This window comes from Vannielia sp. (assembly GCF_029212645.1).
GTDB lineage: Bacteria > Pseudomonadota > Alphaproteobacteria > Rhodobacterales > Rhodobacteraceae > Vannielia.
In genome coordinates this window covers 1-42,029 of sequence record NZ_JARGND010000022.1, presented here as the reverse complement: position 1 = coordinate 42,029, position 42,029 = coordinate 1, and the positions used below count along the sequence as shown (strand labels likewise).

At 60.0% G+C, this 42,029-nt stretch carries 35 protein-coding genes, 1 tRNA gene and 1 pseudogene; 23 read left to right on the top strand and 14 right to left on the bottom strand.

Annotated features, from left to right (window positions below; all coding sequences use genetic code 11):
• Positions 1-485, bottom strand: a pseudogene (locus tag P1U55_RS09045) (SAM-dependent methyltransferase); the annotation flags it as partial.
• A 30-nt stretch (positions 486-515) separates the two neighbouring features.
• Here P1U55_RS09045 and P1U55_RS09040 point away from each other — a divergent pair.
• Genes P1U55_RS09040 through P1U55_RS09025 form a run of 4 tightly spaced genes read left to right on the top strand, consistent with a single transcriptional unit; the run spans position 516 to position 2,822 of the window.
• The gene (locus P1U55_RS09040) at positions 516-1,241 is read left to right on the top strand and encodes a ComF family protein (RefSeq protein WP_301047248.1); all 726 of its coding nucleotides are present in this window, start codon (positions 516-518) and stop codon (positions 1,239-1,241) included.
• Positions 1,242-1,271: 30 nt separating this feature from the next.
• The gene (grxC, locus tag P1U55_RS09035; RefSeq protein WP_301047247.1) at positions 1,272-1,532 is read left to right on the top strand and encodes a glutaredoxin 3; all 261 of its coding nucleotides are present in this window, start codon (positions 1,272-1,274) and stop codon (positions 1,530-1,532) included.
• 3 nt (positions 1,533-1,535) lie between these two features.
• Positions 1,536-2,366 carry a carbon-nitrogen hydrolase family protein gene (locus tag P1U55_RS09030; RefSeq protein WP_301047245.1) on the top strand — a complete coding sequence of 277 codons (831 nt, stop codon included), beginning with the start codon at positions 1,536-1,538 and terminating at the stop codon, positions 2,364-2,366.
• On the top strand, positions 2,367-2,822 hold the full coding sequence (locus P1U55_RS09025; RefSeq protein ID WP_301047244.1) for a MarR family winged helix-turn-helix transcriptional regulator: 456 nt from the start codon (positions 2,367-2,369) through the stop codon (positions 2,820-2,822). It begins immediately after the preceding gene.
• 6 nt (positions 2,823-2,828) lie between these two features.
• Here the strand turns inward: P1U55_RS09025 and ubiG are convergent, their stop codons facing one another.
• A complete protein-coding gene (gene ubiG, locus P1U55_RS09020; protein WP_301047243.1) occupies positions 2,829-3,569 on the bottom strand; it encodes a bifunctional 2-polyprenyl-6-hydroxyphenol methylase/3-demethylubiquinol 3-O-methyltransferase UbiG in 741 nt (246 codons plus the stop codon).
• 58 nt (positions 3,570-3,627) lie between these two features.
• Here ubiG and pip point away from each other — a divergent pair, with 58 nt between their 5' ends.
• The 6 genes from pip to P1U55_RS08990 all read left to right on the top strand — a co-directional run bounded on the left by pip (position 3,628) and on the right by P1U55_RS08990 (position 10,977).
• Entirely contained in the window at positions 3,628-4,617 is a 990-nt protein-coding gene (pip, locus tag P1U55_RS09015) for a prolyl aminopeptidase (protein ID WP_301047242.1), read from the top strand.
• 132 nt (positions 4,618-4,749) lie between these two features.
• Entirely contained in the window at positions 4,750-5,337 is a 588-nt protein-coding gene (gene rimP, locus P1U55_RS09010) for a ribosome maturation factor RimP (protein ID WP_301047241.1), read from the top strand.
• Positions 5,337-7,109 carry a transcription termination factor NusA gene (gene nusA / locus P1U55_RS09005; protein WP_301047240.1) on the top strand — a complete coding sequence of 591 codons (1,773 nt, stop codon included), beginning with the start codon at positions 5,337-5,339 and terminating at the stop codon, positions 7,107-7,109. The genes rimP and nusA overlap by 1 nt, the downstream gene beginning before the upstream one ends.
• A gap of 22 nt (positions 7,110-7,131) precedes the next feature.
• Positions 7,132-7,785: an RNA-binding protein gene (locus P1U55_RS09000; protein WP_301047259.1), complete on the top strand. Its 654-nt coding sequence runs from the start codon at positions 7,132-7,134 to the stop codon at positions 7,783-7,785.
• A complete protein-coding gene (infB, locus tag P1U55_RS08995) occupies positions 7,775-10,309 on the top strand; it encodes a translation initiation factor IF-2 (RefSeq protein ID WP_301047239.1) in 2,535 nt (844 codons plus the stop codon). The genes P1U55_RS09000 and infB overlap by 11 nt, the downstream gene beginning before the upstream one ends.
• A 143-nt stretch (positions 10,310-10,452) precedes the next feature.
• Positions 10,453-10,977, top strand: a complete 525-nt coding sequence (locus P1U55_RS08990) for a hypothetical protein (protein WP_301047238.1) — start codon at positions 10,453-10,455, stop codon at positions 10,975-10,977.
• A 396-nt stretch (positions 10,978-11,373) separates the two neighbouring features.
• Here the strand turns inward: P1U55_RS08990 and mutT are convergent, their stop codons facing one another.
• Genes mutT through P1U55_RS08975 form a run of 3 tightly spaced genes read right to left on the bottom strand, consistent with a single transcriptional unit; the run spans position 11,374 to position 13,869 of the window.
• On the bottom strand, positions 11,374-11,772 hold the full coding sequence (gene mutT / locus P1U55_RS08985; protein ID WP_301047237.1) for an 8-oxo-dGTP diphosphatase MutT: 399 nt from the start codon (positions 11,770-11,772) through the stop codon (positions 11,374-11,376).
• On the bottom strand, positions 11,769-12,995 hold the full coding sequence (argJ, locus tag P1U55_RS08980; protein ID WP_301047236.1) for a bifunctional glutamate N-acetyltransferase/amino-acid acetyltransferase ArgJ: 1,227 nt from the start codon (positions 12,993-12,995) through the stop codon (positions 11,769-11,771). Before argJ ends, mutT begins: the two co-directional genes overlap by 4 nt.
• 10 nt (positions 12,996-13,005) lie before the next feature.
• Entirely contained in the window at positions 13,006-13,869 is an 864-nt protein-coding gene (locus P1U55_RS08975; protein WP_301047235.1) for a peptidylprolyl isomerase, read from the bottom strand.
• Positions 13,870-14,048: 179 nt separating this feature from the next.
• Between P1U55_RS08975 and secA the strand changes: the two genes are divergently transcribed.
• Positions 14,049-16,754, top strand: a complete 2,706-nt coding sequence (secA, locus tag P1U55_RS08970) for a preprotein translocase subunit SecA (protein ID WP_301047234.1) — start codon at positions 14,049-14,051, stop codon at positions 16,752-16,754.
• A gap of 216 nt (positions 16,755-16,970) precedes the next feature.
• Positions 16,971-18,077, top strand: coding sequence for a hypothetical protein (locus P1U55_RS08965; protein ID WP_301047232.1), 1,107 nt, complete (start codon positions 16,971-16,973; stop codon positions 18,075-18,077).
• 69 nt (positions 18,078-18,146) lie between these two features.
• On the opposite strand, the gene radC is transcribed toward P1U55_RS08965, so the two are convergent.
• Positions 18,147-18,911, bottom strand: coding sequence for a DNA repair protein RadC (gene radC, locus P1U55_RS08960; RefSeq protein ID WP_301047230.1), 765 nt, complete (start codon positions 18,909-18,911; stop codon positions 18,147-18,149).
• A 77-nt stretch (positions 18,912-18,988) separates the two neighbouring features.
• Here radC and P1U55_RS08955 point away from each other — a divergent pair, with 77 nt between their 5' ends.
• A complete protein-coding gene (locus P1U55_RS08955; protein ID WP_301047229.1) occupies positions 18,989-19,444 on the top strand; it encodes a hypothetical protein in 456 nt (151 codons plus the stop codon).
• Positions 19,445-19,518: 74 nt separating this feature from the next.
• Here the strand turns inward: P1U55_RS08955 and dnaJ are convergent, their stop codons facing one another.
• The 4 genes from dnaJ to regB all read right to left on the bottom strand — a co-directional run bounded on the left by dnaJ (position 19,519) and on the right by regB (position 26,300).
• On the bottom strand, positions 19,519-20,673 hold the full coding sequence (gene dnaJ, locus P1U55_RS08950) for a molecular chaperone DnaJ (protein WP_301047227.1): 1,155 nt from the start codon (positions 20,671-20,673) through the stop codon (positions 19,519-19,521).
• 78 nt (positions 20,674-20,751) lie between these two features.
• The gene (gene dnaK, locus P1U55_RS08945; protein ID WP_301047225.1) at positions 20,752-22,671 is read right to left on the bottom strand and encodes a molecular chaperone DnaK; all 1,920 of its coding nucleotides are present in this window, start codon (positions 22,669-22,671) and stop codon (positions 20,752-20,754) included.
• Between the two features lie 480 nt (positions 22,672-23,151).
• Positions 23,152-24,699: a PAS-domain containing protein gene (locus tag P1U55_RS08940; protein ID WP_301047222.1), complete on the bottom strand. Its 1,548-nt coding sequence runs from the start codon at positions 24,697-24,699 to the stop codon at positions 23,152-23,154.
• 185 nt (positions 24,700-24,884) lie between these two features.
• Positions 24,885-26,300 carry a sensor histidine kinase RegB gene (gene regB / locus P1U55_RS08935; RefSeq protein WP_301047219.1) on the bottom strand — a complete coding sequence of 472 codons (1,416 nt, stop codon included), beginning with the start codon at positions 26,298-26,300 and terminating at the stop codon, positions 24,885-24,887.
• A gap of 101 nt (positions 26,301-26,401) precedes the next feature.
• Between regB and P1U55_RS08930 the strand changes: the two genes are divergently transcribed.
• Both P1U55_RS08930 and P1U55_RS08925 read left to right on the top strand, forming a co-directional pair.
• Positions 26,402-27,016, top strand: a complete 615-nt coding sequence (locus tag P1U55_RS08930) for an SCO family protein (protein WP_301047217.1) — start codon at positions 26,402-26,404, stop codon at positions 27,014-27,016.
• Between the two features lie 84 nt (positions 27,017-27,100).
• Positions 27,101-27,655, top strand: a complete 555-nt coding sequence (locus tag P1U55_RS08925) for an ActR/PrrA/RegA family redox response regulator transcription factor (RefSeq protein WP_301047215.1) — start codon at positions 27,101-27,103, stop codon at positions 27,653-27,655.
• Positions 27,656-28,013: 358 nt separating this feature from the next.
• On the opposite strand, the gene P1U55_RS08920 is transcribed toward P1U55_RS08925, so the two are convergent.
• A tRNA-Leu gene (locus tag P1U55_RS08920) sits at positions 28,014-28,100 on the bottom strand.
• Positions 28,101-28,242: 142 nt separating this feature from the next.
• On the opposite strand from P1U55_RS08920, the gene P1U55_RS08915 reads away from it, so the two are divergent.
• Positions 28,243-29,232, top strand: coding sequence for a complex I NDUFA9 subunit family protein (locus tag P1U55_RS08915; RefSeq protein ID WP_301047213.1), 990 nt, complete (start codon positions 28,243-28,245; stop codon positions 29,230-29,232).
• Here P1U55_RS08915 and P1U55_RS08910 read toward each other — a convergent pair.
• The gene (locus P1U55_RS08910; RefSeq protein ID WP_301047258.1) at positions 29,223-30,026 is read right to left on the bottom strand and encodes an undecaprenyl-diphosphate phosphatase; all 804 of its coding nucleotides are present in this window, start codon (positions 30,024-30,026) and stop codon (positions 29,223-29,225) included. The genes P1U55_RS08915 and P1U55_RS08910 overlap by 10 nt on opposite strands.
• 213 nt (positions 30,027-30,239) lie before the next feature.
• On the opposite strand from P1U55_RS08910, the gene P1U55_RS08905 reads away from it, so the two are divergent.
• The 6 genes from P1U55_RS08905 (at position 30,240) to queG (ending at position 39,891) form a co-directional block, all read left to right on the top strand.
• Positions 30,240-31,676, top strand: a complete 1,437-nt coding sequence (locus P1U55_RS08905) for an NAD(P)-dependent oxidoreductase (RefSeq protein ID WP_301047212.1) — start codon at positions 30,240-30,242, stop codon at positions 31,674-31,676.
• 180 nt (positions 31,677-31,856) lie between these two features.
• Positions 31,857-32,576: a hypothetical protein gene (locus P1U55_RS08900; RefSeq protein WP_301047210.1), complete on the top strand. Its 720-nt coding sequence runs from the start codon at positions 31,857-31,859 to the stop codon at positions 32,574-32,576.
• Positions 32,577-32,587: 11 nt separating this feature from the next.
• Complete coding sequence (gltB, locus tag P1U55_RS08895; RefSeq protein ID WP_301047209.1) at positions 32,588-37,129, top strand: glutamate synthase large subunit; 4,542 nt, start codon at positions 32,588-32,590, stop codon at positions 37,127-37,129.
• A 202-nt stretch (positions 37,130-37,331) separates the two neighbouring features.
• Entirely contained in the window at positions 37,332-38,075 is a 744-nt protein-coding gene (gene mtgA / locus P1U55_RS08890) for a monofunctional biosynthetic peptidoglycan transglycosylase (RefSeq protein ID WP_301047208.1), read from the top strand.
• Between the two features lie 58 nt (positions 38,076-38,133).
• Positions 38,134-38,802: a glutathione S-transferase family protein gene (locus P1U55_RS08885; RefSeq protein WP_301047207.1), complete on the top strand. Its 669-nt coding sequence runs from the start codon at positions 38,134-38,136 to the stop codon at positions 38,800-38,802.
• A gap of 69 nt (positions 38,803-38,871) precedes the next feature.
• On the top strand, positions 38,872-39,891 hold the full coding sequence (queG, locus tag P1U55_RS08880) for a tRNA epoxyqueuosine(34) reductase QueG (RefSeq protein ID WP_301047205.1): 1,020 nt from the start codon (positions 38,872-38,874) through the stop codon (positions 39,889-39,891).
• Here the strand turns inward: queG and P1U55_RS08875 are convergent.
• Both P1U55_RS08875 and P1U55_RS08870 read right to left on the bottom strand, forming a co-directional pair.
• On the bottom strand, positions 39,888-40,592 hold the full coding sequence (locus P1U55_RS08875; RefSeq protein ID WP_301047203.1) for a response regulator: 705 nt from the start codon (positions 40,590-40,592) through the stop codon (positions 39,888-39,890). The two genes, queG and P1U55_RS08875, sit on opposite strands and share 4 nt — an antisense overlap.
• Positions 40,592-41,089: a MarR family transcriptional regulator gene (locus P1U55_RS08870; RefSeq protein ID WP_301047202.1), complete on the bottom strand. Its 498-nt coding sequence runs from the start codon at positions 41,087-41,089 to the stop codon at positions 40,592-40,594. Before P1U55_RS08870 ends, P1U55_RS08875 begins: the two co-directional genes overlap by 1 nt.
• A gap of 155 nt (positions 41,090-41,244) precedes the next feature.
• Between P1U55_RS08870 and P1U55_RS08865 the strand changes: the two genes are divergently transcribed.
• The coding region (locus P1U55_RS08865; protein ID WP_301047200.1) for a branched-chain amino acid aminotransferase at positions 41,245-42,029 on the top strand (785 nt) is incomplete at its 3' end.

Here is a 42,029-nt window from a genome sequence, read left to right as displayed (position 1 = left end):
CCAAGGTCACGGATTTCCCCCATCGGAAGAACGCGGGGCGAGAGCCCACCTGCCTCGGCAGCTTCAGCTTCGGCCATCGCTGCGCGCAGCGGCGCAAGGGTCTGTCCCGCCAGAAAAGCGGCGATAAAAAGCCCATCAGGTTGCATGCCGCGCCGCGCTTGAATGATCTGCCCCACCGGGTCACCGGCCCAGTGGAGGGCCATTGCGTGGATCACCAGATCATGCGCCCCGTCCTCAATATCAAGCACCTCGGAATCTGTGATCACACGCGCCTCGGGGAAGGCAGCAGCCCAGAATTCGGGGAAGCCGGTGATAATTAGCGGCGATTTAAAGGATCTGTTAACTTCGATGAGTCTTTCATGGATCTCGTCAGCCGCCTGCGCATGCAGAAAAAAGGCCTCATTCGTCGCGTGTCCCGGTTTCGCGCGGGCGCGGTTGCGGGCAAGAGCATTGCGGTCGGTCAAGTCTGGTGGCGTATGGCTCATACGTCCCGAAGTATGAGGGAGACGAGGCCGATGCAATGGCTTCTACAAGCGATCTATCCCGATACCTGCCTCTCCTGTGGCGAGTTATCGGGCAGCTACGGCGGCCTTTGTGCCGCTTGTTGGCGTGACACTCGCTTTATCACCGGCCTGATCTGCGACAGGTGCGGCACGCCCTTGCCGGGTGACGAAGATGCGAATGAGGGCAATCCGCTCACCTGTGATGACTGCCTGCGCATCGCCCGCCCCTGGGCACGTGGTCGCTCGGCCATGGTCTACAAGGGCAATGGGCGGCGCATCGTGCTGGCGCTGAAGGGTGCGGACCGTGGTGAGCTGGCCCATGGTGCGGCCCATTGGCTCGCCCGCGCCGCTGTGCCAATCTGGGAGGAGCGGATGCTGATCGCCCCCGTGCCTCTTCACTGGATTCGGCTCTTTCAACGCCGGTACAACCAATCCGGCCTGCTGGCTTCCGCGCTGGCAAAGGAGTTCGGCGCACCTTATTGCCCTGATCTATTGACCCGCCCGCGCCGCACCCCTCGACTCGAAGGTATGAGCGCCGAATCGCGGTTCTCTACCCTTCAGGATGCCATCGTTGCGCATCCCAAGCGGCGGCATCGCATGGCGGGGCGCAAGGTTTTGCTGGTTGATGACGTGATGACCAGCGGTGCCACTCTCGCCGCCTGCGCCGATACCTGCCTCGCTCATGGCGCAACTGAGGTAAATGTCGCTACACTGGCGCGCACCGTGAAGGATGACTAGATATACGGGCGACACGTTCAAGGAGGCCCCATGTCTGCGCCCATCGAAATTTACACCACCCCGTTCTGCGGCTTTTGCGTCGCCGCCAAACGTTTGCTTACCGAGAAGGGGGCCGACTTTAATGAGATCGACCTTTCGCAAGATCCGAGCCGCCGCGCCGAAATGATGGATCGTGCGGCCGGCGGCCGCACGGTTCCGCAGATTTTCATCGGTGATACCCATGTCGGAGGCTGCGATGAGCTCTATGCGCTGGAGCGGTCTGGAAAGCTTGAGCCGCTCTTGGCCAGTTAAGCCATGCGCACCTCCCTCCTCCAACTCACTAGCAGCGATGACCCGGTAGCCAATCTCCCGGTAACACTCCAAATGGTCGCCGAGGCTGCCAATGATGGCGCGCGGCTTATCTGTACGCCAGAGGTGACGAATTGTATCAGCCAGAGCCGGACCCATCAGCAAGAGGTGCTGCGCCACGAGACGGATGATCCTACTTTGGAGGGCCTACGCGATGCGGCCGCCAAACACGGCTGCTGGGTGCTGATCGGTTCTCTCGCGCTCAAAACCGATGATCCCGATGGCCGCTTCGCCAATCGCTCTTTCCTGATTTCACCACGCGGCGAAATCACCGCCAGGTATGACAAGATCCACATGTTCGACGTGCAGGTCTCAGAGACCGAGACCTTCCGCGAAAGCGCCGGATATCGCCCCGGAAATGTCTCTGTTTTGGCTAAAACCGATGATTTCGCGCTCGGAATGACCATCTGTTACGATGTGCGCTTTCCGCACCTCTTTCGCGGTTTAGCCAAGGCAGGCGCAAATGTGATCACAGTTCCCGCCGCCTTCTCCCCCGGCACCGGCCCGGCCCATTGGAAACCCCTGTTGCAGGCTCGCGCCATTGAGACCGGGGCATTCATCCTTGCCCCTGCGCAATGTGGATCGCATGCAGTGTCACGCGGCAAGCCCCGCAAAACCTGGGGCCACTCGCTTGCGGTGTCGCCATGGGGTGAGGTGCTGGCAGATGGTGGCGACGCTCCGGGTGTGATCACGCTTGATCTTGACCTTACACACGTGAAAGAATGCCGCCGGAAAGTTCCGTCCCTCACCCATGATCGCCCTTTTGAAGGTCCGTGAATGTCAGTTGAGACCGCCGATACCCTTGCTGTTGCCCTGTTTTCAGAGCTGCTGACGGCCGAGCAACTGGCACGCAACCGCATGTCAAAGGCGCTGCCTAAAGGGATGGAGATCAGCCACTTTTCGGTGCTCAACCACCTGGCGCACATCAATGAAGAGCGCAGCCCGGCACAGCTGGCCCAAGCCTTTCACCTGACGCGCGGCGCGATGACCAACACATTGGCCAAGCTCGAATGGGCCGGTTACGTCCACATCCGCCCCGATTGGGATGATGCGCGGCGCAAGATGGTTTCGATCAGCCCTGCCGGACGGCGCGCGCGTGATGCCGCAATTGCCGCCGTTTCCCCGGTTATTGCCAATATCGTTGATGAAATCGGCGAGAATAAGGTGCGCGCCGCACTGCCGGTCTTGCGCGATTTGCGGCAAAAGCTTGGGGCTCTGGGTGACCTAGAGTAACGCTTCCTAACGCGGTTTTACACTCGCCGTTACGTAATTCACGCTCAGATCCCGGTCACTCAGGCTCCAACCCCATGTCACCGGGTTAAACACAAATCCCTTCCGGTCCACCGGCCCCATTCCGGCCCCGCGCAGCAGATCATAAAGTTCGTCGGGGGTAATGAACTTATTCCAATCATGGGTGCCCTTGGGCAACCAGCGCATCACCCACTCAGCGCCAAGGATCGCCATGGCAAAACTTTTCGGGTTGCGATTGATCGTTGAGCAAATCATCAATCCGCCGGGTTTGAGCAGGGTTTGGCAGGCCCACAAATAGTCTGGCGGTGTGGCAACGTGTTCGACCACTTCCATGTTGAGCACCACGTCAAACCGCTCGCCCGCCTCCGCCAACGCCTCGGCGGTGGTGTGGCGGTAGTCAATCTCCAGCCCCGATTGCTCGGCATGAACCTGCGCCACGGGGATATTTCCCGCCGCCGCATCGGCCCCAACCACTGTGGCGCCCATCCGGGCCATTGGCTCAGAGAGCAGCCCGCCGCCGCAGCCAATATCCAGCAGCCTCAGCCCCGAAAAAGGCTCTGATTCATTACGATCACGATCAAACTCGGCGGAAATCTGGTCGCAGATATATTCAAGCCGCGTCGGATTGAGCATGTGGAGCGGTTTGAACTTGCCCTCCGGATCCCACCATTCCGCCGCCATCGCTTCAAATTTTGCCAGCTCCGCCGGATCGGTCGTGTCTACCGTCATCACAATTCTCCTCGCATTCCCCGTGGCCCCGGGCTTCGCCAGCCTATATAGCTCAAACATGGATAGAAACTCGGGTCATAATAGCGCATACCGCCACCTCTACCCGGCCATCAGCCCGTTCGACCAGAGGATGATGGATATGCCGGGCGGTCATTCGATCTATGTGGAGCAATGCGGCAACCCCACGGGCATCCCGGTGGTTGTGCTGCATGGCGGCCCGGGTGGCGGCTGTTCGCCCGCGATGCGCCGCTACTTTGATCCGCAGGCGTTTCGGGTGGTGCTGTTCGATCAGCGCGGATGTGGCCGCTCGCGCCCCTTTGCCTCTGTCAATGACAACACCACGCAAGACCTGATCGCCGATATCGAGCGTATCCGCGAGGCCTTGGGTATTGATCGCTGGGTGGTGTTTGGCGGCAGTTGGGGCGCCACGCTCTCGCTGCTTTACGCGCAGGCTCACGCCAACCGCGCCGCTTATCTGGTGCTGCGTGGTGTATTCCTGATGACCCAAGCCGAATTGAAGTGGTTTTACGGCGGCGGCGCAGGCAAGTTCTTCCCTGACCTCTGGCAGCGCTTCATTGAGCTGATTCCCGATGACGAACGCGAAGATTTGATCGCCGCCTACCAGCGTCGCCTGTTTTGCGGTAATTTGATGGAAGAAACACGCCACGCCCAGCGCTGGGCCGGGTGGGAAAATGCGCTCGCCGCGATGGATAGCGCCGGCCACGTGGGTGTGGGCAACGGAAGCTATGCCCGCGCCTTTGCCCGGCTCGAAAATCACTATTTTGCCAACGCTGGTTTCCTGCGTTGCGATGACCAGATCATCAAAGACATGCCTGAAATCGCCCACATTCCCGGTACCGTCGTGCAGGGCCGCTACGATATGATCTGCCCCCCGGTCGCTGCCCACCGCCTCTGTGAAGCCTGGCCGCGCGGCGAGCTGCGCATGGTTCCCATGGCAGGACACGCCCTGTCAGAGCCCGGCATATCGGCTGAACTCACCCGCGCCACCCGCGCCATCGCCCGCACGCCTGAGCTGCACGGGTTTTAAACAAACGGCTTGCGACTCACGCCTTCCCGGCCTATATCCCCCTCAACAGCGGCAGCGTCGGCCTCCACCCCCAACGCTCCACCGGGAAACACCAACGGGCCGCGCGCCCGTTTTTTTGTGCTTGGATGATCCATGACAGACCTTATTGCCAAAACCGGTATGGACCAGCGAATGGCCGAGATCGTCTCGCCCGTGCTTGAAGGCATGGGTTTCGAGCTGGTGCGCTTGCGCCTGATGGGTGGCAAAACGGCGACCTTGCAGATCATGGCAGAAAAGCCCGAGGGTGGGATCGAGGTGGATGATTGCGCCCGCATCTCCACCGAGGTGTCTGCCGTGCTGGATGTCGAAGACCCGCTTGAAGACCCATATGCGCTTGAAGTGTCCTCGCCCGGCATTGATCGCCCCCTGACCCGGCTCAAGGATTTTGATCGCTGGGAGGGCTACGAGGCCAAGCTGGAAACCACCGAGCTGATTGATGGCCGCCGCCGCTTCAAGGGTGAGCTGGCCGGCACCGAAGGTTCCGAAGTGCTGATCGAGATCGAGGAAGGCGGCGAAACGCTCACCATCGGTCTCCAGTTTGATTGGCTTTCAGACGCCAAGCTAGTGCTTACCGATGAACTCATCCGCGACGTACTGCGCCACCGCAAAGAAGCCGGCGAAGTCGACGAAACCCAATTTGACGAGGTGCAAACCCTCATGGACGGTCAGGAGGACAACTGATGGCCATTACTTCCGCAAACCAGCTCGAACTGTTGCAAACAGCCGAGGCTGTGGCCCGCGAAAAGATGATTGACCCGGCGCTTGTGATCGAGGCCATGGAAGAGAGCCTCGCGCGCGCTGCCAAGTCGCGTTACGGCTCCGAGATGGACATCCGGGTGAGCATTGATCGCCGCACCGGCCGCGCCACTTTTACCCGGATCCGCACAGTGGTTCCCGGCGAGGACCTGGAGAACTTCCAAGCCCATATCGCGCCTGACCAGGTGGCCGAGATCATGTCCGCACAGGGCAAGGATTTTACTGTGATCTCCGGCATGTCGCAGCCCGAGGGCGAAGATGAGACGCCCCAGCCGATCCGCCGCTTCATCCTGCGCAAACCCACCGAGATTGACCGCGCAATGGCCGAGGGCGTCGATCAGGACACCCCACCGCAGCCCGGCGACGAGCTGGTTGATGAAGTTCCGCCGGTCGAGATGGGCCGGATTGCCGCGCAATCAGCCAAGCAGGTGATTTTGCAAAAGATCCGCGAAGCCGAGCGTGATCGCCAGTTTGAAGAGTTCAAGGACCGCGCAGGCACCATCATCAACGGACTCGTCAAGCGCGAGGAATATGGCAACGTCATCGTCGATATCGGTGCCGGTGAAGCCGTGTTGCGCCGCAACGAAAAGATTGGGCGTGAAAGCTATCGTCCCGGTGATCGCATCCGCGTGTTCATCAAGGACGTGCGCCGCGAACAGCGTGGCCCGCAGATTTTCCTCAGCCGCACCGCGCCAGAGTTCATGGCCGAGCTGTTCAAGATGGAAGTTCCCGAGATCTACGACAACATCATCGAGATCAAGGCCGTGGCCCGGGATCCCGGCTCCCGCGCCAAGATCGCCGTTATCTCCTATGACAACAGCATTGATCCGGTCGGTGCCTGCGTTGGTATGCGCGGCTCGCGCGTGCAAGCCGTGGTGAACGAGCTTCAGGGCGAGAAGATCGACATCATCCCATGGAATGAAGATCAGCCCACCTTCCTCGTGAACGCGCTCCAACCCGCCGAGGTTTCGAAGGTTGTACTTGATGAAGAGGCCGGCAAAATCGAGGTAGTGGTGCCCGACGAGCAGCTTTCGCTCGCCATTGGTCGTCGTGGCCAAAACGTGCGCCTTGCCTCGCAGCTTACCGGGCTTGATATCGACATCCTCACCGAGGAAGAAGAAAGTGCCCGCCGTCAGGCCGAGTTTGAAGAGCGCACCAAGCTCTTCATGGATACCCTCGATCTGGATGAGTTCTTCGCGCAACTTCTGGTCTCCGAAGGTTTCACCAACCTTGAAGAAGTCGCTTACGTCGAGGTTGACGAGCTGCTGGTGATCGACGGGGTCGATACAGATACCGCGTCTGAGCTTCAGGCACGCGCCAAAGACTACCTTGAAGCGCAAAACACCAAGGCGCTTGAGCACGCCCGCGAGCTGGGTGTCGAGGACAGCCTGGTTGCATTTGAGGGCCTCACACCCCAGATGCTTGAGGCGCTGGGCGAAGATGGGGTGAAAACCCTGGAAGATTTCGCCACCTGCGCTGACTGGGAGCTTGCCGGTGGCTGGACCACCGTTGATGGTGAGCGCGTCAAGGACGATGGCTTGCTGGAAAAGTTTGAAGTCTCGCTTGAAGAGGCGCAAAATATGGTGATGAGCGCCCGTATCTTGCTCGGCTGGGTTGATCCCGCCGACCTGGAGCAGGCCGAAGAGGGTGACGGCTCCGAACTCGACGTGGAAGAAACCGAGGAGGCCGGGGCCTGATCTCAGGCCCTGGGGCAAGAGCGTGAGCCGAGGTGGACACGGGACATCGCAGGATGAAGAGGGCCAGATGGATGGGTCCGAGCGACGGTGCATTGCCACCGGGGATGTTCGGGCTAAATCCTATCTGATCCGCTTCGTTGCTGGCCCCGGGGGTGAGATTACCCCCGACATTGCGGGCAAGTTGCCCGGGCGCGGCATCTGGGTATCTCCCAGCCGCGCCGCTCTTGAAAAGGCCGTTTCGAAGCGCCTCTTTGCCCGTGGGGCCAAGGCTCCGGTAACGGTGCCGGAAGGCCTTGTCGATCTGGTGGAAAGGCTTCTTGTGAAGCGCGTCACCGACGGCATTGCGCTGGCCCGCAAAGGTGGGCGCGCGGTGGCCGGATACGAGAAGGTCAAAGGCTGGATGTTAACGGGCGAAGGCTCTGTTCTCATTCAGGCAAACGATGGCTCGGCCCGCGGCAAGACAAAGATCGCCCCGCCCCCCGGCGAGGCCAATTATATAGGCTGCCTGAGCGCCAATGAATTGGGTTTGGCTTTCGGCCGTGAACATGTGATACACGCCGCTCTTGCGGCTGGTGGACTCACGAAGCGTGTAGTAAGAGATGCCGCAAAGCTTTGCGCTTTGCGTGAAGAAAATGGGGATACGCCCCTGAAAGGACGAAAATCGCATGAGCGATAGCGACGGCAAAAAAACACTGGGCCTGCGTAGCGGGCCGCGTTCGGGTCAGGTGAAGCAAAGCTTCTCCCACGGACGCACAAAGAATGTCGTAGTGGAAACCAAGCGCAAGCGCGTTGTGGTGCCCAAGCAGGGTGCCGCAAGCGGTGCGGGTGGTGCCTCTGGTAAGTTTGGTGGCGGCGACCCGTCTAAACGGCCTGCCGGAATTTCCGACGCCGAGATGGAGCGCCGACTCAAGGCTCTGGCCGCCGCGAAGGCGTCCGAGGCATCTGAGGCTGCCCAGCGTAAGCGGGATGAGGAAGCGCGCGAGCAAGAGCGCCAGCGCCGCCGTGATGAGGCCGAGGCCAAGGAGCGTGAAGAGCGCGAGCGCGAAGCCGCGCTGAAGGCCAAGGTTGAGGAGGAAGCCCGTAAAAAGGCCGAGGAAGAAGCTGCCAAGGCCCGCGAGAAGGCTGAGCGCAATGCGCCGCCGGCCGCTGCTGCCACGCCTGCTGCGCCCGGTGCCCCGGTCGAAGACGCCAACGCATCGCGCGGCGGTGGTCGCCCGGCGTCTGGCCCGCGTCGCGAGCGCGAAGATGATCGCAACCGCGACAACCGCAACGCCAAGGGCCCGCGCACCGACGGTGGCCGCCGGTCTGGCAAGCTCACGTTGAACCAAGCCCTGCGTGGCGGTGAAGGCGGGCGTCAGCGCTCGATGGCCGCGATGAAGCGCAAGCAGGAACGTGCCCGTCAAAAGGCCATGGGCGGTGTTGAAAACCGCGAAAAGGTCGTGCGTGAAGTGCGCGTCCCCGAAACCATCGTCGTGTCCGAGTTGGCCAATCGTATGGCCGAGCGCGTCGCCGAAGTGGTGAAGGCGCTGATGAATAACGGCATGATGGTCACCCAGAATCAAGTGATTGACGTTGATACCGCCGAGCTGATCGTCGAAGAGTTTGGCCACAAGATCGTGCGCGTTTCGGATGCCGACGTTGAGCAAGTGATTGAAACCACCGACGACAAGGAAGAAGACCTCGTTGATCGTGCTCCGGTGATCACGATCATGGGCCACGTTGACCACGGTAAAACTTCGCTGCTCGACGCGATCCGCGATGCCAAGGTGGTGTCCGGTGAGGCAGGCGGGATCACTCAGCACATCGGTGCCTATCAAGTCACAACCGAAAGTGGCGCTGTGCTTTCGTTCCTTGATACACCCGGCCACGCCGCCTTCACGTCGATGCGCGCGCGCGGGGCTCAGGTAACCGATATCGTTGTGCTCGTTGTCGCCGCCGATGATGCTGTGATGCCGCAAACCATTGAGGCCATCAATCACGCCAAGGCTGCCGGCGTTCCGATGATCGTCGCGATCAACAAGTGCGATCTGCCCGCCGCCGACCCGCAAAAGGTGCGCACCGATCTGCTTCAACACGAAGTGATCGTCGAGGAAATGTCGGGTGATGTTCAGGACGTCGAGGTATCGGCCCACACCGGGCAGGGCCTTGATGCGCTGCTCGAGGCCATCGCGCTTCAGGCCGAAATCCTTGAGCTCAAGGCCAACCCCGATCGCGCCGCCCAAGGTGCTGTGATCGAAGCCCAGCTTGATGTTGGCCGCGGTCCCGTGGCCACCGTGCTGGTGCAAAACGGAACGCTGCGGCAGGGCGATATCTTTGTTGTCGGCGAGCAGTGGGGCAAGGTCCGCGCGCTCATCAACGACAAGGGCGACCGCGTAGACGAAGCTGGCCCATCGGTCCCCGTCGAGGTACTTGGCCTCAACGGCACACCCGAAGCCGGCGATGTGCTCAACGTTGTGGATACCGAGGCACAGGCCCGCGAAATTGCCGAGTATCGTGAGAAAGCCGCCAAGGAGAAGCGCGCCGTCGCCGGTGCCGCGACCACCCTTGAGCAACTCATGCAGAAGGCCAAGGACGATAAGGACGTGGCCGAGCTGCCGATCCTCGTGAAGGCCGATGTGCAAGGCTCCGCTGAAGCTATCGTTCAGACGATGGCGAAAATCGGCAACGACGAGGTCCGTGTTCGAGTGTTGCACTCCGGTGTTGGTGCGATCACCGAAAGCGACATCGGTCTTGCTGAAGCTTCCGGCTCACCGGTTTTTGGCTTCAACGTTCGGGCAAATGCACCGGCTCGTCAGGCGGCTAACCAGAAGGGTGTCGAGATCCGCTACTACTCGGTGATCTATGACCTTGTGGACGATGTGAAAGCTGCCGCATCTGGCCTGCTGTCTGCCGAAGTGCAGGAAGATTTCATTGGCTATGCCACGATCAAAGAGGTCTTCAAGGTCTCCAATATCGGCAAGGTCGCTGGCTGTCTCGTCACCGAAGGGGTGGCCCGCCGCTCCGCCGGTGTGCGCCTGCTGCGTGACAACGTGGTGATCCACGAAGGCACGCTGAAAACGCTCAAGCGCTTCAAGGACGAGGTGCCTGAGGTCCAGTCCGGCCAGGAATGTGGTATGGCATTCGAGAATTACGAAGATATCCGCGAAGGCGATGTCATCGAGATCTTCGAACGCAAGGAAGTTGAGCGCACGCTCGACTAACCTTCTCGTAACCCGGTAAAAAGGGCGTGCTTCCTACCGGAGGCGCGCCTTTTTCATATCCAGGTCGGTTGCACCCCTGTCGCTTGCCGGTTTACCGTCGCCCGACGCTTAACTCAGTGTCGCCTACAAAGGTTTTCGCCCTTATGCGCTTCTTCGCCCTCATCGCTTGCCTGCTTTTGGCCCCTTTCACCGCCAGCGCCGAAGTCCTCAAACTGCCCACCGCCAAAGATATTGAGAGGAGCCTTCTGTTTCCCTCCGAAACAACCGCGCTGACCTATCTTGCCAAGCTGTGCATCGCCAATCGCAAAAGCTACCAAACTACCACGCGCGCGCTCAAGGCCAATGGCTACAAGCGCACAATGAAGAACGGCTCAAACTCGGCGTGGTACGGCGGCACGAAAAAACCAATGATCTTGGTCCAGCGTAAGGGCAGCGCCCTAGAGGGCTGCATGGTGATGCTCGAAAAGCCAGCCCACCGCCTTGCCAACCTTGAACAGCGGCTCGATGAGCTGACGAAGGAAGATATCATGCGGGTGCCGCCTGAGATCCTTAACGGCAAAAAGGGTGAGAAGGCATGGCTTCTGAGCCCAGGCCTCAAATATCTCGTTGGGATCGGCACCTTGGGCGACCGCAATGAACACTCCGCCCTGGTGCTCTACCAAAAATAGACGCGTCTTTTCTAATACACGTAGAAAAGCCCGCGCCATACCCCTGCGCGGGCCTTTCAGTTCCGTAGTGATGAAGCATTTATGCGGCGGCTTCCACATTGGTGCGAACCGGACGTCCCACATATAGCTTGTCGCCAACCCGCACTTGGATCAGCCCATTGGCGAGATCTTTAACATAAAGGCCCTGAATCGAAACGCAGGTACCGCGTGTAACAGTTGTGACCATCAGTTTCTCCCCCGAAATCAGTTGCTGTGAGATTTAGCGTAACGATCTCACGTTTCCATTTCACCTACAAAATGGCCGCTCAAAGGTTAATATTGTCTTAATATGGGGCATTTGAGAAAGTTTTTTGGCGCAGTTTTGGGCAACGGTTCGGGTTGGGGTGTTGTGGGCTGTCAAAGCCAATCGCGTAGAATTGGTATCAGCGGCACATCAGCTGGGGGCATGGGGTAGTCGCGCAGCTCATTCGCCCTTGCCCAAGCCAGCGTTTGGCCTTCCTGCGGCTGCGGTGTGCCACCCCATTTGCGGCAGGCAAAAAGCGGCATCAGCAGGTGGAAATCTTCGTAGCTGTGCGAGGCAAAGGTGAGCGGCGCGAGGCAGCTCTCCCATGTTTCAATCGCCAGTTCTTCGTGGAGTTCGCGGATCAGCGCTGCCTCGGGTGTTTCGCCGGGCTCTACCTTGCCGCCCGGAAACTCCCATAGCCCGGCCATAGTTTTCCCCTCGGGCCGTTGGGCCAGCAACACCCGGCCATCCACGTCAATCAGCGCAACCGCAGAAACAAGGAGCGTTTTCACGAGCGGTAATCAGCGTTTATCGAAATGTAGCCATGGGTCAAATCACAGGTCCAGGCGGTGAAGTGCCCATTGTCCAGCCCAAGGTCCACCTTGATGACAAGTTCTTGCCGCTTCATGTAGTCGGACCCCTGATCCTCAGTGTAGCTCTCCGCGACCCAGCCCTTTTCGGCCACCAGCACATCACCAAAGTGGATCGTCAGCTTGTCCCGATCCGCTGCACATCCCGATTTGCCGACCGCCATCACGATCCGGCCCCAGTTCGGGTCTTCCCCGGCAATGGCGGTTTTGACCAAGGGTGAATTGGCGATCGACATGGCAATGCGCTTGGCGTCAGCATCATGTTTTGCCCCGCTCACCCGCACTTCCACAAACTTGGTCGCGCCTTCGCCGTCTTTTACCACCAGATGCGCCAGTTCACGCATCATCTCCAGCAACCCATCACGAAAGCCGTCCTGCCCCTCAACCTCTACGCCCGACGCCCCGGTTGCGGCGCAGAGCAGCGTATCACTGGTCGAGGTGTCGCCATCTACCGTGATCGCGTTGAAGGTGGTTTCGTTCAGGCCGCTCAGCAAGGCCTGCAGCGGCTCCCGCCCGATCTTGGCATCGGTGAAGATATAAACCAGCATCGTCGCCATATCCGGCGCAATCATGCCCGAACCCTTGGCAATCCCGGCAATCTTCACCGTCCCGCCCGGTAGCTCAATTTCGCGAGTGGCGCCCTTGGCAAAGGTGTCGGTCGTCATGATCGCCTCGGCGGCGGCTTCAATCGCGGCCGGATGAAGCGTTTCGACCAGTTTATCAATCTGTGCGGTGATCCGATCATGCGGCAAGCGCTCACCAATCACCCCGGTTGAGGCGGTGAACACCCGTGCTGTGGGAAGGCCAGTTGCGCGGGCCACCTCGGCGCAAATCGCCTCAACACTCTCTTGGCCCGCTCCGCCGGTAAAAGCGTTGGAATTGCCGGAGTTCGCCAGAATGGCCGCGCCCGCCTCAGCATTGCCACCAATCTTGGCCTCGCAGTCAAGCACCGGCGCCGAGCGGGTAGACGAGCGGGTAAACACACCTGTCACCACCGTTCCCGGATCGCAGACCGCTAGCATTACATCCTTGCGGCCTTCATAGCGCACCCCGGCCTCTACGGCAGCAAAGCGCACCCCGTCGATCATCGGCAGCTTCGGAAAGCCCTCAGGGGCCAGCGGCGAAACGGTGAGCTTTCCGGCCATGATGCTTCCCTCAGTCGAGCAGGTCGAAGTTGGTGAGCACGGAGGCCGGGATCTCGGTTTCGGGTTTCACCACGCCTGCGGCTTCCACGGCTTCGGCAATCGTCACATCAACAGCCTTGCGCTGCACCTCTTCGGTGAGCTGGTCCTTGACGGTCTCGATGGTCGGCTTGTCCTTCAGGCGGGTCTCGTTGAGCTTCACGATGTGCCAGCCAAATTGCGTCTGGATCGGATCACTCACGCCTCCGGCCTCCATGCCTTTCACGGCGGTCTCAAACTCAGGGACCATCATCCCGGCGGAAAACCAGCCAAGCGCGCCGCCGTTGGGGCCGGATGGGCCGGTAGATTTCACCTTGGCGACCTCAGCAAAATCACCGCCCGCGTTGACCTCTTCCTGCACGGCCTTGGCTTCTTCCTCGGTCTCCACAAGGATATGTGCCGCGTTCCACTCGCGCTGAGGTTCGGCATCGGCGTACATCTCGTTGTAGGCCTCCTCCAGCTTCTCGTCGCTCACAGCGGCCAGCGCGGTCGCTTCCAGCACATCACCGGCCAGATAGCCGCTGCGCTGATTTTCCAGCGCCAGCTCCGTTTCCTTCGACATTTCGCCACTCACCTTCAGGGCCAACGCGTTTTGCTGCACCAACTGCTCAAGCAGGCCGTCCCACAGCACCTCTGGGGGAAGCTGGGTGTACTGCTCCGGCAGGGTCTTGAAGGCCACAATCATGTGACCCACGGTAATATCCACTTCTCCAACGGTGGCAACAACGGTGTCTGCGCTCACGTCAGCGGCGGTTTCTGCGGCGTCCTGCGCAAAGCCCGGCAGCACCATTGAGGCGGCCAGCACGGCGGCACAGGCGAAAGTCTTGGTGGGGATCATTGGTCGCTCCTGCTCTACCGCCTGCCCGGCGGCGTTGACACTATAGGCTGCGGGTCTTACATCGCCTTGTGTTCTAAGGCGTCCAACCCGCGTTTCCCCCCGTGTTTAGGGGTGAGCGCGAGGAGCGGCAAGCGCCATCAGCCACACAAAACCGTCAAGGCAGGGCGAGCGGAGATATTATGCTGGGTATGGGAACTATTGCGCGGAAAGTCTTTGGCTCCGCGAATGACCGAAAGATCAAGTCTACCCGCCCGCTCGTTGAGAAGATCAACGCGCTGGAGCCGGAATACGAGAAACTGACCGACGAGGGCCTCAAGGATAAAACCGAAGAGCTGGCAAAGCGGGCCATGGGAGGCGAAAGCCTTGATGATCTGTTGCCCGAAGCCTTCGCCAACTGCCGTGAAGCCGCCAAACGCGCGCTCGGGCTGCGGGCCTTTGATGTGCAGCTCATGGGCGGCATCTTCCTGCACGAGGGCAATATCGCCGAGATGAAAACCGGCGAGGGCAAAACCCTTGTCGCCACTTTCCCGGCCTATCTCAACGCCCTCACCGGCAAGGGCGTGCATGTTGTTACGGTCAACGACTACCTCGCCAAGCGTGACGCCGAGTGGATGAGCAACGTGTTCGAGGCGCTCGGCCTTACCTGTGGCGTCGTTTACCCACAGCAGCCTGATGATGAAAAGCAGGCCGCTTATGCCGCCGATATCACCTATGCCACCAACAATGAGCTGGGTTTTGACTATCTGCGCGACAATATGAAATCCGAGCTGAGCCAGATGTATCAGCGCGGTCATAACTTCGCGATCGTTGACGAGGTGGACTCGATCCTTATCGACGAGGCTCGCACCCCGCTCATTATCTCCGGCCCCTCGCAAGACCGTTCCGAGCTTTACATCTCGCTCGATGCCATCGTGCCAAGCCTCACCGAAGAGCACTACTCGATCGATGAAAAGACCCGCAACGTCACGCTGACGGATGAAGGCAACGAATTTCTTGAGAACAAGCTTCAGGCCGAAGGTATCCTGCCGAATGACCAGTCGCTCTACGATCCTGAAAGCACCACCATCGTCCACCATGCCACGCAGGCGTTGAAGGCTCACAAGATCTTCCAGAAGGACAAAGACTATATCGTCCGCGATAGTCAGGTGATGCTGATTGATGAGTTCACAGGCCGCATGATGTCAGGCCGCCGCTTGTCTGACGGTCTGCACCAGGCGATTGAGGCCAAGGAAGGCTGCGAAATCCAGCCCGAAAACGTCACCCTCGCCTCCGTAACCTTCCAAAACTACTTCCGTCTCTATGACAAGTTGGGGGGCATGACGGGCACGGCGCTCACCGAAGCCGACGAATTTGACGAGATCTACAAGCTCGGCGTCGTCGAAGTGCCCACCAACAAGCCCATCGCTCGTGTTGATGACCATGACGCCGTCTACCGCACCACCCGCGAAAAGTATGACGCCATCGTGCAGCGCGTGAAAAAGGCGAATGAAAAGGGCCAGCCGGTTCTGCTGGGCACCACTTCCATCGAAAAGTCTGAGGTGCTGTCGCAACTGCTCGATGCCGCCGGGGTCAAGCACAACGTGTTGAACGCCCGCCAGCACGAGCAGGAAGCCCAAATCGTTGCCGATGCAGGTCGTCTTGGTTCGGTGACCATCGCCACCAACATGGCTGGCCGGGGCACCGATATCAAGCTGGGCGGCAATGTTGAGTTCAAGGTGATGGAAGCCATCGAGGCCGACCCCGATGGCGACCCCGAAGAAATCCGCACCCGCATCGAAGCGGCGCACGAGGCAGATGAGCAGGCCGTCAAGGATGCTGGTGGGCTCTTCGTTCTGGCGTCCGAGCGCCACGAAAGCCGCCGGATTGATAACCAGCTGCGAGGCCGTTCGGGCCGTCAAGGCGATCCGGGGCGCACCTCCTTCTACCTGTCGCTCGAAGATGACCTGATGCGCATTTTCGGCTCTGACCGGCTCGAGTCGGTGCTCTCCAAGCTCGGCATGAAAGAGGGCGAGGCGATCATCCACCCTTGGGTGAACAAGTCGCTGGAGCGCGCGCAAGCCAAGGTCGAAGGGCGCAACTTCGATATCCGCAAGCAGCTGCTCAAGTTCGATGACGTGATGAACGACCAGCGGAAGGTGATCTTCGGCCAGCGTCGCGAGATCATGGAAACCAAAGACCTCTCCGAGATCGTCAAGGACATGCGCCAGGAGGTTGTCGACGATCTGGTCGATGAGTTCATGCCGCCCAAAACCTACGCCGACCAATGGGAGGTGGATAAGCTCTACGCCGCCGCCATTGAGAAGCTCGGCATTGATGTGCCGGTGATTGATTGGGCCGCTGAAGAGGGCGTGGATGACGAGGAAGTCCGCGAACGTCTCTACACAGCCACCGATGAGATGATGGCCAAGAAAGCCGTCGCCTTTGGCCCCGAAACGATGCGCAACATCGAAAAGCAGATCCTGCTGCAAACGATTGATGGAAAATGGCGCGAGCACCTGCTCACGCTGGAGCATTTGCGTTCGGTGATCGGCTTTCGCGGTTATGCTCAGCGTGATCCGCTGAACGAGTATAAAACCGAGGCGTTCCAGCTGTTTGAGGGGATGCTTGACGGGCTTCGCGCTGACGTAACCCAAAAGCTCAGCCAAATCCGGCCTCTGTCGGAGGATGAGCAAGCCAATCTCATGGCGCAGCTTCAGGCCCAGCAAGACACCCTTGCCGCGCCCGCCGCTGGCCCCTCCACAGATGAGGATAGCGCCGCCTTTGGCGATGTCGTCCCCGGCTTTGATGAAAACGACCCCGAAACCTGGGGCAACCCTGGCCGCAATGATCCTTGCCCCTGCGGCTCGGGCAAGAAGTTCAAGCACTGCCACGGCCAGTTGTCCTGATTGCGGTGATTGACCCTTCGTGATTCTGAATTGGGGCGGCACCATGGCCGCCCTACCGTCACTTGAGGCGCATCTGGTAGGCGTTTTCGCCACAAACCCAAGATATGCTTTAACACTTGTGGCAATCGCGCCGAAATTGGCCAAATCCCGCCCAAGCCTTGCCACCTTCGCTGTCTAGATTTGTCCGCAACATCCTTATGATGTCGGAGGCGGTCGATGAAACTCGAACCCAAGCAAAAGAAGCGTCTGATGACGGCGGCGTCGGTCTTTGCCGTCGCGCTTGGCACCGGTTTCGCCATGCAAACCCTCGGTCCTGTCGCTGATCAGTTTGGCGGTGGCAGCAGCGCGCCAATGGTGGCCGGAACGTCGGGTTTAGAGCCGCAGATTCAGCCGCTTTCAACAGCCCCCATCATCCGCCCTGCAGCCACGCTGCCCAGCGCTAAACCCATGACGCCGCCTGCGGAAGAGGACGAGGCCGCACTGGCCGTCCAAATGCCCGGCGCACAGGTTACGAAGGCCGATTCCTCGCCCGCCGCCGCCATGCCGCAACTTCCCGCGATATCCTCGGTTGAAATCGCCGTGCTGACGGCCCCCGCCACTGGCGATGTCGCCCTAGCGCCCCTGTCCGAGGCCTCCACCGAATGCCCGATGAACGTCACCGCCTCGCCAGCCCCCGCCGCGCTGCTCGAGATCACGGTCGAGGCCCCGTGCCTTGCCCGCGAAGTCGTGACCATCTCGCACATGGGCCTCGTCGCCACCGAAATGTTCGACGTCGACGGCAAAGTCTCCGTCACACTCCCGGCGCTTGCCGCCAACGCGCACGTGGATGTCACTTTTGAGAATGGCGAAACGGCCAATGCCATGGCCAAGGTGCCCGACTTTGCTGCCTATGATCGCGTTGCCCTTGTTTGGCAGGGCGAGGCGGGCGTTGCTCTCAATGCCTATGAGGACGGGGCCGAGTATGGCGCTCAAGGCTACATCGGCACCACCGCGATGGGCGCACCCGAGCGGGCGTTGGCGGGCGAGGGCGGCTTTCTCACCGCCTTTGGCAACTCCGGGATCCCCGGCGCGATGATGGGCTATGTCTACAGCTACCCAAAGGCGCTCACTACCGAGGGCCACTCGGTTGAAGTTGAAGTTGATGTTGATGTCGAGGTCACGGTCGATAACTGTGGCCGCGAGGTTTCGGCTCGCTTCTTGCGCCCGGCTGATGAGTATACGCCACAACAGATCACCGCTTCGATGCCGTCCTGTGACGCGCTGGGCGATTTCGTTGTGCTCACCGGGCTTTTGCCCGCCATGCAGTTCGCTGCTGCCAACTGACCACAGTTGTGCTGGCGCGTTTGAAGGGCACCGCGAGGGGATGCGCGGTGCCCTTCGCCTATTCTGGACCTAGTCTAAATAGCCCTCTGCGCGAAAGCTCAGCTCAGTTTCTTTGCCAATGATCAGATGGTCATGCAGCACAATTGAAAGTGCCCGCGCGGCCTCCTCAATTTTCATGGTCATCTCTATATCCGCCTGGCTCGGTGTTGGGTCTCCGCTTGGGTGGTTGTGCACCAGAATAATCGCGCTGGCGTTCAACTCCAGCGCCCGCTTCACCACCTCTCGCGGATAGACGGGCACATGATCCACCGTGCCCTGCGCCTGCGCTTCATCGGCGATCAGCACGTTCTTGCGATCTAGGTAAAGCACCCTGAATTGCTCGGTTTCGCGATGCGCCATGGTGGTGTGGCAGTAATCAAGCACCTGATCCCAGCTTGAAATTACATGTCGTTTCAGCACCTTGGAGCGGGCAAGCCGGTGAGCGGCGGCTTCAACCAGTTTTAACTCTGTCACCACGGCGTCGCCCACACCATCCACATCGCCGAGCCGCGCCACCGGGGCGGATAGCACGCCATTAAAGTCACCAAACCGCTCTAGCAGGGCACGGGCCAGCGGCTTTACATCGCGGCGGGGGATCGCGCGAAACAGCACCAATTCCAGCAGCTCATAATCGGGCAGGGCGCTGGCGCCTCCCGCCATAAACCGCTCTCTCAGCCGCTTGCGGTGGTCCTTGATGTAGCTCGGCAGCCGCCCATTGGCCTCCGCCAAGGGCACAGGCTCCGCTTCATCGGGGGCAAACAGCGGCATGGGGGCTTCGTGAAAAGCGTGACTCATGCCACCACTTTGCCCTCGCGATAGTGAATCATTGGTTAACGCTTGCCAGCCCCCGCGCCCTCCGCCACCTTGCCGCCATGCGCACCGTTCCGCTCCTGTTCCTCTTCGCCCTCGCTGCCTGCAAAAACGAGGTGGACACCAGCCTGCTCGCAACCGATTGGTCGTGCAGCGCCGATTGGCCCGGATACATGATCTCCCGCGATCTGGACTATGCCCCTGATGGCACCCTCACCGGCATGATCTCGATCCAAAGCACCACCGGCAGCCCCAGCGTGACGATGAATTTCAGTGTTGAGGGGCGCTGGGTGCTTAACGGCAAGACGTTGGAAGAAAAACTTATAGATCAAACCCTTATGCGCGTCTCCCGTGACGCTGAAAACCTTCCCCTCACCGCCCTTGCCCGCGGCACCATCCCGCAAATGGAGGCGCGCCTGGCCGATGAGCCATGGTCTTTCGAGGTGGTTCGCCTCACTGCGCAAGAGATGGAGCTGAAAGACCTTGCCGAGGGCAAGGCGCTTTACTGCACCCGCTAAAACAAAAGGCACCGCGCTCTGTGCAAGCGCAGTGCCCAAAGGTTTCCGTAGGGTGGGCAAACCCACCGCCGGGCTTACCCTTTCATACCGTCCCAAAAGGTTTTGACCTTCCCGAAAAAGCTGGAGGCATTCGGATTGTTATCCTTCGCCAGACCCTCAAACTCCTTCAGCAACTCTTTTTGCTTGCTGGTCAGGTTCACCGGGGTTTCCACGGCTAGTTCGATGAACATGTCCCCATGGCCCGGGCCACGCAGCGGCGGCATACCTTTGCCCCTCAGGCGCATCTGCTTGCCAGATTGAGCGCCCGCCGGGATCTTCACCCGGCTGCGGCCACCGTCGATTGTGGGCACTTCAATGTCACCGCCCAGCGCGGCAGAGGCCATGCTCACCGGAACGTGGCAAAACAGGTCAGCCCCCTCGCGCTCAAACAGCGGATGCGGCTCGACCTCGATGAAGATGTAAAGGTCGCCCGTTGGCCCGCCGCGCAGCCCGGCCTCACCCTCGCCGGCAAGGCGAATGCGTGTGCCGGTTTCAACACCCGCCGGGATGTTGACTGAAAGCGAACGATCCTTCTCTTTGCGCCCGGTGCCGCCGCAGTTGGTGCAGGGGTTCTTGATAATCTGGCCAAGGCCCGAACAGGTAGGGCAAGTGCGCTCCACCGTGAAAAAGCCCTGCTGCGCGCGCACCTTGCCCATACCCGAACAGGTGGGGCAGGTGACCGGTTCTGCGCCACCCTCGGCGCCGGTGCCTTCGCAGGTTTCACACTGAACGGCAGTTGGCACGTTGATGGTTTTCTGGGCGCCCTCATAGGCATCTTCCAGGCTGATCCGCATGTTGTAGCGCAGGTCAGAGCCACGGCTGGCCCGGCGTCCGCCGCCGCCTCCGGGGCGGCCACCACGGCCCCCCATGAAGTCGCCAAACAGGTCGTCGAACACGTCGCTGAAGGCGCTGGCGAAATCGCCCTGCTGGTTAAAGCCACTTTGCCCCGGACGCGGACCGCCCCCCTCAAAGGCAGCATGACCAAACCGGTCGTATGCGGCCTTGCGGTCGGCATCCTTCAGCGCGTCATAGGCCTCGTTGACCTCTTTGAACTGATCTTCGGCGTTGGGATTGTCTGAGTTGCGGTCAGGGTGGAGCTCTTTGGCCTTCTTACGATAGGCCTTCTTGATCTCATCCTCCGACGCGCTGCGGACAACGCCCAGCACCTCGTAAAAATCACGTTTAGACATCTGATCGCCCCTTTCCGTAAAACGCGAGGACCGGCCCAGTTTCCCGGACCGGTCCTTTCCGGGTTACATCACGCGCGATCAGGCACGCTTGTCGTCATCAAGGTCTTCAAAGTCGGCGTCCACGATGTCGTCATCCACACCGCGCGGCTCGTCGCCATCAGGGCCTTCCGGAGCCTCTTCGCCAGCCTTTTCCTGCTCGGCCTTATAGATGGCCTCGCCCAGCTTCATGGCAGCTTCAGTGAGGTTCTGGATGCCAGCCTTGATCTTGTCGGCATCTTCGGCCTCAAGCGCCTCTTCCAGCGGGCCCATGGCCAGCTCGATCACTTCCACGGTTGAAGGATCAACCTTGTCACCGTGTTCCGCGAGCGACTTCTTGGTGCTGTCGAGCAGGCTCTCGCCCTGGTTCTTGGTCTCGACCAGCTCCTTGCGCGCCTTGTCGGCATCGGCGTTCTCTTCGGCGTCCTTGACCATTTTTTCGATGTCGTCTTCGCTGAGACCACCCGAAGCCTGAATGGTGATCTTCTGCTCTTTGCCGGTGCCTTTATCCTTGGCACCCACTTCCACGATACCGTTGGCATCAATGTCGAAGGTCACCTCGATCTGCGGCATGCCGCGCGGGGCAGGCGGGATGTTCTCCAGGTTGAACTGGCCGAGCATCTTGTTGTCTGCCGCCATCTCGCGCTCACCCTGGAACACCCGCAGCGTCACTGCGTTCTGGTTGTCCTCGGCGGTCGAGAAGATCTGGCTCTTCTTCGTTGGGATCGTAGTGTTGCGGTCGATCAGCCGGGTGAACACGCCGCCCAGCGTTTCGATGCCCAGCGAAAGCGGGGTCACGTCCAGCAGCACAACGTCTTTCACGTCGCCTTGCAGCACACCGGCCTGAATGGCAGCACCCATGGCAACCACCTCATCGGGGTTCACACCCTTATGCGGCTCCTTGCCGAAGAACTTGGTGACCTCTTCAATCACCTTGGGCATCCGGGTCATGCCACCAACGAGAACGATCTCGTCGATGTCGCCCGTGCTGAGGCCCGCATCCTTGAGGGCTTCCTTACAGGGCTTGATCGAGTTCTTGATCAGGTCGCCAACAAGGCTCTCCAGCTTGGCGCGGGTGAGCTTCATCACAAGGTGCAGCGGCTGGCCGTCTGCGCCCATCGAGATGAACGGCTGGTTGATCTCGGTCTGGCTTGCGCTCGACAGTTCGATCTTGGCCTTCTCACCGGCTTCCTTCAGGCGTTGCAGCGCCATCTTGTCTTTGGTGAGGTCGGCCCCCGTCTCCTTTTTGAACTCGGAGGCGAGGTAGTTGACGATGCGCATGTCAAAGTCTTCACCACCAAGGAAGGTGTCACCGTTGGTCGACTTCACCTCAAACAGGCCGTCGTCGATCTCGAGGATGGTCACGTCAAAGGTGCCGCCGCCAAGGTCATACACGGCGATGGTCTTGCTCTCTTTCTTGTCGAGACCATAGGCCAGCGCGGCTGCTGTCGGCTCGTTGATGATCCGCAGCACTTCAAGGCCCGCAATCTTGCCGGCGTCTTTGGTGGCCTGGCGCTGGGCGTCGTTGAAGTAAGCCGGAACGGTAATCACGGCCTGCGTCACGTCTTCGCCCAGATAGCTCTCGGCGGTCTCTTTCATCTTGCCGAGGATGAAGGCGCTGATCTGGCTGGGCGAATATTTTTCGCTCCGCGCCTCAACCCACGCATCGCCGTTGCCGCCATCGACGATCGAATAGGGCACGATGTCCTTGTCTTTGGTCACTTCGGCATCATCCACCCGGCGCCCGATCAGGCGCTTCACGGCGAAAATAGTGTTTTCAGGGTTGGTCACGGCCTGCCGTTTGGCGGGCTGGCCAACAAGGCGTTCACCGTCGGTGAAGGCCACAATGGAGGGCGTTGTACGCGCACCCTCGGCGTTTTCGATAACCTTGGCCTGCGATCCATCCATGATGGCAACGCAGCTATTGGTGGTCCCAAGGTCGATCCCGATGACTTTAGCCATTTACTCTACCTCTTCATTGGCGATGTTGTGGACGTCAGGTCCCGCATTCAGGCCCCTGGTGCCCGATCCCAGTCTGGTCAAGGCGGGGCCCCGACCGAGCTTCGATGGGTATATAAGGAGCGTGATGCGGCGCTGCAACAGGCGCTTTAGCAGGAATCTGCGGGAATTTCGGGGGATTTGGAGAGAAATGCACGCACAAAGAGGAATATGATGGAAAACTGTGCTCCCCAGCTACTCCTTTCCAGTGATTATCTGGTGCTGCGTCCATTGGGCGAAGCGGATCGCTGGGGGCCAAGCCTTCGCCGTGACCGAGGCCGCAACCGGGTGGATCATCGCCACCTCCCGGTTTGGTAATACCAACTTGTTTTCGCTTCCAAAATGCGGTCCGCCTCGCGGCGATTTCGAGCATGTCGTCGGTTCAGGAAACGAGGGCATCGGATCGGGCGTGACGGTACGATGCGACCGCAAAATGAACGCCTTTCAGGCGCTGATATATTGCTGACGCTTCGCTGGCGGGGGGATTTGGCTTGGCGTCTCTATGGCTGCGATCTTTGTGAAGCCAACCAACGTGGCTCCACCGGTAATCGGGGTAAAGCGGCAGTGCACTGGCTTACCCTCAATCTCGATCTGTTGTTCCCAAGGATCACGCTCACCGATCTGGCTTATATAGCGCAGAGCGCGAGCCCAAAGCTCTGCATTCGGGTGAAGGTTGCGCCAGTCACGCACGGCGTCTTCGGCGGTGATATCAATGAGCGAGTCACCCCGGTCACAATCCCACATCGCTTGATAGGCACGATTGCTTTGCACCAAAGAGCCAGTGTGAGAAAAGACTGCAATTGCCTCTTCCAGACTGTCAACAACGGCTTGCCCCATTTCCAGCTCTGCACGAAAGCGACGGGTCAGGGAGATTTCGGCTGAAATGTCCTCGAACAACAGGGCGATCGCACCATCGGGATGTGGTTGCCCGGTAACGCGGTAAGTTTGCCCAGTAGGCAACGACCAAACTTCTTGGTGAATCCCCGCCTCTGCAGCGCTTTCCAGATCGGCGATATGATGGCGCCAACTTTTGTAATCCTTTGGCTCTGGCATCCGCCGGGCCTCGCGCAGCCTGTCGAGAAACGCCACAAGCGTTGGCCGCCCGATAAGAAAAGACGGCTCCAGCGCGGATAGGTCGGTAAGGGCGGGGTTAAACAGTGTCAGTTGCCGCCCGCTGTCAAAAACAGCCAGACCGATAGGCAGATCGGCGAAGGTTCGGGTGAGGGTCTGCAAAAATTCTTTGCGCGAGCGTTCCGCCTGAACCAACCGATCCGCAGGCATCGCAAAAACCAACGCTTCACCGCCAAACGAGTGAGCGGTGCAATCATACCAGATCTCTTGGTCAATGAAGGGGATCGTCACCGAAATGCGACGAGGCTCTGCATTCGGCTCTGTCCCAAAGAACTGGTTTTCAAACACGCGCGGTAGAGGCCATGGCAGTGTTGGCTCCTCAGGCCGCATCCTTTGCAGCAGGTCAACATAGGCCCCGTTCGCCCAAGAAACCCGCCCTTCCCTGTCCTCCCGCCAAGCCAAGAGCGGCGCATCATCGACAACGCTGCGCAGCACCTCCAGCTCTTCGGCCATGGCGATAATCGAGAAGCTGTCATAGTCGGCGACCGAATTGCGTGCTTCACCCTCGTGTAGCGTGAAACGAGCAACGCCCTTGCACCACTCCGCTTCCAGCCGTCCCGCGCCATCAACCGAGATAAGCTCCAAGGTGCCACCTTGAGCAAGGCGCGCGGCCTCGGCCCCGATGGTGGGAAAGCTACGGGTCAACAGCGCCAGCATCCGGGGCCACGGCGCAAGACTTTCTGGGCCTGTTGTCAAAAGGGTGTGGGCCTCTTTGGTGGCATCAACAAGTTCTTCGCCCTCAAACAGGAAGGTCATCGTACCCGGTTCACCGTTGATACCGCCCCAGGTTACCTTTTTTCCCGGCAAAAGAAAGCTAGCGGCGAAAAGCGCGATCAGCGCGGTACCAAAAGAGGTGGCCACCAACAATATTGCAAAGGCCCACGATAGATTCCCGAACACTCCTATGCCCCTCTCTAGGCCAGCCTTAACGGCAACTATTGAGCATTCATAAAGTGGTAAAAATGGTTAAGCGGGAGTTAAGGTCTCGGCAATCTCGCGGCATTTTCCGAGAATGAAGGGCGGTGACGCTACGGAAACGGACGAGGTTACGAGGCGAAGGGCTGGTTTTGCCCTAATGCTCCGCGAATCTCCTCTTCGCTGGCGGCAAAACGGCCACGGTTCCATGTCACCTCAACGATCGCACCACAGCGTTCTGGCCGCTCCCCGGCGGCGAGAAACGGGTCCGATCCGTTTGCAAAGGTAAGCTCAGCGCCAACACGCTCCAGCAGGGTCTTGGCGATGAAAAGACCAAGCCCCATACCTTCATACTCTGGCCGCTTGCCGCGTTCGTCGGGTGATCGCCTGCGCCGCATGTAGGGATCGCCAATCCGGCCGATCAATTGCGGCGGATAGCCTTCCCCATCATCAATGATACGAAGCGTGATCTGCTCAGCATTCCAACGGGCTTCGATCCATACATTCTCAGCAGCAAAATCCACGGCATTCTGGATCAGGTTTCTCAGCCCGTGGATCACTTCGGGTGATCGGTGAACAGTGGGCTGCTCCCGCGTAGCCCCCGGGCTCGCCTGCAGATCGAAGTGAAGGGTCTTGCCCCGGTCCTGATGCGGCTCCGCGGCCTCTTGCAGTACAGCTTCCAAAGGGGCCACGTGGATATGCTTGTCATCCTTGCCGGCCCGCCCCATCGAGCGCAGAATTTCGCGGCAACGATCTGCTTGCTCGCCAATCAGCCGGGCATCTTCGATCAAGGCGGCACCATCGCAATCCTCGTCGCTGTCCAGTTCATCAACCATCTCGGAGCTGACCAGCTTGATCGTTGCAAGCGGGGTGCCAAGTTCATGCGCGGCGGCGGCGACGACACCGCCCAGATCGGTCAGTTTTTGCTCCCGTGACAGGGCCAATTGGGTCGCCAGCAGAGCATTGCCCATTGCGGCGATCTCAGTGGCAACGCGGCGCGCATAGAGTGCCAGAAAGGACACGCCGATCACAATGGCGATCCACGCACCAAAGATGAACGTTCCCGGCACCCGCAAAACAGCGCCATCTACGGTGCGCAACGGCAGGTAAAGAAAGCTGAGCAGTGTCACCATGACAATGGCCAGCGCGCCCACGATCAACACTGCATTCAGCCGGAGTGCCGTGGCGGCAATGGTGACTGGCGTAAGCAAAAGCAGCGCGAAGGGGTTGTGTAGCCCGCCGGTGAGGAAGAGTAGAAATGCGAGTTGCCCCAGATCGAAGAGCAACATCGCCAAAGTCTCATTCTCATTCAACCGTCTGTTGGCTGGATAGACCATCATCAAAACAAGATTGGCAGTCACCGATGCCCCAACGGCCAGAAAACAAAGACCAACTTCCAGCCGGAGCCCATAGTGAACATAGGCAATCGTCAGGGCAACGCTTTGGCCCAACACGGCAACCCAACGCAGCACGATAAGCGTGCGCAATCGGATCCAGTTCGCCCGAGGGGAGCCTTGGAAGGTATCGGCGGGGCCAGTCTCGGTCATGTGAAAGATGACACCTTTCGCAGTGTGACAGTCGGGCCTATTGATAGCCCGCGCATCTCGGTGCAGCAATTGGGCCGAAAAACCAAGAGAGGAACAAGAACATGGCGAATACGAAACTATGGGCGGGAGTTGCCGGTGTTGTCCTGATTGGGGTTCTTGGTTTCACGGCATTCAAGGTCTTTACGCCCAAGGAAGAGTGCAATGCCGGCGTGGTTGCTGGTGGCCCAGGGGCTATTGGCGGGCCGTTTGAGCTGGTCAACGAAAATGGCGAAACCGTCACTGACCAAGATGTGATCACCGAACCCTCGTTGATCTACTTCGGCTATACGTTCTGCCCGGATGTGTGCCCCTTCGACACGGTTCGCAACGCGGAAGCCGTTGATATTTTGGCGGAACGCGGCTACTCGGTCACGCCGATTTTCATTACCATTGACCCGGCACGTGACACGCCCGAGGCGATGGATGACTTTACCGCGAACGTCCATGAAAAGATGATCGGCCTCACCGGCACGCCGGAACAGATTGATGCGGCGTCAAAAGCCTATCGCACCTATTACAAGCGCAATGACGACGACGATCCTGATTACTACACGGTTGATCACTCGACTTTCACCTACCTGACCTTCCCCGACACAGGGTTTGCTGGTTATTTTCGGCGCGAACTGAGTGGTGAGCAAATGGCGGACAAGGTGCAGTGCTTGCTGGACCAGCACTAATCCCTTGAAAGGCAAGGGTTGCCGCGCCCTCAGGGCAACGATAAGTTATTCCGACAAGTTGGGTTTACCAGCATAGGGGAACGCGTGGCCGAGCGAGATCTGAGGGAGATCGGAGAGGATAAATCTCTTCTGATCGTAGACGATGACGAGCCTTTTCTGCGCCGGCTGGCCCGCGCGATGGAGAAGCGTGGCTTTGAAGTGGAATGCGCGGGTTCTGTGGCTGCGGGCAAGGCCGTTGCCACCGCTCGCCCACCTGCCTACGCCGTGATTGATCTGCGACTTGAAGATGGCAATGGCCTTGATGTCGTTGAACTCCTTCGTGAAAAACGCCCCGAAAGCCGGGTCGTTGTTCTTACCGGATATGGTGCGATTGCAACGGCTGTTGCGGCCGTAAAAATCGGCGCAACGGATTACCTGAGCAAGCCTGCGGATGCCAATGAGGTGACGAACGCTCTGCTGGCCCGCGAAGACGAGCTGCCCCCGCCCCCCGACAATCCGATGAGTGCTGACCGGGTGCGCTGGGAGCATATCCAGCGGGTTTACGAGTTGTGTGATCGCAACGTCAGCGAAACTGCACGGCGCCTCAACATGCACCGCCGCACGCTTCAGCGCATTCTCGCAAAACGTTCGCCAAAGTAAAAACCGTATGGGCTACAACGGCACAGCCAACTTGTTTGGGGTGCTGGGCCTGGTTTGGCGCTGGGTGCCGAAAAACCACTCTCCACGGCGCGCCTGAAATGGCTGCCTGATATCCGCGAGGCAGGCCGCGTTCTCGCGGGTGAAACCGTGCTTTCGATACCGCTCATTTTAAACGCCCTTCTCAGGGTAATTGAGAAAACACAACTTAGCTGCCAGTCAAACCCGCTTTGAACTTCCGGCATGCTTAGTTGTGAAGACGTGAAAAAGGTTTGGCACAGTTCCGGAGCCAGAACCTAAGGGAAAAATTGTGCCGGAAGCCCGAAAAACGACGCAGAATCAAATATCTACTTTGATTATATGGTGCCCAGGAGAGGACTCGAACCTCCACATCGTTGCCAATACTAGCACCTGAAGCTAGCGCGTCTACCAATTCCGCCACCTGGGCAGGTGTCGTGGAAGCGGCAGATATAGGTGCAGCGCGGGCCTGTCAACTGGTTCAATACAAGGTTTATGCGGCGGCAAGGTATCTTGCCGTTTTGCGGGCAACGGGCTATCAGCAAAGACAGGCCAACAAGGAGGTCCTGCGCATGTCAAAGCTCGTTACCATCTACGGCGGTTCCGGCTTTTTGGGGCGGTATATCACGCAGCGTCTGGCGAAGGATGGCTGGCGGGTGCGAGCGGCGGTGCGGCGGCCCAATGAGGCCGGGTTTTTGCGCCTCTACGGTGCTGTTGGCCAGGTTGAGCCGATCTTTTGCAACATCCGCGATGATGCCTCTGTGGCGTCGGCGATGCAGGGTGCCGATGCGGTGGTCAACTGCGTTGGCGTGGGCACGACTTACGGCAAGAACAATATGCAGGCGGTCCATGTGGAAGGGGCCGAGCGGATTGCGCGAATCACCGCAGAGCAGGGCATTGCCTCGCTGACCCATGTGTCCGCGATCGGGGCGGATCCCGAGGGTGTGAGCGATTACTACCAGACCAAGGGTAAAGGCGAAGCTGCCGTGCACGCAGCCTTTCCCGGCGCGGTTATTCTGCGGCCTTCGATCATGTTTGGCCCCGAAGATGCCTTCGTGAACCGCTATGCGTCGATGGCGCGTTTTGGGCCGGTGCTGCCGGTGATCGGTGCTGAAACCAAGGTGCAGCCGGTGTTTGTGGATGATGTAGCCGAGGCAGCTGTGATGGCTGTTGAGGGCAAGGCCGAAGCTGGCGTGTATGAGCTGGGCGGCCCTGAAACGCTGACCATCCGCGCATTGGTTGAGAAGGTTCTGGAAGAGATCCGCCGCCGTAGGGTGCTGATTAATTTGCCGAATTTTGCTGCGGGCTTCATGGCCTGGAGCCTTGATATGGTGCAGGCATTCAGCCTTGGTTTAGTCACCAACGGGTTGATCAACCGCGATCAGCTCAAATCTCTGGCGGTTTATAACGTGGTCAGCGATGGCGCGAAGACCCTGAGTGATTTGGGCATTGAAGCGGCTCCGATGGAAGCTGAATTGCCCGACTACATGTGGCGCTTCCGGCCTTCTGGCCAGTATGAGGCGCTCAAGGAATCGGCCCGCAAGCTCAAGCCTCAGGAATAGGCGTAGGCCAGCAGGATGACGCCAAGGATCACCCGGTAGATCACGTAGGGTGTGAAGCTGATAGAGCGCAAAAGGCGCATCATCAAGCCCAGGGCCAGCAGTGCAGACAGGAAGGCAAAAAGCGCGGCGATTGCGGCGTCTTTGGCGATGGCAAGATCAGCGCTTGTGGCCACTTCAGCGCCGAGCAGGATGCCCGATGCCGCGATGGTGGGGATCGACATGAGCATGGCGATCTTGGCGCCGTCTTCGCGTTTATATCCAAGCTGACGGGCGGCGGTGATGGTGATGCCGGAACGTGAGGTGCCGGGGATGAGGGCAACCGCTTGCCAGATGCCCATGATGAGGGCATCGCGCAGGTTCCAATCAGAATCTTCCTTTATTTCCGGGCCCTTTTGATCGGCCCAGTAGAGAATGATGCCGAAGATCAGCATCGTCCAACCGATCACGGCAACCGAGCGGAGGCTGTCATCAAGGCCGGTCAGCTTGAGCAGGAGGCCGAACAGGATCACTGGAATCGTTGCCAGAATCAGCAGCCATGCGAGGCGGGCGCCGGGGGTATCGACCTTGCCGCGCAGCAAACGAGGGAGGCCAAGAATGGCTTGGGACACGTCGCGCCAAAAATAAAGAATGACGGCAAACAGGGTGCCGACATGCACGGCAACGTCTATCACCTGGCCTTGATCTTCCATCCCGGTGAGGCCGGGAAGCAAGATGAGGTGGCCCGAGGAGGAGATAGGGAGAAACTCGGTAATCCCTTGAATTACCGCAATAATCAATAGCTGATAGAGTTCCACCGCGCCCGCACCTTTATAATTTTTGGTCACACTACTGCAAGGGTCCGCAGAGGGAAGTGCGAAAATAGGTAAGCAATGCTGCCGCAAAATATGGGGAGTTGACAGGAAAAACCGCCTTCGGCTAATCCCTCGACCATAAATAGGTCACCCAAGCTGACTTTTATTCCCTTTGCTCTGCGTGTAGGCAAGCATTGAGAACCGCAAGGAGACACCATGGCCAAGCAGCCCATGCTGAAATTCGTCGAACTAGACCGTGAGATGCCCACCAAGCGTGACGCAGATATACGGAAGAAAGATTTCGAAGAGATTTACGCCGAGTTTGCGGCGGAACGGGCCGAGGCTCAGTCGAGCCGGTGTAGCCAGTGCGGGGTGCCTTATTGCCAGTCGCACTGCCCGCTGCACAACAACATCCCCGATTGGCTGCGCCTCACCGCGACCGGGCGGTTGAAGGAAGCCTATGAGCTGAGCCAGGCGACCAACACCTTCCCCGAGATCTGTGGGCGCATCTGCCCGCAGGACCGGTTGTGTGAGGGCAACTGCGTGATCGAGAAGTCGGGCCATGGCACCGTTACCATTGGCGCGGTCGAGAAATACATCACCGATACCGCGTGGGACAACGGCTGGGTGGTTCCACCTAAGCCATTGGAAGAACGCGAAGAAAGCGTGGCTGTCATTGGCGGTGGCCCCGGTGGCCTTGCGGCGGCGGATATGCTGCGCCGCGCTGGTGTGCAGGTGACGGTTTATGACCGCTACGACCGTGCGGGCGGTCTGATGACCTATGGCATCCCCGGCTTCAAGCTGGAGAAAGACATTGTGATGCGCCGCAACAAGCAGCTTGAGGACGGCGGCGTGACCTTCAAGCTGAACTGCAACGTGGGCGAGGATATCTCGTTTGAGGAGATCAAGACCGCCCATAACGCGGTGATCATTGCGACCGGCGTTTACAAAACGCGTGAGCTTCAGGCCCCCGGTGTTGGGGTGGATGGCATCGTGAAAGCCATTGATTTCCTTACAGCTTCCAACCGCAAAAGCTTTGGCGATGCGGTGCCGGAATATGACAATGGTGATCTGAACGCCGAGGGCAAGAACGTGGTTGTCATCGGTGGGGGCGATACGGCGATGGACTGTGTGCGCACCTCGATCCGCCAGGGTGCCAAGAGCGTGAAATGCCTTTACCGCCGCGACCGCGCTAATATGCCGGGATCGCAGCGCGAGGTGACAAATGCCGAAGAAGAAGGCGTTGAATTTGTTTGGCTTTCCGCGCCCAAGGGCTTTACCGGAGACAAGGCCGTGCAGGGCGTGATGGTGCAGAAGATGCGCCTTGGTGCGCCTGATGCGACGGGCCGCCAAAGCCCCGAGGTGATTGAGGGGGCGGATTATGTGGAAGACGCGGAGCTTGTGATCCAAGCCCTTGGTTTTGAACCAGAAGATCTTCCAACCCTTTGGGGCCAACCTGACCTGAAAGTGACCCGCTGGGGCACCGTGAAGGCCGATTTCCAGACCCATGAAACGCCGATGGAGGATGTTTACGCGGTGGGAGACATCCAGCGCGGAGCGAGCCTTGTTGTATGGGCCATTCGGGACGGGCGGGAAGCTGCCGAGGCGATACTTGCCAAGCTCGACATGCAGCGTGCGGTGGCGGCAGAATAAAACCGGCTTTGCAAAAAGATCACAGCCACAACCCATACACAACCGATGCACAACCCATGCATACGCGTTTTGGTTAAGGGGCAGGATCACTGACGCAACGGCTTAAACGTGGTGAAGGATCGGTTAAGCGGCAGAGATGCTGACCCACCGGACCGAGAGAGTGAACAGATGGTTAAGGACATGATGAGGACGCCCCTCAAAGCCACCTGCCTTGCCGCTGCTCTGCTGAGCGGGGCCGCGAGCCTTGCCGAGGCGCAAAACGCGATGCCGCCGAAGGGCTGCGAAGCGTTCCTCACCATGCACACCCGCAATTGCGCGGTGTCGATCTTTTGGCGTTGCGGGGCGCAGCCGGGCCTGCTGTTTGAAGGCAGCCATGATGATGACGGGCCGGTGAGCCTGCATACCTATGACGACGAGTTTCAGTGGATCGACGCTTACTACTACTGGACCGACAGCCGCGAGAAGCTGCTCAACCCCGGCCCGGACCCGATCAGCATGACGGAACTGCTGGAGACGGGGGTGGATACCTACAACTTCAGCATGATCTCTGAGGGCGATGGGGATACGGGCAAGCTGTTTACCACGGGGCGCGATGAGGCGCTGGGCGAGACCGTGGTGATTGACGGTGTGGAGCTGGACCTGTTCAGCACCAACTCGGTGACGAAAGACGCAGACGGCAACACCGTGTTTGCCGCTGAAGGGGTGCAATATGTGCTGAAATCGGAGCGGCTCTTCATGCTGGGCAAAGAGAGCTACTTCGACGGCCAGGAGCGCTGGAAAGAAGATAACACGCCGGTGGAATTTATGTTTCCCGGTGAAAAGGGTTTCGGCAAAACCGAACCCCGCCACGGATGTAATGCGCTTCAGGCCGGGCTTTCCCTGCCGATGCAGCGCCAGTGATGGAGAGAGCCATGACCAAGTATGACTCGCAGTGGGCCGAAGAGCACGAACAACAGCGCAAATGGCTGGAAGAAAACGGCATGTTCCGCGCCGAGGAAGAGAAATCTTCCTGCGGTGTTGGGCTTGTGGTGGCGATCGACGGCAAGCCTTCCCGCAAGGTTGTGGAAAACGGCATCGAGGCGCTCAAGTCGATCTGGCACCGTGGCGCGGTGGACGCCGATGGCAAAACCGGCGATGGCGCGGGCATCCATGTGCAGATCCCGGTTGGGTTTTTCTATGACCAGATCGAGCGCACCGGGCACATCCCCGACAAGAACAAGCTGATCGCCGTTGGCCAGGTTTTCCTGCCGCGCACCGCCTTTGGCGCGCAGGAAACCGCGCGGACCATCGTGGAATCGGAAGTGCTGAGGATGGGCTATTACATCTACGGCTGGCGGCATGTTCCCGTGAGCATCGAGTGCCTTGGCGACAAGGCCAACGCGACCCGCCCGGAGATTGAGCAGATCATCATTTCCAACTCCAAGGGCGTGGACGAAGAGACCTTTGAACGCGAGCTTTATGTGATTCGCCGTCGCATTGAGAAAGCGGCGCAGGCGGCGAATTTGCCGGCGTTTTATGTGTGCTCGCTCAGCTGCCGGAGCATCATTTACAAGGGCATGATGCTGGCCGAGCAGGTGGCGGAGTTTTACCCTGATTTGATGGACGAGCGCTTCAAGAGTGCTTTTGCGATCTATCACCAGCGTTACAGCACCAACACCTTCCCGCAGTGGTGGCTGGCGCAGCCGTTCCGGATGCTGGCGCATAATGGTGAGATCAACACCATCAAGGGCAACCTGAACTGGATGAAGAGCCACGAGATTCGTATGGCTTCAAACACCTTTGGCGACATGGCCGAGGACATCAAGCCGATCGTGCCGCAGGGTGCGAGCGACAGTGCTGCACTGGATGCGGTGTTTGAGGTGCTGGTGCGGGCCGGGCGGAGTGCGCCTATGGCCAAGACCATGCTGGTGCCTGAAAGCTGGAGCAAGCAGGCGGTTGAGCTGCCGCAGGCGTGGCGGGATATGTACTCCTATTGCAACTCGGTGATGGAGCCGTGGGACGGCCCCGCCGCGCTGGCGATGACCGATGGGCGCTGGGTGTGCGCCGGGCTTGACCGGAACGGCCTGCGCCCGATGCGCTATGTGGTAACGGGCGATGGCCTGCTGATCGCCGGCTCCGAGGCGGGGATGGTGACGATTGACGAGGCCGTGGTGCGCGAAAAGGGTGCGCTTGGCCCCGGCCAGATCATTGCCGTTGATATGAAGAAGGGCCTGCTGTTCCACGATACCGAGATCAAGGACAAGCTTTCAAAGGCGCTGCCCTTTGGGGAGTGGGTGGGCCGGATCTGCGATCTGGATGAGGCGCTGAGCGGCATTGAAGAAAAGCCGCTGTTCACCGGCGATGAGCTGCGCAAGCGGCAGATCGCGGCGGGCTTCTCGATTGAAGACCTTGAGCAGGTGCTTGCGCCGATGGCCGAAGACGGCAAGGAAATGATTGCCAGCATGGGCGATGACACGCCCAGCGCGGTGCTTAGCAAAAAGTATCGCCCGCTGAGCCACTTCTTCCGCCAGAACTTCAGCCAGGTGACAAACCCGCCGATTGACAGCCTGCGCGAATACCGGGTGATGAGCCTGAAAACGCGGTTCGGCAACCTCAAGAACGTGCTGGACGAGGACAGCAGCCAAACCGCCATTCTGGTGCTGGAGAGCCCGTTTGTGGGCAACGCGCAGTTTGAAGAGATGGTGACGCATTTCCAGGCGGATATGTGCGAGATTGATTGCACCTTCCCACGGGATAGCGGCCCTTCGGCGCTTAACGAAAATCTGGCGCGGATTCGCAGCGAGGCGCAGGATGCGGTGCGCTCGGGCGCGGGCCACATCGTGCTGACCGATCAGCACAGCGGCCCCGACAAGGTGGCGATGCCGATGATCCTTGCCACCAGCGCCGTGCATAGCGGGCTGACCAAGAAGGGCTTGCGGACGTTCTGCTCGCTTGGGGTGCGCTCGGCCGAGTGCATGGACCCGCATTACTTTGCCGTTTTGATCGGCTGCGGGGCGACCATCGTGAACGCCTATCTCGCCGAAGACAGCCTTGCGGACCGGATCGAGCGCGGCCTGCTTGATGTGTCGCTGACCGAGGCGGTGAGCCGCTATCGTGAGGCCGTGGATGCGGGCTTGCTGAAAATCATGTCGAAGATGGGCATCTCGGTGGTGTCGTCTTATCGCGGGGGTCTCAACTTTGAGGCCGTGGGCCTGAGCCGTGCGATGGTGCACGAGTTTTTCCCCGGCATGACCAGCCGGATCAGCGGCATTGGCGTTCCCGGTATTCAGAAGAAGGCCGAGGGCATTCATGCGCATGGCTGGCTCAAGGGGGCCACGCCGGTGTTGCCGGTGGGCGGCTTTTACAAAGCGCGCCGTTCGGGGGAGACCCACGCCTGGGAAGCCTCCAGCATGCACCTGTTGCAAACCGCCTGTGATCGCGGCTCGTTTGAGATCTGGAAGCAGTATAGCGCCAAGATGCAGGCCAATCCGCCGATCCATCTGCGCGATTTGCTGGCGATCAAGCCGCTGGGCGAGGCGATTCCGCTGGCCGAGGTGGAGAGCATCACCTCGATCCGCAAGCGCTTTGTGACGCCGGGGATGAGCCTTGGCGCTCTCAGCCCGGAAGCGCACAAGACGCTGAATGTGGCGATGAACCGGATTGGCGCAAAGTCTGACAGCGGTGAGGGCGGGGAAGATCCGGCGCATTTTGTGCCCGAGCCGAACGGCGATAACCCCAGTGCCAAGATCAAGCAGGTGGCAAGCGGGCGCTTTGGCGTGACGGCGGAATACCTGAACCATTGCGAGGAACTTGAGATCAAGGTGGCGCAGGGGGCCAAACCCGGCGAGGGTGGCCAGCTTCCCGGCATGAAGGTCACCGATCTGATCGCGCGGCTCCGTCACTCGACCAAGGGGGTGACGCTGATTTCACCGCCGCCGCACCATGATATCTACTCGATCGAAGACCTTGCGCAGCTGATCTATGACCTCAAGCAGATCAACCCCACCGTGAAGGTGACGGTGAAGCTGGTGGCCTCTAGCGGCGTGGGCACGATTGCGGCGGGCGTGGCCAAGGCCAAGGCCGATAATATCCTGATCTCGGGCCACAACGGTGGCACCGGGGCCTCGCCGGCGACCTCTATCAAATACGCGGGCCTGCCGTGGGAGATGGGGCTGACGGAAGCGCATCAGGTGCTGAGCCTCAACAACCTGCGCAGCCGGGTGACGCTGCGCACCGATGGTGGTTTGCGCACGGGCCGTGACATTGTGATGGCGGCGATGATGGGGGCCGAGGAATACGGTATTGGCACAGCCGCGCTGATCGCGATGGGCTGTATCATGGTGCGCCAGTGCCAGAGCAACACTTGCCCGGTGGGCGTGTGCACCCAGCGTGAAGACCTGCGCGCAAAGTTCACTGGTAGCGCCGACAAGGTGGTGAACCTCATCACCTTCTACGCGGAAGAGGTGCGCGAAATTCTGGCCTCGATCGGGGCGCGCAGCCTGAGCGAAGTGATTGGCCGGGCCGATCTGCTGGGGCAGGTGAGCCGGGGGTCGGCGCATCTGGATGACCTTGATCTCAATCCGCTGCTGATTTGCGTGGATGGCAGTGACGTGGTCAGCTACGACGGTGAGCGCCCGCGCAATCCGGTGCCGGATACGCTGGATGCGCAGATCGTGCGGGATGCCGAGCGCTTCCTGCGGGATGGCGAGAAGATGCAGCTGCAATATGCGGTGCAAAACACCCACAGGACGGTGGGCACGCGCACATCGAGCCACATTGTGCAGAACTTCGGGATGCGCAACGCCTTCCTGCCGCATCATCTGACCGTGAAGCTGACAGGCAGCGCGGGCCAGAGCCTTGGGGCCTTTGCCGCGCCGGGGTTGAAACTGGAGGTTTCAGGCGATGCCAATGACTATGTTGGCAAGGGTCTGAGTGGGGGCACCGTGGTGGTGCAGCCGCAGATGTGCTCGCCGCTGGAAGCCAGCGAAAACACCATCATCGGCAACACGGTGCTTTACGGCGCGACCGATGGCTACCTGTTTGCCGCGGGTCGCGCGGGTGAGCGCTTTGCGGTGCGCAACTCGGGCGCCAAGACGGTGATCGAGGGCTGTGGCTCGAACGGGTGTGAATACATGACCGGCGGTGTTGCGGTGATCCTTGGCACCATCGGGGCCAACTTTGGCGCAGGCATGACCGGCGGCATGGCGTATCTTTACGACCCTGAAGGCCAATCGGCGGACATGATGAACATGGAAACGCTGGTGACCTGCCCGGTGACTGTGCAGCACTGGCAGGAGCAGCTTCACAACCTGGTTGAGGCGCATTTTGAAGAGACCAACAGCCGCAAGGCCGAGACGATTCTCCAGCATTGGGACATGGAGTTGGAGAATTTCGTGCAGGTCTGCCCGAAGGAGATGCTGGCCAACCTCAGCCATCCTTTGAGCGAGGAAAAAGGCGCTATCCCGGCAGAATAGGCCGAGATACCGAAGAGACAGGGAAGGGGCGTGCCTGGGAGGTGCGCCCTTTTTCATGTGCGAGGGGTAAGTTTCGTTGGGGGCGGCGCAAGGCAAAGCTGCCACGACTCCACCCTTGCGCGGCCCGGAATGCGTGCGTGACAGGAGGCGCTTTGTGCGTGACGGGTTTTCCCCCGCAGCGGAGCCGCGTATAGCAAAGCGGATGGCCAAGGCGAGCAAACCCAGGAAGCGCCCCGCGAAGGGCAAGGCAAAGGCGAAACCGCGCAAGCGGAGCCTGAAGCGTTGGGTGCTGCGCCGAGCGGCTCTGGTGCTGTTGATCCCCTTTGCGGTGCTGTTGCTTTTGGTGCTGATCTATAGCGTCTTTGATCCGCCCACGACCCATACGATCTGGTCAGAGGAGCGGCGGCTGGGCCATGACGTGGACCGCCAGTGGATTGGTATTGAGGAGATTTCACCCGCAGCGGTGCGCGCTGTGGTGGCGGCCGAGGATGCCAATTATTGCCTGCATTGGGGTTTTGATGTGAACGCGATCCGCCTTGCGCTGGAAGACGGCGCACAGCGGGGCGGCTCCACCATTAGCCAGCAGACGGTGAAAAACGTGTTTTTGTGGCAGGGGCGTAGCTGGCTGCGCAAGAGCCTTGAGGCGCTGATCACCCCGCTGGCCGAGGCGGTGTGGAGCAAGCGGCGGATGCTGGAGATTTATCTGAACCTCGCCGAGTTTGGTGAAGGGATCTTTGGCGTTGAGGCGGCGAGCCACCACTACTTTGGCAAGCCACCCGGCGATCTGACGCCGATGCAGGGCGCGCTTCTGGCGGCGGTTTTGCCCAACCCGAAAGAGCGCTCGGCCAGCAACCCCGCGTCATGGCTGCGCAAACGGGCGGCTGCAATTGCCGATGGCGGCGCCACGATCAAGGTGGATGGGCGCGCCGATTGTTTCGAGGATTGAAGCGGGAGGGGTTAAAGGGCTATCACAGGGGCCAAGAAAAGCCAGCGAGTGACCCCCTATGAGCAGCCGACTTTACCACGTTCCCCTTTCCCCGTTTTGCCGCAAGGTGCGCCTTGTCATGGCGGAAAAGAAGCTTGAGGTAGAGCTTGTTGAGGAGCGCTACTGGGAGAAGGAGCCGGATTTCCTGCGCCGTAACCCGGCGGGCAAGGTGCCGGTGCTCAAGTTTGGCGCGATGATGATGGCCGAGAGCCAGCCGATTTGCGAATACATCGAAGAAAAGCACCCCGAGCCTGCCTTGCTGCCGAAAACTGCCGAGGGGCGCTATGAGGTGCGCCGGTTGTGTGCGTGGTTTGACGACAAGTTTCACCACGAGGTAACGGCCAATCTGCTTTACGAGCGGGTCAACAAGAAGGTCACCGGTGAGGGCTATCCCGAGAGCCGCAATGTGAAGGCCGGGGCCAAGGCGGTGAAGTATCACTTGGATTACATGGCATGGTTGCTGGATCAGCGCCGCTGGCTGGCGGGCGACGCGCTGACGATGGCGGATTTTGCCGCGGCGGCGCATCTGTCATCGCTGGATTACATTTGCGATGTGGACTGGAACCGGTCGGCCAATGTGAAGGACTGGTATGCGAAGATCAAATCGCGCCCGGCTTTCCGCTCGATCCTTGCCGATCAGGTGCCGGGCTTCCCGCCGCCGCCGCACTATGCCGATCTCGATTTCTGATCGCCGCCCGCCGTGGGGGCCAGCCCCCACACCCCCGGGATATTTTCAGCAAGAAAATGGGGCGGGGCAGTGAAAGACCGGATCGTTTCACGCGCGCTGGAAGAGGGGTTCAGCCTGTGCCGGGTGGTGCGGGCGGGGCCGTTGAGCGGTGTGCCAGAGGGGTTGAGGGCGTTTTTGGCGGCCGGGCGGCATGGCGAGATGAGCTGGATGGAGCGCCGGGTGGAATGGCGCGAGAACCCGGCGGCGCTGTGGCCTGAGGCGAAGAGTGTGATCGTGCTGGGCGAGAGCTATGCGCCGGAGTTTGATCCGCTGGAGGGCCTGGAGCAGCGCGAGCGGGGGGTGATCTCGGCCTATGCGCGGGGGCGCGATTACCATGACATCGTGAAAAAGCGGCTGAAGCGCCTGGGGCGCTGGCTGATTGACGAGTGCGGCGGCGAGATCAAGGTTTTTGTGGATACCGCCCCGGTAGCGGAAAAGCCGCTGGCGCAGGCGGCGGGGCTGGGCTGGCAGGGCAAGCACACCAACCTTGTGAGCCGCGATATGGGAAGTTGGTTTTTTATCGGGTCGGTGTTTACCACCCTCGAAATAGACCCTGATCCAGCGGAAACCGACCATTGCGGCGGGTGCAGGCGGTGCCTTGATATCTGCCCGACGGGGGCCTTTCCGGCGCCCTATGAGCTGGATGCGCGGCGCTGCATTTCCTACCTGACGATTGAGCATTCTGGCCCGGTGCCTACAGAGTTGCGCGAGAAGATGGGCAACCGGATTTACGGCTGTGACGATTGCCTTGCGGTGTGCCCCTGGAACAAGTTTGCGGTGGAGGCCGCCGATATGCGCTATCAGGGCGGAACAGAGACTGATTTTCCTGATTTGGCGCAGCTTGCGGTGCTGGATGATGCGGCCTTCAGGGCGCGGTTTTCCGGCTCGCCGATCAAGCGGATCGGGCGGGGGCGGTTTGTGCGCAATGTGCTTTATGCGATCGGCAACAGCGGGGCGGCACGGCTGAGGCCGGTGGCGCAGGGGTTATGTGAGGACGAGGACCCGGCGGTGGCGGATGCGGCGCGTTGGGCGGTGGAGCGGCTCGGTTAATCCGGGGCGAGCATGTAACCTTCGCCGCGCACGGTTTGCAGGTAGCGCGGTTGCTTTGGGTCGCTCTCGATCTTGCGCCTGAGCCGGGTGATTTGCACATCAACCGCGCGTTCCTGGGCCTGGCCATCATCGCGGCCCAGATCCTCGACCAGTTTGGTGCGCGACACGGCATTGCCGGGCTGGGCCGAGAAGATGCGCATGAGGGCGCTTTCGGTGGCGGTGAGGCGGACCATCTCTTCGCCCCTCCACATCTCGCCACGGGATACATCATACCGGACGGGGCCGAGCGAGAGCACCTTGGGAAGCGAATCCAGGGGCCCTTCAGAGGGTATGCGGCGCAGGATGGCATTGATCCGCAGCAGCAGTTCCTTGGGCTCGAAGGGCTTGGGCAGGTAATCATCGGCGCCGGCCTCAAGGCCCGCGATGCGATCTTCGGTTTCGCCCTTGGCGGTGAGCAGAAGGATGGGGGTGGCGAGGGTTTCGCGCAGGCTCGTCGTCAACTCGATGCCGGTTTCGCCGGGCATCATGATATCGAGCACGATCAGATCAAATTCCAGCCCCGCGAGGAGGCGGCGGGCGTGGGCAGCGTCACGCGCGTTGGTGACGATAAAGCCATGGCGCAGCAGGAACTTCTTGAGAAGCCCGCGAATGCGCTCATCATCATCGACAATCAGTAGGTGCGCGTCACTCTGGTCTTCCATCATCCCCCCTCTTTCATTGCCATATAATGGCGACGAAGCTCGGGGTCCATCATTGCTTCGAGAACGGTGCGGAAGCCAGTCACAGCTTCGGGACCGGCCTCACGGTAGGCGGTGCGCATCCGGGCGCGCTGGGCATCGGAGAGTTCGCGCTCAAGGGTCTCGCCGGCTTCGGTGAGGAAGAGGTGGCGCTCGCGTTTGTCACGGCGGCCGACCCGGCTTTCAACGAGGCCATCCTCGATGAGGCTGCGCAGCACCCGGTTGAGGGACTGTTTGGTAACGCCGAGGATCGACAGCAGGTTATTGACGGTGGTGCCGGGGGCGCGGTGGATGAAGTGGATGGCCCGGTGGTGCGCCCGACCATAGCCTTTGGTCAGGAGGATGCGATCCGGGTCTGCCGTGAAATCGCGATAGGCGAAGAACATCGCCTCGATCCCCTTGCGGAGCTGTTCGTCGGTGAGAAAGAGAAGGCTTTCGCTGCTCTGCGGACCATCGGCCATTGTATTGTCCTGTCTGGTTTTCTCCTCATGCTTTTGGATTTTATGTCAGCCTTGTTGACTTTCCAAGCCCGGATCGGTAGTGAGTCGCAGGTTTTGCGCAACAATGTGTCCGAACCGGACGTAATTTGCGCAATATTCGGAATATGGAGGCCGAAATGGTTGGTGCGTATGATGATCGCGACGGCAAGATCTGGATGGATGGCAAGCTGGTTGAGGCGCGGGATGCCAAGGTGCATATCCTCACCCATGCGCTGCATTATGCCTCCAGCGTGTTTGAAGGGGAGCGGTGCTACAACGGCTCCATTTTCAAGGGCCGCCAACATTCGGAGAGGCTGATCGCCAGTGGCAGGATGCTGGATTTTGAGGTTCCCTACAGCGTGGATGAGCTGGAAGCCGCGAAATACGAGATGCTCAAGGCGAACAACTGGACGGATGCCTATGTGCGGGTGGTTGCCTGGCGCGGCTCGGGCGAAGACATGGGCGTGAGTGCCTTGAAAAACCCGGTGCGCGTTGCCGTGGCTGGCTGGGAGTGGGGCAATTACTACGGTGATGCCAAACTCGTGGGGGCCAAGCTGGATGTGGCCAAGTGGAAGCGCCCTTCGCCAGAGACCATCCCGGTTCATGCCAAGGCGGCTGGCCTTTACATGATTTGCACCATGAGCAAGCATACCGCCGAGGCAAAGGGCTGCTCGGATGCGCTGTTTATGGACTATCGCGGCTATGTGGCCGAGGCGACGGGGGCCAACATCTTTTTTGTGAAGGATGGTGAGGTGCACACGCCCCTGCCCGATTGCTTCCTTAACGGGATCACCCGGCAAACGGTGATCGAGATGCTGCATGAGCGCGGAATCAAGGTGCATGAGCGCCACATCATGCCCGAAGAGCTGGAAGGCTTTGAGCAGTGCTGGCTGACTGGCACCGCCGCCGAGGTGACCCCGGT

What these genes read in the sequence shown, in the direction of transcription:
- P1U55_RS09040 (WP_301047248.1), top strand. Translation starts at nt 516, where the DNA reads ATGCAATGGCTTCTACAAGCGATCTATCCCGATACCTGCCTCTCCTGT.
- grxC (WP_301047247.1), top strand. Translation starts at nt 1,272, where the DNA reads ATGTCTGCGCCCATCGAAATTTACACCACCCCGTTCTGCGGCTTTTGC.
- P1U55_RS09030 (WP_301047245.1), top strand. Translation starts at nt 1,536, where the DNA reads ATGCGCACCTCCCTCCTCCAACTCACTAGCAGCGATGACCCGGTAGCC.
- P1U55_RS09025 (WP_301047244.1), top strand. Translation starts at nt 2,367, where the DNA reads ATGTCAGTTGAGACCGCCGATACCCTTGCTGTTGCCCTGTTTTCAGAG.
- ubiG (WP_301047243.1), bottom strand. Translation starts at nt 3,569, where the DNA reads ATGACGGTAGACACGACCGATCCGGCGGAGCTGGCAAAATTTGAAGCG.
- pip (WP_301047242.1), top strand. Translation starts at nt 3,628, where the DNA reads ATGGATAGAAACTCGGGTCATAATAGCGCATACCGCCACCTCTACCCG.
- rimP (WP_301047241.1), top strand. Translation starts at nt 4,750, where the DNA reads ATGACAGACCTTATTGCCAAAACCGGTATGGACCAGCGAATGGCCGAG.
- nusA (WP_301047240.1), top strand. Translation starts at nt 5,337, where the DNA reads ATGGCCATTACTTCCGCAAACCAGCTCGAACTGTTGCAAACAGCCGAG.
- infB (WP_301047239.1), top strand. Translation starts at nt 7,775, where the DNA reads ATGAGCGATAGCGACGGCAAAAAAACACTGGGCCTGCGTAGCGGGCCG.
- P1U55_RS08990 (WP_301047238.1), top strand. Translation starts at nt 10,453, where the DNA reads ATGCGCTTCTTCGCCCTCATCGCTTGCCTGCTTTTGGCCCCTTTCACC.
- argJ (WP_301047236.1), bottom strand. Translation starts at nt 12,995, where the DNA reads ATGGCCGGAAAGCTCACCGTTTCGCCGCTGGCCCCTGAGGGCTTTCCG.
- P1U55_RS08975 (WP_301047235.1), bottom strand. Translation starts at nt 13,869, where the DNA reads ATGATCCCCACCAAGACTTTCGCCTGTGCCGCCGTGCTGGCCGCCTCA.
- secA (WP_301047234.1), top strand. Translation starts at nt 14,049, where the DNA reads ATGCTGGGTATGGGAACTATTGCGCGGAAAGTCTTTGGCTCCGCGAAT.
- P1U55_RS08965 (WP_301047232.1), top strand. Translation starts at nt 16,971, where the DNA reads ATGAAACTCGAACCCAAGCAAAAGAAGCGTCTGATGACGGCGGCGTCG.
- radC (WP_301047230.1), bottom strand. Translation starts at nt 18,911, where the DNA reads ATGAGTCACGCTTTTCACGAAGCCCCCATGCCGCTGTTTGCCCCCGAT.
- P1U55_RS08955 (WP_301047229.1), top strand. Translation starts at nt 18,989, where the DNA reads ATGCGCACCGTTCCGCTCCTGTTCCTCTTCGCCCTCGCTGCCTGCAAA.
- dnaJ (WP_301047227.1), bottom strand. Translation starts at nt 20,673, where the DNA reads ATGTCTAAACGTGATTTTTACGAGGTGCTGGGCGTTGTCCGCAGCGCG.
- dnaK (WP_301047225.1), bottom strand. Translation starts at nt 22,671, where the DNA reads ATGGCTAAAGTCATCGGGATCGACCTTGGGACCACCAATAGCTGCGTT.
- regB (WP_301047219.1), bottom strand. Translation starts at nt 26,300, where the DNA reads ATGACCGAGACTGGCCCCGCCGATACCTTCCAAGGCTCCCCTCGGGCG.
- P1U55_RS08930 (WP_301047217.1), top strand. Translation starts at nt 26,402, where the DNA reads ATGGCGAATACGAAACTATGGGCGGGAGTTGCCGGTGTTGTCCTGATT.
- P1U55_RS08915 (WP_301047213.1), top strand. Translation starts at nt 28,243, where the DNA reads ATGTCAAAGCTCGTTACCATCTACGGCGGTTCCGGCTTTTTGGGGCGG.
- P1U55_RS08905 (WP_301047212.1), top strand. Translation starts at nt 30,240, where the DNA reads ATGGCCAAGCAGCCCATGCTGAAATTCGTCGAACTAGACCGTGAGATG.
- P1U55_RS08900 (WP_301047210.1), top strand. Translation starts at nt 31,857, where the DNA reads ATGATGAGGACGCCCCTCAAAGCCACCTGCCTTGCCGCTGCTCTGCTG.
- gltB (WP_301047209.1), top strand. Translation starts at nt 32,588, where the DNA reads ATGACCAAGTATGACTCGCAGTGGGCCGAAGAGCACGAACAACAGCGC.
- mtgA (WP_301047208.1), top strand. Translation starts at nt 37,332, where the DNA reads ATGGCCAAGGCGAGCAAACCCAGGAAGCGCCCCGCGAAGGGCAAGGCA.
- P1U55_RS08885 (WP_301047207.1), top strand. Translation starts at nt 38,134, where the DNA reads ATGAGCAGCCGACTTTACCACGTTCCCCTTTCCCCGTTTTGCCGCAAG.
- P1U55_RS08875 (WP_301047203.1), bottom strand. Translation starts at nt 40,592, where the DNA reads ATGGAAGACCAGAGTGACGCGCACCTACTGATTGTCGATGATGATGAG.
- P1U55_RS08870 (WP_301047202.1), bottom strand. Translation starts at nt 41,089, where the DNA reads ATGGCCGATGGTCCGCAGAGCAGCGAAAGCCTTCTCTTTCTCACCGAC.